The 55795-nt window shown below is 61.5% G+C and carries 44 protein-coding genes and 20 pseudogenes; 38 read left to right on the top strand and 26 right to left on the bottom strand.

The genetic code is table 11. The features are described from left to right. Positions 1–42: 42 nt before the first annotated feature. Together tnpA (BPNPMPFG_RS43305) and tnpB (BPNPMPFG_RS34380) are read left to right on the top strand one after the other, a co-directional pair. The gene (tnpA, locus tag BPNPMPFG_RS43305) at positions 43–546 is read left to right on the top strand and encodes an IS66-like element accessory protein TnpA (RefSeq protein WP_413776904.1); all 504 of its coding nucleotides are present in this window, start codon (positions 43–45) and stop codon (positions 544–546) included. After that, a complete protein-coding gene (gene tnpB / locus BPNPMPFG_RS34380; RefSeq protein WP_319946015.1) occupies positions 543–821 on the top strand; it encodes an IS66 family insertion sequence element accessory protein TnpB in 279 nt (92 codons plus the stop codon). Before tnpA (BPNPMPFG_RS43305) ends, tnpB (BPNPMPFG_RS34380) begins: the two co-directional genes overlap by 4 nt. Here the strand turns inward: tnpB (BPNPMPFG_RS34380) and tnpC (BPNPMPFG_RS34375) are convergent. The 3 genes from tnpC (BPNPMPFG_RS34375) to tnpA (BPNPMPFG_RS43300) form a co-directional block, all read right to left on the bottom strand. Next, positions 806–2498 (bottom strand): IS66 family transposase gene (gene tnpC, locus BPNPMPFG_RS34375; RefSeq protein WP_258597288.1). Its coding sequence is split into 2 segments (ribosomal slippage): positions 806–2471 and positions 2470–2498, totalling 1695 coding nucleotides; the frame shifts between segments, so codons are not numbered across the junction. The two genes, tnpB (BPNPMPFG_RS34380) and tnpC (BPNPMPFG_RS34375), sit on opposite strands and share 16 nt — an antisense overlap. A gap of 44 nt (positions 2499–2542) precedes the next feature. After that, on the bottom strand, positions 2543–2887 hold the full coding sequence (gene tnpB / locus BPNPMPFG_RS34370) for an IS66 family insertion sequence element accessory protein TnpB (RefSeq protein WP_258597287.1): 345 nt from the start codon (positions 2885–2887) through the stop codon (positions 2543–2545). Further along, positions 2884–3387, bottom strand: a complete 504-nt coding sequence (tnpA, locus tag BPNPMPFG_RS43300; protein WP_413776904.1) for an IS66-like element accessory protein TnpA — start codon at positions 3385–3387, stop codon at positions 2884–2886. Before tnpA (BPNPMPFG_RS43300) ends, tnpB (BPNPMPFG_RS34370) begins: the two co-directional genes overlap by 4 nt. 82 nt (positions 3388–3469) lie before the next feature. Between tnpA (BPNPMPFG_RS43300) and tnpB (BPNPMPFG_RS34360) the strand changes: the two are divergent. Continuing rightward, positions 3470–3634 (top strand): annotated as a pseudogene (gene tnpB / locus BPNPMPFG_RS34360) (IS66 family insertion sequence element accessory protein TnpB); the annotation flags it as partial. A 44-nt stretch (positions 3635–3678) separates the two neighbouring features. Beyond that, positions 3679–5373 (top strand): IS66 family transposase, encoded by a 1695-nt coding sequence (gene tnpC, locus BPNPMPFG_RS34355; protein ID WP_258597286.1) that lies wholly within the window; start codon positions 3679–3681, stop codon positions 5371–5373. A gap of 282 nt (positions 5374–5655) precedes the next feature. On the opposite strand, the gene BPNPMPFG_RS34350 is transcribed toward tnpC (BPNPMPFG_RS34355), so the two are convergent. Continuing rightward, entirely contained in the window at positions 5656–6048 is a 393-nt protein-coding gene (locus BPNPMPFG_RS34350) for an ectoine synthase (protein ID WP_258597285.1), read from the bottom strand. A 10-nt stretch (positions 6049–6058) separates the two neighbouring features. Continuing rightward, on the bottom strand, positions 6059–7960 hold the full coding sequence (gene ectB, locus BPNPMPFG_RS34345) for a diaminobutyrate--2-oxoglutarate transaminase (RefSeq protein ID WP_319946014.1): 1902 nt from the start codon (positions 7958–7960) through the stop codon (positions 6059–6061). A 334-nt stretch (positions 7961–8294) separates the two neighbouring features. Here ectB and BPNPMPFG_RS34335 point away from each other — a divergent pair. Beyond that, a pseudogene (locus tag BPNPMPFG_RS34335) lies at positions 8295–8941 on the top strand (Mu transposase domain-containing protein); the annotation flags it as partial. 168 nt (positions 8942–9109) lie between these two features. On the opposite strand, the gene ehuR reads toward BPNPMPFG_RS34335, so the two are convergent. The 4 genes and pseudogenes from ehuR to BPNPMPFG_RS34315 form a co-directional block, all read right to left on the bottom strand. Continuing rightward, entirely contained in the window at positions 9110–10498 is a 1389-nt protein-coding gene (gene ehuR, locus BPNPMPFG_RS34330) for a MocR-like ectoine utilization transcription factor EhuR (protein WP_258597283.1), read from the bottom strand. A 175-nt stretch (positions 10499–10673) separates the two neighbouring features. Beyond that, positions 10674–13379 (bottom strand): HAD family hydrolase, encoded by a 2706-nt coding sequence (locus BPNPMPFG_RS34325; protein WP_258597282.1) that lies wholly within the window; start codon positions 13377–13379, stop codon positions 10674–10676. Positions 13380–13672: 293 nt separating this feature from the next. Then, entirely contained in the window at positions 13673–14965 is a 1293-nt protein-coding gene (locus BPNPMPFG_RS34320; protein WP_258597280.1) for an LLM class flavin-dependent oxidoreductase, read from the bottom strand. A gap of 235 nt (positions 14966–15200) precedes the next feature. Next, positions 15201–15320: pseudogene (locus tag BPNPMPFG_RS34315) on the bottom strand (IS6 family transposase); the annotation flags it as partial. Between the two features lie 45 nt (positions 15321–15365). On the opposite strand from BPNPMPFG_RS34315, the pseudogene BPNPMPFG_RS34310 reads away from it, so the two are divergent. The 5 genes and pseudogenes from BPNPMPFG_RS34310 to istB form a co-directional block, all read left to right on the top strand. Next, positions 15366–15548 (top strand): annotated as a pseudogene (locus BPNPMPFG_RS34310) (hypothetical protein); the annotation flags it as partial. Between the two features lie 260 nt (positions 15549–15808). Then, positions 15809–16318 (top strand): annotated as a pseudogene (locus BPNPMPFG_RS34305) (site-specific integrase); the annotation flags it as partial. Positions 16319–16808: 490 nt separating this feature from the next. Further along, a pseudogene (locus BPNPMPFG_RS34300) lies at positions 16809–17251 on the top strand (IS66 family transposase). A 66-nt stretch (positions 17252–17317) separates the two neighbouring features. Continuing rightward, positions 17318–19066 carry an IS21 family transposase gene (gene istA, locus BPNPMPFG_RS34295; protein ID WP_258597279.1) on the top strand — a complete coding sequence of 583 codons (1749 nt, stop codon included), beginning with the start codon at positions 17318–17320 and terminating at the stop codon, positions 19064–19066. Further along, positions 19044–19811 (top strand): IS21-like element helper ATPase IstB, encoded by a 768-nt coding sequence (gene istB / locus BPNPMPFG_RS34290; RefSeq protein WP_258597278.1) that lies wholly within the window; start codon positions 19044–19046, stop codon positions 19809–19811. Before istA ends, istB begins: the two co-directional genes overlap by 23 nt. 289 nt (positions 19812–20100) lie before the next feature. On the opposite strand, the pseudogene BPNPMPFG_RS34285 reads toward istB, so the two are convergent. The 3 genes and pseudogenes from BPNPMPFG_RS34285 to BPNPMPFG_RS34275 form a co-directional block, all read right to left on the bottom strand. Beyond that, positions 20101–20256: pseudogene (locus tag BPNPMPFG_RS34285) on the bottom strand (IS5/IS1182 family transposase); the annotation flags it as partial. Positions 20257–20473: 217 nt separating this feature from the next. Beyond that, a complete protein-coding gene (locus tag BPNPMPFG_RS34280; RefSeq protein WP_258597276.1) occupies positions 20474–21199 on the bottom strand; it encodes an FkbM family methyltransferase in 726 nt (241 codons plus the stop codon). 521 nt (positions 21200–21720) lie between these two features. Beyond that, positions 21721–21999 carry a LexA family protein gene (locus BPNPMPFG_RS34275; protein ID WP_258597274.1) on the bottom strand — a complete coding sequence of 93 codons (279 nt, stop codon included), beginning with the start codon at positions 21997–21999 and terminating at the stop codon, positions 21721–21723. A gap of 43 nt (positions 22000–22042) precedes the next feature. Between BPNPMPFG_RS34275 and BPNPMPFG_RS34270 the strand changes: the two genes are divergently transcribed. The 4 genes and pseudogenes from BPNPMPFG_RS34270 (at position 22043) to BPNPMPFG_RS34255 (ending at position 24279) form a co-directional block, all read left to right on the top strand. After that, complete coding sequence (locus tag BPNPMPFG_RS34270) at positions 22043–23167, top strand: IS630 family transposase (RefSeq protein WP_258597273.1); 1125 nt, start codon at positions 22043–22045, stop codon at positions 23165–23167. Between the two features lie 36 nt (positions 23168–23203). Further along, positions 23204–23427: pseudogene (locus BPNPMPFG_RS34265) on the top strand (helix-turn-helix domain-containing protein); the annotation flags it as partial. Between the two features lie 279 nt (positions 23428–23706). Next, positions 23707–24048: an HNH endonuclease gene (locus BPNPMPFG_RS42965; protein WP_319946013.1), complete on the top strand. Its 342-nt coding sequence runs from the start codon at positions 23707–23709 to the stop codon at positions 24046–24048. 27 nt (positions 24049–24075) lie between these two features. After that, entirely contained in the window at positions 24076–24279 is a 204-nt protein-coding gene (locus tag BPNPMPFG_RS34255) for a hypothetical protein (protein ID WP_258597699.1), read from the top strand. 78 nt (positions 24280–24357) lie between these two features. Here the strand turns inward: BPNPMPFG_RS34255 and BPNPMPFG_RS34250 are convergent. From BPNPMPFG_RS34250 to BPNPMPFG_RS34235, 4 genes and pseudogenes are all read right to left on the bottom strand, one after another. Then, positions 24358–24713: pseudogene (locus BPNPMPFG_RS34250) on the bottom strand (MFS transporter); the annotation flags it as partial. Positions 24714–24837: 124 nt separating this feature from the next. After that, positions 24838–24946 (bottom strand): annotated as a pseudogene (locus tag BPNPMPFG_RS42960) (MFS transporter); the annotation flags it as partial. A gap of 53 nt (positions 24947–24999) precedes the next feature. Then, positions 25000–25464: pseudogene (locus tag BPNPMPFG_RS34240) on the bottom strand (IS6 family transposase); the annotation flags it as partial. Between the two features lie 73 nt (positions 25465–25537). Further along, complete coding sequence (locus tag BPNPMPFG_RS34235) at positions 25538–26326, bottom strand: reverse transcriptase domain-containing protein (RefSeq protein ID WP_258597680.1); 789 nt, start codon at positions 26324–26326, stop codon at positions 25538–25540. Positions 26327–26415: 89 nt separating this feature from the next. Here BPNPMPFG_RS34235 and BPNPMPFG_RS43630 point away from each other — a divergent pair. The 3 genes and pseudogenes from BPNPMPFG_RS43630 to BPNPMPFG_RS34225 all read left to right on the top strand — a co-directional run. Further along, a pseudogene (locus tag BPNPMPFG_RS43630) lies at positions 26416–26589 on the top strand (hypothetical protein); the annotation flags it as partial. 106 nt (positions 26590–26695) lie between these two features. Then, positions 26696–26854 carry a hypothetical protein gene (locus BPNPMPFG_RS34230; RefSeq protein WP_183454876.1) on the top strand — a complete coding sequence of 53 codons (159 nt, stop codon included), beginning with the start codon at positions 26696–26698 and terminating at the stop codon, positions 26852–26854. Then, on the top strand, positions 26847–29069 hold the full coding sequence (locus tag BPNPMPFG_RS34225; protein WP_258597270.1) for a recombinase family protein: 2223 nt from the start codon (positions 26847–26849) through the stop codon (positions 29067–29069). The genes BPNPMPFG_RS34230 and BPNPMPFG_RS34225 overlap by 8 nt, the downstream gene beginning before the upstream one ends. A gap of 14 nt (positions 29070–29083) precedes the next feature. On the opposite strand, the pseudogene BPNPMPFG_RS34220 reads toward BPNPMPFG_RS34225, so the two are convergent. From BPNPMPFG_RS34220 to BPNPMPFG_RS43295, 6 genes and pseudogenes are all read right to left on the bottom strand, one after another. Then, positions 29084–29539: pseudogene (locus BPNPMPFG_RS34220) on the bottom strand (reverse transcriptase domain-containing protein); the annotation flags it as partial. Positions 29540–30080: 541 nt separating this feature from the next. Then, a pseudogene (locus tag BPNPMPFG_RS34215) lies at positions 30081–30332 on the bottom strand (IS6 family transposase); the annotation flags it as partial. 104 nt (positions 30333–30436) lie between these two features. Next, a complete protein-coding gene (locus BPNPMPFG_RS34210) occupies positions 30437–31627 on the bottom strand; it encodes an acyltransferase family protein (RefSeq protein WP_258597268.1) in 1191 nt (396 codons plus the stop codon). An 85-nt stretch (positions 31628–31712) separates the two neighbouring features. Next, positions 31713–32400 (bottom strand): annotated as a pseudogene (locus BPNPMPFG_RS34205) (acyltransferase family protein); the annotation flags it as partial. 138 nt (positions 32401–32538) lie between these two features. Beyond that, positions 32539–34518 carry an acyltransferase family protein gene (locus tag BPNPMPFG_RS34200; protein ID WP_258597267.1) on the bottom strand — a complete coding sequence of 660 codons (1980 nt, stop codon included), beginning with the start codon at positions 34516–34518 and terminating at the stop codon, positions 32539–32541. A 305-nt stretch (positions 34519–34823) separates the two neighbouring features. Further along, positions 34824–34954 (bottom strand): annotated as a pseudogene (locus tag BPNPMPFG_RS43295) (IS6 family transposase); the annotation flags it as partial. On the opposite strand from BPNPMPFG_RS43295, the pseudogene BPNPMPFG_RS34195 reads away from it, so the two are divergent. Both BPNPMPFG_RS34195 and BPNPMPFG_RS43290 read left to right on the top strand, forming a co-directional pair. Next, positions 34951–35204: pseudogene (locus BPNPMPFG_RS34195) on the top strand (DDE-type integrase/transposase/recombinase); the annotation flags it as partial. The pseudogenes BPNPMPFG_RS43295 and BPNPMPFG_RS34195 overlap by 4 nt on opposite strands. Then, a complete protein-coding gene (locus BPNPMPFG_RS43290; RefSeq protein ID WP_413776903.1) occupies positions 35188–35583 on the top strand; it encodes a YqcI/YcgG family protein in 396 nt (131 codons plus the stop codon). The pseudogene BPNPMPFG_RS34195 and the gene BPNPMPFG_RS43290, both read left to right, overlap by 17 nt. A gap of 455 nt (positions 35584–36038) precedes the next feature. Here BPNPMPFG_RS43290 and BPNPMPFG_RS34190 read toward each other — a convergent pair whose 3' ends face one another. The 3 genes from BPNPMPFG_RS34190 to BPNPMPFG_RS34180 are packed head-to-tail and all read right to left on the bottom strand — an operon-like array spanning position 36039 to position 37897. After that, positions 36039–36827 (bottom strand): recombinase family protein, encoded by a 789-nt coding sequence (locus BPNPMPFG_RS34190; protein WP_258597265.1) that lies wholly within the window; start codon positions 36825–36827, stop codon positions 36039–36041. Then, on the bottom strand, positions 36824–37009 hold the full coding sequence (locus BPNPMPFG_RS34185) for a hypothetical protein (protein ID WP_258597264.1): 186 nt from the start codon (positions 37007–37009) through the stop codon (positions 36824–36826). Before BPNPMPFG_RS34185 ends, BPNPMPFG_RS34190 begins: the two co-directional genes overlap by 4 nt. A gap of 45 nt (positions 37010–37054) precedes the next feature. Further along, on the bottom strand, positions 37055–37897 hold the full coding sequence (locus BPNPMPFG_RS34180) for an IS5 family transposase (RefSeq protein ID WP_258597262.1): 843 nt from the start codon (positions 37895–37897) through the stop codon (positions 37055–37057). Positions 37898–37945: 48 nt separating this feature from the next. Here BPNPMPFG_RS34180 and BPNPMPFG_RS34175 point away from each other — a divergent pair, with 48 nt between their 5' ends. The 6 genes and pseudogenes from BPNPMPFG_RS34175 to BPNPMPFG_RS34150 form a co-directional block, all read left to right on the top strand. Further along, positions 37946–38272: an alkyl sulfatase dimerization domain-containing protein gene (locus BPNPMPFG_RS34175; protein WP_319946021.1), complete on the top strand. Its 327-nt coding sequence runs from the start codon at positions 37946–37948 to the stop codon at positions 38270–38272. After that, positions 38253–38465 (top strand): alkyl sulfatase dimerization domain-containing protein, encoded by a 213-nt coding sequence (locus BPNPMPFG_RS34170; protein WP_258597260.1) that lies wholly within the window; start codon positions 38253–38255, stop codon positions 38463–38465. Before BPNPMPFG_RS34175 ends, BPNPMPFG_RS34170 begins: the two co-directional genes overlap by 20 nt. A gap of 461 nt (positions 38466–38926) precedes the next feature. Continuing rightward, positions 38927–39316 carry a thiolase C-terminal domain-containing protein gene (locus BPNPMPFG_RS43285; RefSeq protein WP_413776910.1) on the top strand — a complete coding sequence of 130 codons (390 nt, stop codon included), beginning with the start codon at positions 38927–38929 and terminating at the stop codon, positions 39314–39316. 79 nt (positions 39317–39395) lie between these two features. Then, on the top strand, positions 39396–39737 hold the full coding sequence (locus tag BPNPMPFG_RS34160) for a Zn-ribbon domain-containing OB-fold protein (protein WP_258597256.1): 342 nt from the start codon (positions 39396–39398) through the stop codon (positions 39735–39737). 267 nt (positions 39738–40004) lie between these two features. After that, positions 40005–40477 (top strand): annotated as a pseudogene (locus tag BPNPMPFG_RS34155) (DUF1403 family protein); the annotation flags it as partial. A gap of 2 nt (positions 40478–40479) precedes the next feature. Beyond that, a pseudogene (locus BPNPMPFG_RS34150) lies at positions 40480–40883 on the top strand (SMC-Scp complex subunit ScpB); the annotation flags it as partial. 131 nt (positions 40884–41014) lie between these two features. Here BPNPMPFG_RS34150 and BPNPMPFG_RS34145 read toward each other — a convergent pair. Next, positions 41015–41611: a TetR/AcrR family transcriptional regulator gene (locus tag BPNPMPFG_RS34145; protein ID WP_258597254.1), complete on the bottom strand. Its 597-nt coding sequence runs from the start codon at positions 41609–41611 to the stop codon at positions 41015–41017. A 168-nt stretch (positions 41612–41779) separates the two neighbouring features. Between BPNPMPFG_RS34145 and BPNPMPFG_RS34140 the strand changes: the two are divergent. From BPNPMPFG_RS34140 to paaZ, 13 genes and pseudogenes are all read left to right on the top strand, one after another. Next, positions 41780–42593, top strand: a pseudogene (locus tag BPNPMPFG_RS34140) (SDR family oxidoreductase). Positions 42594–42715: 122 nt separating this feature from the next. Beyond that, the gene (locus BPNPMPFG_RS34135; protein ID WP_258597252.1) at positions 42716–44188 is read left to right on the top strand and encodes an APC family permease; all 1473 of its coding nucleotides are present in this window, start codon (positions 42716–42718) and stop codon (positions 44186–44188) included. A gap of 39 nt (positions 44189–44227) precedes the next feature. Continuing rightward, a complete protein-coding gene (locus tag BPNPMPFG_RS34130) occupies positions 44228–45499 on the top strand; it encodes an aspartate aminotransferase family protein (protein WP_258597250.1) in 1272 nt (423 codons plus the stop codon). A gap of 8 nt (positions 45500–45507) precedes the next feature. After that, positions 45508–46518, top strand: coding sequence for a phosphotransferase enzyme family protein (locus BPNPMPFG_RS34125; RefSeq protein WP_258597249.1), 1011 nt, complete (start codon positions 45508–45510; stop codon positions 46516–46518). Positions 46519–47008: 490 nt separating this feature from the next. Next, complete coding sequence (gene paaX, locus BPNPMPFG_RS34120) at positions 47009–47830, top strand: phenylacetic acid degradation operon negative regulatory protein PaaX (RefSeq protein ID WP_258597248.1); 822 nt, start codon at positions 47009–47011, stop codon at positions 47828–47830. 179 nt (positions 47831–48009) lie between these two features. After that, positions 48010–49215, top strand: a complete 1206-nt coding sequence (gene pcaF, locus BPNPMPFG_RS34115; RefSeq protein WP_258597246.1) for a 3-oxoadipyl-CoA thiolase — start codon at positions 48010–48012, stop codon at positions 49213–49215. Positions 49216–49238: 23 nt separating this feature from the next. Further along, the gene (paaA, locus tag BPNPMPFG_RS34110) at positions 49239–50243 is read left to right on the top strand and encodes a 1,2-phenylacetyl-CoA epoxidase subunit PaaA (protein ID WP_258597244.1); all 1005 of its coding nucleotides are present in this window, start codon (positions 49239–49241) and stop codon (positions 50241–50243) included. A 13-nt stretch (positions 50244–50256) separates the two neighbouring features. Then, complete coding sequence (gene paaB / locus BPNPMPFG_RS34105) at positions 50257–50541, top strand: 1,2-phenylacetyl-CoA epoxidase subunit PaaB (RefSeq protein ID WP_113350783.1); 285 nt, start codon at positions 50257–50259, stop codon at positions 50539–50541. Beyond that, positions 50541–51323, top strand: a complete 783-nt coding sequence (gene paaC, locus BPNPMPFG_RS34100) for a 1,2-phenylacetyl-CoA epoxidase subunit PaaC (RefSeq protein WP_413776902.1) — start codon at positions 50541–50543, stop codon at positions 51321–51323. Before paaB ends, paaC begins: the two co-directional genes overlap by 1 nt. 9 nt (positions 51324–51332) lie before the next feature. Then, positions 51333–51857, top strand: coding sequence for a 1,2-phenylacetyl-CoA epoxidase subunit PaaD (gene paaD, locus BPNPMPFG_RS34095; RefSeq protein ID WP_258597238.1), 525 nt, complete (start codon positions 51333–51335; stop codon positions 51855–51857). A gap of 22 nt (positions 51858–51879) precedes the next feature. Further along, complete coding sequence (paaE, locus tag BPNPMPFG_RS34090) at positions 51880–52956, top strand: 1,2-phenylacetyl-CoA epoxidase subunit PaaE (protein WP_258597236.1); 1077 nt, start codon at positions 51880–51882, stop codon at positions 52954–52956. Positions 52957–52968: 12 nt separating this feature from the next. After that, on the top strand, positions 52969–53724 hold the full coding sequence (locus BPNPMPFG_RS34085) for a Phenylacetic acid catabolic protein (protein WP_258597234.1): 756 nt from the start codon (positions 52969–52971) through the stop codon (positions 53722–53724). A 12-nt stretch (positions 53725–53736) separates the two neighbouring features. Beyond that, a complete protein-coding gene (gene paaZ / locus BPNPMPFG_RS34080; RefSeq protein WP_258597232.1) occupies positions 53737–55794 on the top strand; it encodes a phenylacetic acid degradation bifunctional protein PaaZ in 2058 nt (685 codons plus the stop codon). Position 55795: the final 1 nt, after the last annotated feature.

Below are 55795 nucleotides of genomic sequence, written 5' to 3'. Positions count from 1 at the left end.
TGAGGCGTTAGTGTCCGCTTAGATTAAGTGGACACTTAGCGAATGAAGTATCTGGCTATGGAGCGGCCGTCGACGGTGGAAGCGAGCACGTCCGCGGCTCTGCCGCTGCCGCCGGGTGCGGGCCGACAGCGGACGCGCCGCTCCTGGACGGTCGAGCAGAAGCTGGCGATCGTGCGTGAGGTGCAGGAGTCCGGTGATCCGGTGTCGGTTGTGGCGCGGCGTCACGACATGAACGCGAACCACTTGTTCATCTGGGTGAAACAAGCCCAGCAAGGGCGATTGGGCCGATCCAACCCGCTGTCCGAGACCCCACCGATCGCCTTCATTGACATGGGTGTTGTCGGTCCCGGCCTGCACGATATAGAGCCGGAAGAGCCTGCTCCTGCGCGATCGCGCTCTGAAGTAGCAGCTGCGACCAGCCAAGCGGTGTCTACCGGTGGCCGGATGGAAATCGTCGGGGCCAACGGCCGGCGTGTGATCGTTGACCGCACTGTCGACGTAAGTGTCCTGCTGCGGATCTTGCAGGGGCTGGAAATGCTGCGATGATCCCGACAGAAGGCGTGCGTGTGTGGCTTGCCACAGGCTACACCGACATGAGATGTGGCTTTCCATCACTTGCGCTACGGGTGCAGGAGGTCCTCAAACATAATCCCCTTGGGGGCAACCTGTTTTGCTTCAGGGGGAAACGCGGAAATTTGTTGAAGGTCATCTGGCATGATGGCCAAGGAGTACGCATACGACGAAGGCCGCATGATTGGCACGCGCGCGCGTGCGCGGCAGGCTCTATGATGGCGTTGCGTGAAGGTCAGGCGGTCTGCTGATCGACCGGTTGGTCGGCGTCGCGCAGCTTTTTCCATTGCCAGGGCAGTAGTTCGTGCAGACGCGAGGCGGGAAGATCGGCAATGCGGGCCAGGACGTCGGCGAGCCAGGCTTTCGGGTCGATGTCGTTGAGGCGTGCCGTGGTGATGAGGGTAAGCATAACGGCGGCGCGGTCGGCGCCGCGCAGGGAACCGGCGAAGGTCCAGTTTCGCCTTCCCAGAGCAATGCCACGCAGCGCTCTTTCGGCCGCGTTGTTGCTGAGGCAGATTCTGCCGTCGTCGATGAAGCGGGCGAAGTCGGCCCAGCGCCTGAGCATGTAGTTGATTGGCTTCAGGACCTCGGAAGAGCGCGAGAGGGTATCGCGCTCGCGGAGCAACCAGGCGTGCATATCGTCGAGAAGTGGTTTGCTCTTCTCCTGCCGCACGGCACGCCGCTCAGCGGCTGTCTTGCCGTTGATGGCGCGCTCGATCTCGAACAGCGCGTCGAGGCGCCTGACCGCCTCCAGCGCGATCGGGGAGATCGGCTTGCCCTTCTTGCCATCCCGGGCCTTTTTCGCGATGTCGGCCAATTCGAAGAATCCTCGCCGCGCATGGGCGTAGCAAAAGGCCGGCGTGATCGGCTGCTCCTTCCGCTGCGGGTCGAACAGCGGCACGAAGCCACTGTAACAGTCGCACTGAAGGATGCCGGCGTACCCGGCCAGATGCTTCTGAGGACGCTCGCCGCGCCGGTCGCTCGAGGCGTAATAGATTGCCGCCGGCGGCGCAGGCCCGGCGAAGGGACGGTCATCGCGCGTATAGTTCCATATGCGCCCGGTCGCGCACTTGCCCTTCGCCAGGATGCGAATGGTGGTGTCGTCGCCATGAAGGCGCTCGGCCGCGAGCACATGGCGCTCGATCAGCTGGAAGAGCGGCATGACGGCGAAGGTTCCGTGGCCGACCTGATCGGCCAGCGTCGACAGCGGCAGGTCGATCCCTTCGGCCTTGAAGCGCGCGCTCTGGCGGTTGAGTGGAGCATGCATGCCGAACTTGTCGAACAGGATTGTCGCCAGCAGTCGGGGGCCGATGAAGCCGCGTGGCGTGGCATGGAACGGCGCTGGCGGCTGGGTGATCTTCTCGCAGTCGCGGCAGGTGAACTTTTCGCGCACCGTCTCGATCAGCTTGAAGCGGCGCGGGATCTCCTCCAGCGTCTCGGTCACGTCCTCACCCAGTTTCGACAGCCGCGATCCGCCGCAGCAGGCGCAGGCAGTTGGAGGGTCGATGACGACGCGCTCGTGTTCGATGTCATCCGGCCATGGCTTGCGCACCGGTCGCTTGCGCGTGAACGGTCGGACCTTCTGCGTCTTCGCCGCCGCGGCCTGCGCGGCCTGCGCGGCAAGCTCGTCCTCGGTCGCCGAGGTGACGAGGTCTTCGAGTTCCAATTCCAACTGCTCGATCAGCCGCGCCGTGCGCTCGGAGCGCTGCCCGTACAGTTCGCGTTTCAGCTTCTCGATGCGCAGCTCGAGATACGCAATCCGCGCCTCGGTGTCGGACAGCATGGCCTGCGCGTTGGCGGCTTCAGCCCGCCAGTTGGCAGCATCCGCGACCGCCACATCGCGTTCCGCCTGCAACGCCTCACGCTCAGCCAGCAGCGCCACGTAGGCGCTGGCAAGATCGAGGGAGCTCAACCGGCTTCGAAGTCATATGCCGATTGAATCACATTCCATCCTATTTTCAACTAAAAAATGCTACCCAACCCGAGCCGGACGCCAGGTTTCCTGAGGGTTCCTCCAGTCTATGCCAGACAAGAGATAACTCAGTTGCGCAGGAGATACTGTCACAGCTCCACCCTCAACTGTCGGCCAGATGAAGCGGCCGCGCTCGAGTCTTTTTGTGAACAGGCATGATCCTTGGCCATCATGCCAGATGACCTTCAACAAATTTCCGCGTTTCCCCCTGAAGCAAAACAGGTTGCCCCCAAGGGGATTATGTTTGAGGACCTCCTGCACCCGTAGCGCAAGTGATGGAAAGCCACATCTCATGTCGGTGTAGCCTGTGGCAAGCCACACACGCACGCCTTCTGTCGGGATCATCGCAGCATTTCCAGCCCCTGCAAGATCCGCAGCAGGACACTTACGTCGACAGTGCGGTCAACGATCACACGCCGGCCGTTGGCCCCGACGATTTCCATCCGGCCACCGGTAGACACCGCTTGGCTGGTCGCAGCTGCTACTTCAGAGCGCGATCGCGCAGGAGCAGGCTCTTCCGGCTCTATATCGTGCAGGCCGGGACCGACAACACCCATGTCAATGAAGGCGATCGGTGGGGTCTCGGACAGCGGGTTGGATCGGCCCAATCGCCCTTGCTGGGCTTGTTTCACCCAGATGAACAAGTGGTTCGCGTTCATGTCGTGACGCCGCGCCACAACCGACACCGGATCACCGGACTCCTGCACCTCACGCACGATCGCCAGCTTCTGCTCGACCGTCCAGGAGCGGCGCGTCCGCTGTCGGCCCGCACCCGGCGGCAGCGGCAGAGCCGCGGACGTGCTCGCTTCCACCGTCGACGGCCGCTCCATAGCCAGATACTTCATTCGCTAAGTGTCCACTTAATCTAAGCGGACACTAACGCCTCAAGGTACGCGTCAGTAGGCGAACTTCGTCGTATGCGTACGCCAAGGATCATGCCTGTTCACAAAAAGACTCGAGCGCGGCCGCTTCATCTGGCCGACAGTTGAGGGTGGAGCTGTGACAGTATCTCCTGCGCAACTGAGTTATCTCTTGTCTGGCATAGACTGGAGGAACCCTCAGGAAACCTGGCGTCCGGCTCGGGTTGGGTAGCATTTTTTAGTTGAAAATAGGATGGAATGTGATTCAATCGGCATATGACTTCGAAGCCGGTTGAGCTCCCCTCGGATCTTGCCAGCGCCTACGTGGCGCTGCTGGCTGAGCGTGAGGCGTTGCAGGCGGAACGCGATGTGGCGGTCGCGGATGCTGCCAACTGGCGGGCTGAAGCCGCCAACGCGCAGGCCATGCTGTCCGACACCGAGGCGCGGATTGCGTATCTCGAGCTGCGCATCGAGAAGCTGAAACGCGAACTGTACGGGCAGCGCTCCGAGCGCACGGCGCGGCTGATCGAGCAGTTGGAATTGGAACTCGAAGACCTCGTCACCTCGGCGACCGAGGACGAGCTTGCCGCGCAGGCCGCGCAGGCCGCGGCGGCGAAGACGCAGAAGGTCCGACCGTTCACGCGCAAGCGACCGGTGCGCAAGCCATGGCCGGATGACATCGAACACGAGCGCGTCGTCATCGACCCTCCAACTGCCTGCGCCTGCTGCGGCGGATCGCGGCTGTCGAAACTGGGTGAGGACGTGACCGAGACGCTGGAGGAGATCCCGCGCCGCTTCAAGCTGATCGAGACGGTGCGCGAAAAGTTCACCTGCCGCGACTGCGAGAAGATCACCCAGCCGCCAGCGCCGTTCCATGCCACGCCACGCGGCTTCATCGGCCCCCGACTGCTGGCGACAATCCTGTTCGACAAGTTCGGCATGCATGCTCCACTCAACCGCCAGAGCGCGCGCTTCAAGGCCGAAGGGATCGACCTGCCGCTGTCGACGCTGGCCGATCAGGTCGGCCACGGAACCTTCGCCGTCATGCCGCTCTTCCAGCTGATCGAGCGCCATGTGCTCGCGGCCGAGCGCCTTCATGGCGACGACACCACCATTCGCATCCTGGCGAAGGGCAAGTGCGCGACCGGGCGCATATGGAACTATACGCGCGATGACCGTCCCTTCGCCGGGCCTGCGCCGCCGGCGGCAATCTATTACGCCTCGAGCGACCGGCGCGGCGAGCGTCCTCAGAAGCATCTGGCCGGGTACGCCGGCATCCTTCAGTGCGACTGTTACAGTGGCTTCGTGCCGCTGTTCGACCCGCAGCGGAAGGAGCAGCCGATCACGCCGGCCTTTTGCTACGCCCATGCGCGGCGAGGATTCTTCGAATTGGCCGACATCGCGAAAAAGGCCCGGGATGGCAAGAAGGGCAAGCCGATCTCCCCGATCGCGCTGGAGGCGGTCAGGCGCCTCGACGCGCTGTTCGAGATCGAGCGCGCCATCAACGGCAAGACAGCCGCTGAGCGGCGTGCCGTGCGGCAGGAGAAGAGCAAACCACTTCTCGACGATATGCACGCCTGGTTGCTCCGCGAGCGCGATACCCTCTCGCGCTCTTCCGAGGTCCTGAAGCCAATCAACTACATGCTCAGGCGCTGGGCCGACTTCGCCCGCTTCATCGACGACGGCAGAATCTGCCTCAGCAACAACGCGGCCGAAAGAGCGCTGCGTGGCATTGCTCTGGGAAGGCGAAACTGGACCTTCGCCGGTTCCCTGCGCGGCGCCGACCGCGCCGCCGTTATGCTTACCCTCATCACCACGGCACGCCTCAACGACATCGACCCGAAAGCCTGGCTCGCCGACGTCCTGGCCCGCATTGCCGATCTTCCCGCCTCGCGTCTGCACGAACTACTGCCCTGGCAATGGAAAAAGCTGCGCGACGCCGACCAACCGGTCGATCAGCAGACCGCCTGACCTTCACGCAACGCCATCATAGAGCCTGCCGCGCACGCGCGCGCGTGCCAATCATGCGGCCTTCGTCGTATGCGTACGGTAGATCGAATCCTCGCATTGTCATACTTTCCTGGTCTGCGGAGGTGCTCGCGCCCCCGGAGGACCGGCTACGGCGCAAAATGGGGAAGATTCAAATGGCACATTTGGGGAGTATTGTTCCGATATCGACAGACGAGCGCGGCGAAGAGGCGGAGGAGCCGAATACTCTCGATGTCGACGCTCATAACCTTCTCTGAGGCGACATCAGATCGCCTCGGAGTCGAGAGGATAGGCGCCGGTCTCATCATGCACCTCGCTGCCGGCCAAGGGAGGGACGAAGACGCAGACTAGGACCAATTCGGTCTCGGCACACAGCAGGTGAGCATCATGCTTGTCGAGCGCGTAAATGATGCCCGGTCGCACGACATGGACCTCCTCTGCCTGCAAATCCTCGATAGAGCCCGTTCCTGAGATGCAGTAGACCGCCTCAAGGTGGTTCCGATAGTGCATCTTGAGCCGGGCGCCCGAATGGATCGTGGTGATATGGAAGGAGAAGCCCATCCCATCGTTCTTGAGGAGCAACCGCACGCTTTCCCAGCTCGTCGTCTGGACCCGCCGGGCTGTCAGTTTCTCCTCATTAAAATCCCTGACGATCATGATTTACCTCTTACGCTGCCCTGTTCACTGTGCCGCCGATTACGCTATCGATAGCGTCCTCGAGAATGTCGAGGCCTTGGCTAAGCTGATCCTCCCTAATGACGAGTGGTGGCAGACACTTCACGACCTCGTCTTTGGGACCAGAGGTCTCGACAATGAGGCCCCTCTGGAAGGCGGTGCTGATGACCTGCCGGGCAGTCTCGCCGGACTTCAGATCGATGCCCCGCATCATGCCACGACCCTTGGCTGATACTCGGGTTGGGTCGTACTTCTGCGCGATCTGCTCAAGCCGGCTTTTCAGCAGGTTGCCTTTCTGGCTGACGGACGCTGCCAAGCTGTCCGTTCGCCAGAAGTGCTCCAGGGCTGCCCGGGCGGTGACGAAAGCATGGCAATTGCCGCGGAACGTTCCATTGTGCTCTCCGGGCTCCCACTTGTCGAGTTGTCGATCAATAAGGACCAGGGCCATAGGCAGGCCATAGCCCGATATCGATTTGGCAATTGTGACGATGTCCGGACGGAGCCCCGCTGCTTCGAAGCTGAAGAACGCATCGGTCCGGCCAACACCCGCCTGGATGTCATCTACGATCAGCAGAGCTCCGTGTTTGCGCGCAATGGCTTCTACTTTGCGCAGCCACTCCGTGCCGGCGACATTCAGGCCGCCTTCGCCCTGAACTGTCTCGACAATCACCGCCGCCGGCGCGTCTACGCCGCTGGAGGGGTCCGAGAGCAGGCGATCAAGGTAATCGGCGGTGTCTACAGCGGATCCAAGATAGCCGTCATAGGGTAGTCGCGTGACGCCGCTGAGCAGCTGGCCGGCAGCAGCGCGGTGATATCGGTTGCCGGTGCAGGATAGAGCGCCGAGGCTCACGCCATGAAAGCCGTTGGTGAAGGCTATAATGTTGGGCCGACCAGTGATCTTGCGCGCTAGCTTGAGGGCAGCCTCGACCGCGTTGGCGCCGGTTGGACCGGGAAACTGCACGACGTAATCTAATTGTCGCGGCCTAAGGATCGTCTCGTGGAATTCTCGCAGAAAAGATTCCTTGGCTTCGTTATACAGATCGAGGCCATGGGTGATGCCGTCGCCCGCAATGTAATCTGCGAGCGCGGACTTCAGCTCGGGGGGATTGTGCCCATAGTTTAAACTCGAGCAGCCCATGAGAAAGTCGAGATAGGCCGTCCCATCTCGCGCAAATAGCTGAGCCCCTCGCGCCCTCGCGAAAACTACGGGAAAGCTGCGGGCGTAGCTGCGCACTTCGGACTCAAAATAGTTGAAGATAGCAAATTCGTCCCCGCCATTTGGTGCACTTCGGTCAGTCATCGTTGCCTCCTTATTTGCGTATTGGCTTGGCAGGTCGGCGGATATGCCCGCAGGGCCGATGGAGCGTACGATGGGTCCGATGGCTATCGTGTGCTCGCTCTCATGCCGTCCTTTGAAATGGACTTCGTGGTCGAACCGGAGAGCTTGCCGGATTGGCGCGCCGAGGTCCTGAGCGACAGCTGAGAAAAACAACCTGGACGCCCGGTTGCTGAGCGTCACCGTGGCCTTGATGTGCGTCACGCTCTCACAAGATGGCCTGTTGAGGGCTGAAATGATCAGGCCCTTGCCCACCCCAGTGTTGCGTTTCTCAGGATGCACGGCAATCTGCCAAATGAAGAGCGTCGAGGGCTCGCCCGGCCGCCGATAAGCCGACATCCACCCAACCACCGCCCCGGCACGCTCAGCGAGCACGCAGGTGTCGGCGAAATCAGTGCAGAGCAGGAGCTCGCAGTACAGCGAGTTGCGGTCCAGTGGCGGGCACTTCGCAATGAGGTCCCATACAACAGCTGCATCAATCTCGGTCGGTCTTCGGAATGTCACTCGCGGCAACGGGACGTTGCGTGGCAACGAGAAGCTCTGGCTATCACTGACCATTCGAACCCTCCCGGCGAACACCAGTGTCGCCTCGGTCGCGTTTCACGAAGAGGATTTCTCAAAAGTCATGCCAATTGCGCCGAGGGCGCCTTAGAAATATTTTTCTGAGCTTTGTTCAATGACTTGACCCGGAGTGCAGCAGGCAGACAGGCCGAAAGCAATGTGTCGGGGATTCGACAAACACCACAGTAGGTTTTCGGTTGCCAGGCGTTTTCTCAGGAATGACGACGGGTAACAACGGGGATGGTAGCGGATCATATTGCGATCGGCGCTGACGACGGAATAGGCCCGCCGCTCCGACAACAAGATTGCGCCCTTTGTCGACTAAATGCGTGAACGCGTCGTCGCCGCGATCCGACCGCAGGATCAGGTGCGGCCCTTCGAGTGCGGTTCGAGACGCCGGCCGGATATCAGGCGCAGGTCGACTTCGCGGTTCACCAGCCCGGCGATACGCATCGGTTGGCTGTTCTCGTTGGTGCTTGGCCACTCGCGCCACATCTTCGCCCGCTACGTCCTGCACCAGGACCTGCAGACGCTACTGCGCGTACCGCGCCAAAACCAAGGGCAAGGTCGGGCGACCGTTTCGTCATATCCATGAGGACTTCTTCCTGCCCCGCTCCTTCCGCAATCTCAACGATCTGAACGATCAGTTGCAATATTGCCTCGACACCGTCGCCAATGCCCGCCTGCACGGCACCACGCAGCGCGTCACGAGCGAGGCCTTTGCGGCAAAAGCAGCTGGAACTTCAATCCCTTCCGGCAGTTCCCTTCGACGCGCTGCTCAAGGAGCGCCGCGTCAGCCATGACGGTCTCGTCTCGATCGGCGGCAACTATTACATCGTTCCCGTTCGCACCCGACTGGTTGTTGAGGTTCACCAGCTTGCCGATCGGATCCGCATCTTGGATGAGGGCCCATTGGTCGCCAGCCATCCCGTTCTCGAAGGACGCTGGCGATACCGGATCAATCCTGCTCATCGACAGGAATTGGGTCGCCAAGCGACGACGAAGGCCACCCGGGCCTTTTTCTTTCACCGCCCCGTAGTATCTGAGCATCCTTCTCTTGCGGTCGTCCAGCTTAGCGCTTCGATTTTCCAACGACGCCTTCTCCAGTGTGCCCACGATTGCCTTGCGCGATAGAGCTGTTCTGGATCAGTACGAAATGCTCATTGGATCGGGATGTTCTTGCAGGAGGGCCGCAATTCGTTCAAGCCCCTCTTTGAAGTCCTGGTCATTTCTATTGGTGTCGCCAAGTGCCAACCGTACTGCATGGGGTTCGACTGCTCGTCCGATGATGAATGGATCGGGAGGGCTGACAAGGAGCCCCAGAGATCGCGCATGATCCACAAAATGGCTGGACCGCCAGTGTTCAGGCAGGGTCAGCCAAGCATGCATCGCGTATGGCTCCGCTTCATAGCTAAATCCCCCGAGTATGTGGTTCAGGATCTCATATCTTGTCTTGAGTTTCTGTCGTTGCCATTCGATCAGTCGATCAATTGTCCCGTCCTGCAGCCAGCGAGCAGCAACGTCAGCGGTCCAGATGTTTGCACTCCATCCGGTGGCCCGAACGCGTGAAATTAGACGAGGTATTGCCGGAATCGGGCCTGCAAGAAATCCTGTCCGTAAAGAAGTCATCACGCACTTCGTAAAGCTCGTCGCGTAGTATGTGCGTTCGGGAGCGAAGCACCACATGGGCTTCGGTCGCTTGGGTATTAGAGGACCGAAGACATCGTCCTCGATGATCGCTACATCATGCCGCCGCGCAATTTCGGCAATCCGCTCGCGACGCGCTTCATCCATGAGGGAGACGGTGGGAGCACTGTAGCAGGGCGTAATGCACAAAACCTTGATGTTTTCGTGCGCACAGGCCTCTTCAAAGGATTCGGGAATAATACCGTTCTGATCGATAGCTAGGCCTCGGAGCCTGATCTTCAGGATTGAGGCATTAATGGTAATAGACGTGTGCACAAGCGCCTCGGTGGCGACCACATCACCAGGCTCGGTTATGCTCGCCATTGCTGTCCAGATCCCGTGAGCCACGCCGTTCGTTACGATCACACTGTCGGCACTCGCCTGCACCCCATTGCGCTCAAGCCAGCCGACGCCAGCTTCGCGATGCTGCACTATGCCCTGGGTTGGCCGATACTCAAGCATGCGCTGGATGGCGCCGTCTTTGGCTGACGCGACCATCGCCTCCCTGAGTACCTCAATATGGATTTCGGAGAGCACCGGCACGATGTTTGAGAAGTCCCGTACGTTCGGCTCTTCGCTATCGGCGAAATACCGCGCACGCTGTTCCGGCCTGAAATACTGAACAAACGTTCCTCGACCAACTTCGCCCGAGAGTAGTCCCTTGCGTTCCGCCTCGGCGTAAGCGCGAGCTACAGTCTGTACGCTAACGCCGAGCCTTTCTGCGAGTTCGCGGTGCGTCGGCAAACGATCACCCGGCTGTAGGGATCTCGAAGCAATGGCTCGCTCAACCGCGTCGATGATTGCCTTGTATCGCGGGCCGACTGAATTAGACAGGTCTGGAATCCACATTGACATAATCCAAAATTACTTTGAAACAGACGTAGGCCTTGAAGCGGTCGAGACCGCGCCAGGTAACATACGTCTGGGGCACGAGATTCCAGCCTCGATGCCGGCGCCGGTCGCTATCCACTCCTCATAGGATCTGAACAGTCCGCCAGTTCAATCGTCGCCGCCGGCGCACTCGCTATCCTCCGAATCCCTTCGGAGCCAGTGAATCACCGTTGCGCGGTCGGCATGACTCTTCCTCCCCTATTGCGACGCGCTTGGCCTCCGCGGCGGATTCAGATGCCCTCGAAACCAATGGGCGAAAGATCACATGATAGTAATGAGGCGTTTTGAACTGTTGCAAATCAATGGGACGTATTGTCGCGACACTTGCCTGTGACAGGCACTGGTAGATCTCTCCCTCTCGGTTGATTTCTTCCAGCTCGAGAGAACTCGATACATTCCTACACACGCTTCTTGCATTATTCAAAAGTTGGATATCTGCGATTTGCAACCACTCGTAGTGCTCTCCAAAGAGCATTTTCACGCCGGTGCCGCATACATATGGCAGCAAAATGGAGAAATATCCTTCATGCAGATGGCGTGCTCGAAGCAAGAGGACTTTGGACTCATGTATGCTCCCTATCGAGACTTTCAGAGGTGAAAACCGCACATTCATATCGTCTGGGCCCAGATCAAGTTGAAATCTTCTTTGCACCAGACCGCTGAATGTGAAGTCAAGCCCCAAGCCGCGCGTTTCATATGCGCCCAGCCGATAGGGTGAGGGCAGGCGCGTCACATTCTTCCAAGCACTTTCTAGATGATAGATCGTCTTCTTGCGATCTGGTCCCATAAACTTGTCGTGCTGGAAGTCCTTGAAATATTCCAACTCCGCTTCAACAGGCATGTAGGCATTCCGGAATAAAGCTGCGTGGGCGGCCCGCTGCAGAATAGAATACTCATGCGTCATACCAGATTTGGTAAAAAACGTCCTCGCGTCATCGATGAACCGCAAGCACTCACCTTGAACATTGGCAACCTTCTCATATTGCTTGTCACTAAGATTGATGTCCGCAATAACTGGCTCGCCGTCAAACTCATAGTCAATTACCGCTCCTTCTTTTACAGTACAGCATTGCTCAAATACCGTCGAATTATCCCAGGTTGACGTAATAAGCGCTTTGCTGTTCGCCGCACGGTAAGATTCGTCGGAGGAGAACACATATCTCCCAAGTATGTCAATATTCAAGTCTTCTTTGAACGCGCGAGCCAGATATTCCTGCGTTCTGCCGTTAAATCCTATATCTGCAAATACAATGGTATCTCCCTCCTCCACCTCCAATTCCTTCGATATATAGCGCATCAGACGGGCGCGCAAAGCAAAAGAGTTCTTGAGGATCAACTCAACCACATCCTCGTCGTGCAGCAACTGATGGAACGCCGTTTTTGGATCTCCAGATTGATGGGCGGCTCGTATTAGCAATTCCGTCACTTCAGGCGGAAGCAAAAGCTGTTTTGCAATGGCATGAAGAGTGTCGCATTCGGGCTCGATCCCGCTGATGTAATAATCGATATCGGCGCGGGTTTTGAGAGAGGCGGCAATGGCATGGAATTTGCGGATTCGTACCAGCTTGCCCACGGGCTTGCGCGCGTAGGCTTCGCACGCGGCTGAAAGAAGATAAGCGTCACGCAACAGAAAGAAGACTTTTACTCGCTTGCCCTGTTGTTGGAGCACCTCCACCTCGTCCATAAGAAAACGGGCATAGGCGTATAGCGCCGGACCAAACGACATGTATCCTATCAATGTCTCAGGCGTGTGCGGACGCAGGTTTGCTGCAGAAAAAACCGGGCGAAACGGACTATAGCATGGCAGAATCACTGCCTCCGGTGCTGCCTGTTCGAGTACAATCAACGAGGATGCTGCGTGCTGTAGGCGCAAGAAATCTGCGACCTCACGATCAAACGGCAAGAAATGCAGCGCTCGTACGCCGAATTTCCGCGGCGCTTGCGCATCGGCTACATCATTGTCTCCGATGTGAAGTAGTTGCGATGCAGGCACCCCACACTCTTTGATTACAATCTGAAAAAGGGAATCGCTCTTGGACGTCCCATAATCGACGGAGCAGTAAACCTTGCTGATTGACTGCATAACGTCTTCAGGCAAATGCCGGGCCAAGAGGCGCCTTAACTCGTCTTCGCGCAAATACGTATCGCTCACGACGATAATTTTGATACCACGGGTGTGCGCCAGTCTGATCAGTTCTACGTACGGCGAGAATGCAAAGCAAACACTCATTTCGGTCCGGATTTCTGCCTCAGCCAATAGCTCCCGTTCCTCACTGGAGAGCGATGTAAAAGACCGATAGATGTCACCGATATCGATTTCCCTGGATCCGTTCTCTAAAGGCTTCGCTCGACGGGCACGCGCCGCAGCGCTAATTCGTTGGTGAGGAGTTACCCCTAACCTTCGCGCGATTGGAGTATTGGCCAGCACGGCAAAAACGTCTCTGGGTGTCGCTGTCTTGCGCCATAGCAACGTATCGAAACAGTCAAGTGAGAGTACCTTTAGGGAGTCTCCAAATTCGTCTAGGACCTTCGGAATATCCTTCGCCGTTATCTGCGCGTTATGGTCGGTGTCACGCATGTTGCTCCAGAGCAGGCGATCCTCCGGTTTTTGTCTTTTGGTGATCTTTTCTGTTAGACCGCCCCCGTCTGGAAACATTGCATCAGGGTGGCCGATAAATCGATAGATGTCGTCATAGACGTCGTCTTCTGGAAGACGCGGAACTATCTCGCCATAAATGTCAGGATCAACCGTATGTTCAATACAGGATCTTCCGGAAGACGGCCGATTAACATCGGCTTGCTTTATCTTGGCGGCAATGCGCTTTAGTATGTGCTGCATATTGTCTCCTTCGCGCAAGCGCAATCTTTCTGGCTGAGAACGTCTCACTCGTCGTCCACTCCTAGGTCTAGGCCCTCCGCATCGCCAATGTGTCGAGGTCAGCGGCAACCGCTTTTGGAGCTTCCAAGGAGCCGGCAATTAAATTAGAGATGTTCTGAGTTGGTTGAGGGACTTGGGTTCGAACCGGGGGCCTCGCGCGGCAAGAAGAGTGGCTGCAACAAGCGGAGATGCGAAAGGGTATTCGAACTCATCTGCGATCCTTGCTTGGAGGCGAAAGCAAAATGCCGGATCGCTTACGCTCTGATCGTTTCCCTCAGAGTCGAGCCCGGATACTCCTTGCGGAATAGACCGCGCTTCTGGAGAATCGGGACGACTGATCGTGTGAAGGCCTCGAATGAGCCTGGCATTTCGGTGGGCGTCACGATGAAGCCATCACAGCCCTTATTTTCGAAGAAATCCTGAAGCTGGTCGGCCACGGTCTCGGGCGTGCCCACAACTTGAGGGCAGAGTTCGCTTATGGCAAAATGCTTGGCCGCTTCGCCGAGCGTGAGATTATTGGCCCTGGTGCCTTGAAGGATGATATCGAAGGAACCGCGAGAGCCGGTTTCTGCCGGGATGTCGATGATTGGCTTGTCTACCGGATACTGCGACAGATCGAGCCCAGTGTGGGCAGACATGAAGGGGATCCCGACGTGAGGGTCGACCAAGTCATTGATGTAAGCCTGCTTTTCGCGGGCAAGCGAGTCCGTTTCGCCGACGATCGGGTCCACTGAGACAAGGATGGCGCAATCGTCCGGATTCCGCCCCGCCCTGCCGACGCGATCCTTCATCTCGGCATAAAATTCCTGCATGTCCGGCAACGAGTGCTGAAGCGTAAAGACAAGCTCGGCGTGGCTGGCGGCAAAATCGCGGCCGCGCGGTGACGATCCGGCCTGCATGATGACCGGGTGTCGCTGAGGGCTCGGTGGGACGGTGAATACGCCCCTTGCTCCGACGTATTTCCCGGCGATCTCGGTGCGGCGCATCTTCGCCTCATCAATGAAGTCGCCGCTCTCCTTGTCAAGGACGAGCGCGCCGTCCGCCCACCCCGTCCACAAGTCGAGGCACACTTTCAGGACCTCCTCGGCGCGGTCGTAACGTTCACTGCGCGGCAGGAGCGCCTCCTCGCCAAAGATCTGCGCATCCAGGTCGGTTAGGGAAGTCACAATGTTCCAGGCGATGCGGCCGCCACTTAGCACATCAAGCGAGGAAAGCACTCGGGCTATCGCATAGGGTTCTTGGAAAGTCGTCGATAATGTCACACCGAGTCCGATGCGCGACGTCGCCCGCGCCATCATCGCCACTAGCGGGACAGGATCAAGCAGCGACATCTGCCCGCCTCGCGCCATAGTGGTTTCGTTATAGAAACAGAGAGCATCCGCGAAGAATAGTCCGTCAAATCTCCCGGCCTCGAGCGTTCTCCCCAGCGCTTCCCAGAACGCGGGGTCGAGAAACCTATTCTCTGTTTGCGGATGGCGCCACATCGCATGATGATGGCAAGTTGGCCCCGCCATGAGAAACGCTACAAACTTCATTTGACGCGACATTCTGGGCCCCCTCAATTTGGCATTTGATGTATATGCTGTTCTCCACGCAAGGGACGTGCCGACTGAGAACACGTCCAGCTAGATAGCTGATTTACAACCGTTTTCCTCAAGCCGTCCAAAGCGGTGAGAGCCAAAAGCTCCCTGCAAAGCACAAGGATTGTGGAGCCAATGTTAGATTCAGGACACAGTGATCGGCCCTGTTGCAACGGTTGATTTGGGATTAGGTGGGCTGGGGTCAGGCGGCGAGGATTTCGACCTGCTCGGCCAAGGACGGGTTCGGATTGAAGGCGTAGCTCGCCTGTCGGTTGCACATCATGTCGACCATTTCGATACCGGACAAACTGATGGCGGCGCTGTCACATTGATTGAGCGGTAAGGATATTGAGGTAGCAGCGCGCCCATGACCGTGAGTGCACCGACCTACATGAACCACCGCTATCCGATCGAAATCGTGGCCCGTGCTGTCTGGCTCTACTTCCGCTTCAATCTGAGCCTGCGCGATGTCGAGGAAATGCTGCTCGATCGCGGGATCGTCCCTAACCTTCCTCCAATCGCTTTGATTTTATGTCGACAAACGCCATCGCTTTTTCCGCTGGTATCCGACCTCCCGGTCACACAACTCCAGATAAAACTACGCTTTGGATAATGCGACTTGCTCCGCGATTGCGGAGCGGCAACGAGGGCGTGCCGCCGGCGTGGTTTTGATCGCGTCGTCTGTGGCGCTGGTCATGTGTCCACAACAAGCTCCGACTGCGTCAGCATGGAGTGGCTGCTTGCAGCCCATTCCATCGGACAAAGGAGGAGTTTGTCATGACCCAACTTCGCCAGCGCATGAGCTAGGACATGCAGGTGCGCAACTTCGCGCTCAACACCCAGCTGTCGTATCTGCAACAGGTGTCGCTGTTCGCCCGCCACTTCGGCAAGTCGCCGGACTTGCTCGGGCGAGAGGATATCAGGTCTATCTGGCCAATGAGAAGAAGCTGTCGCCCGGCTCGATTCACACCGCCATTGCGGCGCTGCGCTTTCTCTACAATGTGACGCTCGAAAGGGACTGGGCGCCTGAAGAGGTCCTGCCGCTTCCCAAGAAGCCGCAGAGGCTGCCGGTCGTCCTCAGTCCCGAGGAAGTTCAGCGGTTCCTCGGTTGCGTCCTCGATGTCAAACACCACGCCATCCTGACCCTGCTATGCCGCCGGCTTGCGCATCTCGGAAGCGGTGCAGCTGAAGCCCACGGGCATCGACTGCCAGAGAATGGTCATCCGCGTCGAGCAGGGCAAAGGCCAGAAGGACCGCTACGTGATGCTGTCGCCTAAGCATTTGGAGATCCTGCGCGACTATTGGAAGCTGCGGCGGCCAGGCAATGCCCGGCGTGCCATCGCGGGCAGATGATCATCATCGAGACATTCGACGGCGTCAACCGGACGCCCGCCATACCAGGACACGTCATGAAGCAGGGGCGCCGCCTTCCTTGTCATCAGCATCGCGCCGGCGGGCTCGGAGCCAAACTGAGCCGGTCCCGCGCAGGTGTGCGCCGTCATCCCCGGCTGCCTTTGTCGGCAGGCCGCGACGCCGGTCCTCGCTTTGCCGAACCGATATCCGTGCCGCTTTCGGCGCACGGCACGCCTTCAATCGCCGCGTCCGCGACCGCATCCGCACCGCCACGCGATGCCTGCTATGGGTGCGGCCCCAATTGAAAACCATAGCGGCCACCCGTGCCGGCGGCTTAGTCCAACACGTTTTTAGCTCAGCGCCGCGATCTACCCCAGCGCACTCTCGCCACCCGCCTTTCAGCGCGACGCCAAGCTAAAAACGCTCTGCATTATGTGGAGCTCCACATAAGGCTCACGTGCGGCGCAAGTTCTACGAACTCCATGCCGCAGGTTCCTCCGTTATCGCCTCGCAGACGGTGGCGCAGATGGCCCCGCTGTGGACCGCCGAGGAGGTCGTGCGCGGCCAGGACCCGGCGGTTCGGATAGCTGCGCGTCAGGAGAAATCCGCCGCCGTCGTTGCCGCTCTCTTTGCGTTGTGGGAAAAGGAGCGCCGAAGCTGTCGGGAAAATCGAAGCCCGCTGAGGCGATCCGCTATGCGCTCGGCCGGCGTGCCGCGCTCGAGTGCTTCCTCACCGACGGCCGGATCGAAATCGACTCCAACATCGTCGAGCGCGCCATCCGAAAGAACAGACTCTTCGCGTCGCATTGCCAATGGCTGGCCCCCCGTGGGTCGGTCAAAATCCCCCGGGTATGGTCACTTGAAACTCCCCCACCTGATGGTCACCGGCAGCGCTACTGAACAGCGGTAGCCGGTAAGGCAGGACGTTTATTTTCATCCCCTTTCATACAGCGAGGGGACCGGGAGTTGTACGTCTTGAAGGCACATCTGCAAAGCACCGTACTGACATTACTTGATCGCAACACCAGCCAGCGCGAGATTCAAAGGCTGACGGGTGTCGATCGCAAGACGATACGGCGTTACCGAGCGCAACGGGCTGCTACGGAGGCAAATTCCCCCGGGGAAGTGACCACCGGCTCGGCAAGCGCGGAGGACCAAATTCCTCCACCCCGACCACCGGCTTCTGGGGTGTCGGGAGCGACGGTCACCAGCAGCCTGGCCCGCTCGGCCTGCGAAGTGCATCGGGCGTGGATCGAAGAACAGGTCCGCCTGAAGCGAAATGCACAGGCGATTTACCAGGACCTGGTCGATCAGTTTGGCTTTCCGTCCAGCTATCAAAGCGTCAAGCGGTTTGTGCGCACGTTGCGACAAAGCGATCCCAAGCAGTTTGATCGTCTTGAGTTCCTCCCCGGCGAGGAGGCTCAGGTCGACTATGGCGAGGGCGCGCTGACGATCGATCCCAAGAGCGGCCGGTACCGTCGTCCCCGCCTGTTCGTGATGACGCTGCGCTATTCGCGGCGCAGCTTCCGGCGGGTGGTCTGGCAATCCAGCCAGCAAGTCTGGGCGCAGCTTCACGAAGAAGCGTTTCGGTATTTTGGCGGGGTGATCAGCTATGTGGTGCTCGACAACCTGAAGGAAGGCGTCCTCAAGCCCGATCTGTACGAGCCCGAGCTCAATCCGATCTACAGTGCGATGCTGGCTCATTACGGCGTCGTCGCCGATCCGGCCCGCGTGGCGGACCCCAATCGAAAGGGGAGCGTCGAGAATGCGATTCAACATACCCAGGGGACCGCGCTGGCCGGACGGCGCTTCGAGACGCTGGAAGCCCAGAACGAGTTCTTGAGGCACTGGGAGGAGAACTGGGCTTCCAAGCGCATCCACGGCAGCACGCGCCGTCAGGTCGAGGCCATGTTCCAGGAGGAGAAGCCGCACCTGCGGCCGCTGCCTGTCGCACCCTTCCGCATCTTCACTGAAGTCGTTCGGACCGTCTGCGACGACACCACCGTACGCGTCGACAGCAGCTATTACGCCGCGCGGCCCGCGGCCATCGGCAGTCTGGTCGTCGTGCGCATCTACACTTCCACGATCGAGATCCGTGATCGCCACACCCATGCGCTGCTGCGGATTCATCCCCGGATGACGCACCCCGGTTCTGTCGTCCTGCCGATCAACGAACGGCCGTTCAATCCGTCACGGCAAACCGCCGTGCTGCTGGCGACCGCCGGTCGCATCGGCCCACAAACCAAGGCCCTGTGTCAACACATGTTCGATGCCGAGGGACGCCCCGGACAGCGCGCGATGTGGGGCATTGTCGGGCTTGGCCGGAAGTATCCGACACGGCTGGTCGAGCAGGCCTGTGCTCATGCCATCAGCAACCGCATCTACCGTTACAAGCACGTACGCGCGACTGTCGAGCGGCTGTTTGAGCAAGCGCTGCAACAGGTTGAAGAAGCCCCACAGCCGGTATCGCAGCTCACCCAGGATCATCCACTGATCCGCGCCCCCGCGGAATATGGCGACCTCTTCAGCCGTGCTGTGCGGCACGATGCCGGCAACAATGGCCGGCAGGCCGGGGCTGACGACGACCGCGCCTCTCCACCCCGCACTCGTGGCGCCTGCGCAACCCCGACCAGCTTCGCCGCCACGAGCGCTCCCGCTACCCCTTCTCACCTCAAACTGGAGACCCAACCCCATGATGACCATACCCGAAATTGAACGCTGCCTGCGACAGCTGCGCCTGTCGGGCGTCCGCGACACGCTGCAGACGCGCGTGCTGCAGGCGCAGGGCGCAAACCAACCCTTCCTCGAGACCTTCTCCCTGATCCTGCAGGACGAACTGGATCGTCGCCAATCCCGCCTTATCGAGCGGCGATATCAGCAATCCGGGCTCGATGAAAAACTGACGCTCGCCGAATTCGACTGGTCCTTCAATCCCAAATTGCCGCGCCAAACTTGCTTCCAGCTCCACACCTTGGCGTTCGTCGCCGCCGGCGAGAACGCGATGCTGGTTGGCAAACCGGGCACCGGGAAATCCCACATCACCAAGGCGATTGCCTATCAGGCGATCCTGCACAGCCACAAGGTCCAGTATCTCGAGACCGATGACTTCTTCCACCGCCACGCTCTGAACGCCCCCGCGCAACGCGAGGCCCGGATGCGAACAATCATCGACTGCGATCTCCTCGTGCTCGACGATCTGTTCCTCGCACGCGCCATCCCCGACGACGCCGGCGCATGGCTGCAGACCCTGATCCATCAGCGCTACAAACTGCGCCGCAGCGTCATCGTCACCTCCAATCGGGTCGTGCAGGACTGGGGGACATATCTGCGAGACAACACCATGAGCACGACGATACTCGATCGGCTGATGCATCATTGCCATCTGCTTGAGTTCGATGGACGCAGCTATCGCCTCAAAGAGGCCGCTGAAGCCCTTGCTCGGGAAACAAAGTCAAACTAACAAGTCCACTTCTGTCCTGTCTTGCGGGTGGGGGATTTTGACTGACCCTACCCGGGGGAATTTGAAGTGACCCGCGGGGGGCCAAACAGCGATATCGACGCCCTTATGCCATGGAACTACCAGCGCTGAACGGCCTCAGCTGCCCGCTTGCACTGCTTTTGCAGGCGTTCTATTCGATCCGCTCGGAGCGGCTGGAATGCGATCTTCTGGTCCGCTGGTTCATCGGCATCGGCGGCCCGCCGCCCTGTGTCGGTAGCTCGCCTGAGTCGGCTTGACGCTCTTGATCGAAGCCGTCGACCGAGAAGTGATCCGTGGAGAGCAGCTTCTTGAACTCCGGCTGCGCCAGCACCGCCGCAATGAACTTCGCCGCGATGTCGCCCTCCAGCAGCCGGGCACGGTTTTTGGAGAATACCGAATGGTCCCAGGCCGCATCGCCGATGCACAAACTGCCAAGATGAATCAGGTCAATCCGCACGACTGGCTCACCCTGACCGCCCTCATGGCGTGGAATCATCAGCGCTGCCCGGCCTCAGCTGCTCGCTTACGCTACATGCGGCAATACGCGCTTCCATCCTGGTCTGCCGTGCGGCGCCTGAGGGCCGGACGCAATGGCAGGGCTTGGTGCATGTTCGATGACAGCGTTCGATTTGGGGCGCATTAAATTAGGTCAATCGCTCGAAGATGACGTTGCCGTCAGTCATTGCAGCAAGCCGGTATGATCTGCATTCCATCAGATTGATGATCTTGGCCCTGATGCCCTTTAGATGATGCTCACTTGGCTCGCATTGGATGACAGCAGGTCTGATGCGCTCGTAGTCAATGGCCTTAACGAGATCGTGATCCAGTCCTTCGCAATCAATCGATAAAAAGTCGACCTTATTGGCATATGGCGTCAATAGTTCATTGATACCGATCGCGCTCACCTCGATATGTTCTCGGATACCTCCTATACCGTTGAAGTCGCCGAAACTTTCAACATGTGCCTTGTCCACGGAGGTAAGCTCATGGGCGTTTCCAATGAAGAGCGTGGCAGACTCTTGCGGAGCGGGCAAGACAACGGATCGCACGAGAATGTCGTCCGGGCGCGCGGTGCGGATCAGCGCTTCCAATTCAGGATTGGGTTCAACCAGAACACCTCGCGCTCCCCTTTGGTACATAAGATAGGTGCTTGAGGTAGAGATGGGGTGATTAGCGCCGATCTCGACATAGAACACACTGGCCCAAGATCTTTGGCTCTTGCAGAGTTTTGCAGCCAAGATTCCTTCGACAATAACGTCTTCTCCGGCTTGTGCGTAACTAGCCGGCGCGAAGTGCTTGATCCGAGAGTTCGGCAGATTGAGCCTGGCGACCTCCTGGTTTATGGACTGGTTTTCAAACTGGGACAACATAGCTCGCCCTCCAATGTAACCTGCTATCCTGGGACGGGGCCATTACGACCGGTTTGTCGCGGCGGCTCTTGCGCATCATCCCAGCAATCGGCGTGCCACGTGCGGAATGCGGTGCCCCTTACTTATCAAGAGTGAAACACGCGCGGCGGTTGGAATGGCCGCGACACTTTGTCGAGTTCGCGACATCGGCCACCAACCGTACCGCGACTTGCCGAAGGGACGTGCAAACGGCGAAACCTGCTGCAAGCGCCCGCTATTGGGCGCGAGGTTGCGTTCTCATGAGCCCACTTCGGCAGCGCTTGAGCGAGGACATAGAGGTGCGGTCAAGCTCCAATGAAAGAACTTAAGGTCCCAAGTGCCGTCCTGACGGGCGAATTTCCTTGGCTTCAGTCGCGTGCGGGCGACATCATGCCGGAGTTTTCCAGCGACGAGGAAGAGCAGCCCTCGCCGGTGATGAATAGTTCGCTGCGTCGCCAGTGCGGGTGCACTGCCTAGTGTACCGTCGCAGTGATTATGACGGGTTAGTCTACGCCGAGAATGGGCAGGTCCTGTGGCGGGACGAGCAACTGGATGCTGCGAGCGACACCGGGCTGCTTGTCGATCAAGCCGAGTTGGTTGAGGGTCTTGAGCATCTGATGGACTGACGGTGCGGTGACCCTGAAGTAGCGCTGGAAGTCCGCCTCCGCCGGAGCGCGGCGATTGATCTGCGAATAGGCCCAGATGAAGGCGAGGTACTGGCCCTGTTTGGCGGTGAACCGTGCTGTCGGCGCCGGCGTCTTTTGGTCAAGCAATTGATTCATTGTAGATTCACCTACGGCTCTTCCACCAAGAAGGGCTTTGGGAATGAACATACGATATCGGGTCGAACTCAGCCAATCCGAACGAGACGAGCTGCGTGCTTTGGTGAGCGGGGGTAAACTGCCGGTGCGGCGGCTCAAGCGGATGCAGATCCTGCTGGCCGCCGACGCCGGGGTCGCCGACGAGGCCATCGCCATCTCGGTGCAGACCAGCGACTCGACCATCTACCGCACCAAGAAGCGCTTTGTGGAGATCAGCCTGGAGGCCGCCCTCAGTGAAGGGCCGCGTCCGGGGGCGGCTCGCAAACTGAGCGGCAAGCAGGAGGTGCAACTGGTGGCGCTGGCCTGTTCTGATCCGCCGCAGGGATGCGCCCGGTGGACTTTGAAGCTTCTGGCCAACGCCCTGGTCGAAGTGATCGAACACCCGAGCGTCTCACGCGACACCGTCCGCCGGCGGTTGAACGACAACGATCTGAAGCCCTGGCAACAGAAGATGTGGTGCATCGCCAATATCGATGGGGAATACATCGCCCGCATGGAGGATCTCCTCGATCTCTATGCCGAGCCGCATGATCCCAAGCGACCGGTGGTCTGCTTCGATGAAAGTCCGATCCAGCTCATCGGCGAGGTGCGCGTGCCCATCGTGCCGAAACCCGGAAAGCGATACCGCTACGACTCCGAGTACAAGCGTAACGGCACGGCCAACCTCTTTGTCATGGTCGACGCCAACCGGTCGTGGCGCAAGGTCAAGGTCACCGACCGGCGCGCCAACGAGGACTTCGCCGTCTGCATGCGCGACCTGGTCGACGTGGACTATCCCGGCGCCGACAAGGTCCGCGTCGTGATGGATAACCTATCAACCCACACCGCCTCCGCTGTCTATCAGACCTTTCCAGCAGTCGAGGCGCGTCGGATCTTGCGACGCCTGGAGTTCCACTACACACCCAGGCACGCCAGTTGGCTCAACATCGTCGAGATCGAAATCGGCGTCATGCGCCGCCAATGTCTTGATCGCCGCATCGCTAGCCGCGACCTCCTTGAAACAGAGATCCGGACCTGGGAACGCCGCCGCACCGAAAGTGGCGCCCGCATCCGCTGGATGTTCTCCACACAGCAGGCCCGAGCGAAGATGGCAAAATCCTATCCCACGCCGTCTCTCAAAGAGTCATAATCACCGCGACGCGACACTAGCCCTTGGCGGCGTTAGCGCACACTATCAGGGCTCCATCGGGCAAAGTCGGAGGGAAAACAACTTGGCCGGCCGGCCTGGCTCGATGAGCAGCAGCGAAAGGGAGCCCTCGAAGACCTGGCCAAAGGAGTGAGCGTTTCGGCATTAGCCTGACATACGGCACCAGCCGTCAAACCATCATGAGGGTCAGGGATGAAATCGATTCTCACGAAAAAAACGTCCAGAGCGCTTGGAAGACATAGCCGACCACCAATGATCCCGAAACTGCGAGCGCTACGAACAGGGCGATGGTTGACGGCCGAAGGACCAAAGCCACGGCCAAGACTGGGCTTGTCCGCCTCGCGTTCGAAAGCCTTGGCGCACTCTATGGGACTCTGCGTCGCGTCTATGAACTCACTATAAGCTTACCGGATGCACCCCTACGGGAGTTTGAAGCAAAAGTAGCGGACCTACCTCGGACGACCGAAGTAGAACGACTGGTCGTGCAGAGGATCGGTCAGGACATCTTTCGCGCTCGGCTTATGGACTATTGGCAAGGGTATTGTCCCCTTACCGGAATTTCCGACCCGGCCCTGCTGCGCGCCTCACACATCATCCCGTGGGCGGGTTGCGAAAGCGATGCCGAGCGGCTCGACGTCCATAACGGACTGCTTCTCTCAGCGCTGTGGGACGCCGCATTCGATCGCGCGCTCGTCACTTTCGACGACGAGGGACGGCCGGAATTTGCTCCCAGCCTCAGCGAGTACGCGCTCGGCGAGTTGCGCTGGCGTTTCCCGATTTCCCTTACGGAGGAGCATCGTCGTCGGCTAGCACGTCATCGTATGCGAGCCCGGGCGTCACTTATCGCAGCGCGAGGCGCCTAAAGACGTCCTTGTTCAAGGAGGCCGGACATGGACCGATCCGGCGCAATAACATGTTTCTCACCTCGAGGAGCTATAGCGGGATTTGGCAAGGTATTTGCTATCCTCGTCTGTTTCGTTTTGTTCCTAGATGCACTGCGGGTTGCTTATGAAACGGTGTCTGGCTGGCACCAAAACTTCATGAAATGGGGCAGCAAAATGCTGGCTTTTTTGGTCGGCTTTTGGCCGTTCTGAGGTCATGGCCGGGATGTGATCGGCCGAGCGGCTGATGGAAATGGAGGTGGCGCGGCCACCGGTGCCGCCTATGGCTCAGCGCCATCTGGTGGCCAAGGGTACCAAATAGGTGAGGGTGGTCACAGCGAAAGCCGTCAGGAGGCCAAAAGAGGCAACCACAATGCCACCGAGTGCCAGGCCCAGATAGCACCGGAGAGGCTATAACCATCAGGCTCCGGAGGGCGAACATGACCCGGCGCCGGCTGAAATTGTCGGCGAGGGCCCCGGGGAACACGGACAAAATGAAGGCGGCCAGGGTTCGATGAAGCCTGCACCAGTGCAACCATCAGATCGAAAGTCGAGACTGTCTGCATCAGCCAGCTGAGGCTGAAAACTTGGGTCGCGAGCCAGATCGAACGAAAGGTTGGATTCCCGCCAAACGTCGTTGGCACCATATGGTACCCGTCTCGCCGGTGTCAGCAGGGCTGGATACTACCGGCGCGATATCGTTCGCGATGGCGGGCAGGTCAATGCCGCCCCAGATTGACGGTGGCCGCTTGGCCGGCGCTTGCAACTGGAAGACCCGCTCGTCCAGTTCCTTGTCCACTTCCGTGAGACGATGATTGAGGCGAAGGTAGTCCGTCCAGGTCGGCGTGCGGAATGTTTCTGTCCATTGCATAGGCTTCTGAGGCACCGTAAACTTAACGCTGTGAAGACAAGATCTGGGAGTGAGGCTTTGGTTCATTCGGCGTGAAGGCGCGCGATTTGGCGCCATGCTTGCATGGCAGTTGCTCGCAGTTCTCGATGGTGGGTGGATGGAATATCGTGGCGGGGAACGTTAAAGAGGTTGGCGATCGGGTCGTGGACGGAAACGAAACGCTGAAGATGTCGCGCTGACTTGAAGCGCTTCATGATCCTCTCCCGCCGTCGGACGGGTTGATGAGAGTTCTCCGCCCGATTGTTCAGGCCCTTGTGCGAGCGATGCTCGACGCCTGGCATGATCTCCCGCTTCGCCGCACCGTAGGATCGAAGCTTGTCGGCGATCATCACACGCGGCGAACGGCCTTGCCCTTTCAGAAGCTTTCGCATCAAGCGCTTTGCCGCCTTGGCATTGCGACGGCTTTGCACCAACACGTCGAGAACAAACCCGTCCTGATCAACGGCGCGCCAAAGCCAGTGTTTCTTTCCACCGATGGTGATGACAAGTCGAGTGGCCCGGGGGAATTTCACCCCCAGGCTCTCACAGATCCGGACGTGAGCGTCTCCACTCATCCGGCTCCTACCGTCCAGCCGTTGCCCGATACAGCAATCGCCAATGTGCAAACAGCGCTGGCTCCCGACGCCTTACGTCCTGGACCCAGTACCGCGCACGCCGACGGTGGCGTCTCAGGCGTCGATATTTCGACATGGCCCAGCGTGCCAGGCGCAGATCGAGGTGCATCAATGCTCGGGAAGGTGCCGATTTGTGGTAACGACCATAGTAGTTCATCCAACCACGAAGGATCGGATTGAACATCTTGGCCAGATCATTGATGCGCTTGTCGATACGGCGGTCAAGCTGCCAGTCCCGCATTGTCTGACGGATGGCTTTCGCGGCTCGGTTGCTGATACCCGGACTGAAATTGACGAAGGTCTTGCCCCATCGGTTCATTGCCAGTCTCGGTCGAAAGGTGTAGCCGAGAAAGTCGAACTTCTGATTGGGGCAATGCCCCCGCCGAACGTTATCCTTGCAATACACGATCTGTGTCTTGTTTGGATGTAACTTCAGTCCGCATTCAGCAAACCGTTGCTCAAGATCCGTTTGCAACTTTTGGGCCTGACGCTCGCTGCTGCAATGACAAACGGCATCATCGGCAAAGCGTTCAAACGGAATCTCAGGATGGTGTTTGGCCATCCACCGATCGAACGCATAGTGCAAAAAGAGGTTCGCCAGCAAGGGTGAGATAACTGACCCCTGCGGAGTTCCCCTCTCCCGAGGTTCCAAAGTGCCGTTCTCCAGTTGCACGGGAGCCGTCAGCCACCGTTCAATGTACAACAACACCCACGTGCAGTCGGTGTGCTTTCGCACCGCCCGTAGCAACAGGTCGTGTGGAATGGTGTCGAAGGAAACATCTCCAGACTGCCCATCACCAGGACCTTCCCGCCTCGGCAACGATCATGCGGGAGGGCCACGCCTTTGAAGGGCGGCCTCTGGCCGTAATCAGCCGCCTCAAACGCCGCGGCGAGCCAACGCTGCTTTTAGAATTGCCGGACGGCAGCCGGACCTACATTCCCGTCGCGTGGACGGATCTCGGGGGCCTGGGGGGTGATTCCACAGCCTCGCCGGCTAATCACTCCAGCATTGGGCGGCTTTCAGACCTTCTGCATCTGCGCTTTCTGACCGACGCTCTTCTTGAACGGCGCGGCGAGTCGCCGCCCGATGACAAGGAGGAGCGACATGCAACTGAAGCTGAGATTCGCCGAGGAAGACCGCAAGCGGCCTCCCGACCCACCCACCTGGGAGACGCTGGACGCCGAGGCGCGGGCGGAGGCGTTGCGCCGGCTCGCCCTCGTGATCGCGCGCATGCTGACAGTGAGGGAGGCCGGTCATGACTGAACACAGCAAAATCGCCGCCGGTCACCAGGCCCGGCTGGCTGTCGTCTACCTGCGCCAGTCGAGCGCCTCACAGGTGGAGAACAACCGTGAATCGACCGAGCGGCAATACGCGCTCTCCGGTCGGGCGCGCGAGCTGGGTTGGCCGGACGAGCGTGTCTTGGTCATCGACGAGGACCTTGGCCTGTCCGGCTCCGGCAGCGTCATGCGCGCCGGCTTTGCGCGGCTGACCAGCGAGGTGGCGCTGGCCCGGGTCGGCATCGTGCTTGGCCTGGAGGTTTCGCGGCTGGCGCGCAACAATGCCGACTGGCACCGGCTGATCGAGTTGGCCGGGCTGACCGATACGCTGATTGGCGATGCTGACGGGATCTACCACCCGGCTCTGTTCAACGATAGGCTTTTGCTCGGGTTGAAAGGCGCCATGAGCGAGGCCGAATTGCACGTCCTGCGCGCCCGCCTCAATGGCGGCATCCGCAACAAGGCAGCGCGCGGTGAATTGCGCCGCGGCCTACCGATCGGCTTCGTCTGGGGCGAGGCGGACGGCGAGATCCTGATCCATCCCGACGAGGCCGTCGCCCATGCCATCCGCACCGTCTTTGCCCGCTTTGCCGAGCTCGGCTCGGCGCGCCGCGTGTGGCTGTGGTTCCGCGAGCAAGCGATGAAGTTCCCGCTGTGGCTTAATGCACGCACCGAGCTGCGCTGGGGCGAGGCCAGCTACCACGCGATTCACAGCGTGCTTGCCAATCCAGTCTATGCCGGCGCCTATGTCTATGGCAAGTATCGCCGAGAGACGGTGCTCGACGAAACCGGCGCGCGGTGCAAGCGGATACGCAAGCTGCCGATGGAAGACTGGCAAGTGCTGATCAAGGACCACCACCAGGGCTATATCGATTGGCCCACCTTCGAGGCCAATCGAGAGCGCATGGCGGCCAACACCCAACCCCGGACGCACGCCAAGGCGCAGGAACAGGCCGGTGGCGCCGCCAGAGAGGGTGGCGCCCTGCTGCAGGGCATTGCCCGCTGCGGCCACTGCGGGCGACGGCTGCACACCCATTATCGCGGCCGCACCGTGACGCCGGGCTACCATTGTCCCGGCAAGGTGGTCGTCGAGGGCAGAGGCGTCCATTGCCTCAATGTTGGCGGCGGGCAGATCGATGAAGCCGTGGTGGCGGCCTTCCTGGAGGCGCTGGAGCCGGTGCGCCTGACCGCCACGCTCGAAGCGGCCGAGCGGCTGGAGAACGATCGCGAGGCAGCACTCAAGCATTGGCGGCTCGACGTGGAGCGCGCCGCCTTCGCCGTCAACCGCGCCGAGCGCCGCTATTGCGCCGTCGATCCCGACAATCGCCTGGTCGCCCGCAGGCTCGAGCAGGAGTGGGAGGAGGCGTTGCGCGCACTGGAGGCGGCAAAGGCGGAACTGGCGCGGCGCGAGGAGCAGCGTCCGCGCGTCCTGTCGGCCACGGAGCGGGAAACGCTGCTTGCCCTCGGGGCCGATCTGGCGAGCGTTTGGTACGCGCCCACCACGCCGCGTGACCGCAAGGAATTGCTGCGCACGCTCCTCGATGAGGTCACCCTCCATGTCGATCGCGACGAGGCAGCGGCGCTTCTCGTCCTGCGCTGGAAGGGCAACGCTACGAGTCGCCTCACCGTCGCCTTGCCGCGCTCGCGGCCGGCGACGGTTCGTACCGACGAGGACACGCTGGCGCTGCTGCGGCGGCTGGCACCGCATTATCCCGACGCGGTCATTGCCGGCGTCCTCAACCGCCAGGGCCGCCGAACGGCGTACGGCCACCGGTTTGACGCCAACCGCGTCGGCTATCTGCGTAAGCACTGGAAGATTCCCGCCTGCAAGGCCAAGCCACCAGCCGCCGACGGCGACATCGTCACCGTCCGTCAGGCCGCTGCCGCGCTCGGCGTGGCGCCATCGACGCTCCACCGCCATGTCAACGACGGCCTCATCCCGGGCGAACAGGTGACACCCGGTGCGCCATGGCGCATTCGCCTGACCGCCGAACTCAAGGCCCGATTCCTGGCCACGCCTGGCGAAGGCTTTGAGCCCATCCGCGACGCCATGGAGAACCTCGGCCTGTCGCGCCAGGTCGTGTTGCAGCGAGTAAAACGCGGCGAACTCGAATCCGTCCATGTCGTGCGTGGACAGAGAAAAGGCCTATGGATCAAGACGATAGACAAAAATCCCAGCCTCTTCGAACAGATACCGTGAACCAGGGGGTATTATGACAATGGATCCAAGAAGGCCTGAATGTCGAGATCGAGAACCCAGTCATGGCGCCAGCATCTCTGCCTTGCCATACCCACGGCCTCGAGTGCCGACTTGCCGGGCCTATACCCATAGGAATCGGGATGGAAATGTCTTTCCAGTTCCGGTTCCAGGTATGCCTTCACCACCCCTTGCGCAATCCGGTCTGAGACCGTGGGAATGCCCAACGGCCTTGTACCACCTTGCCGCTTTTTGATCGCGACCCGTTTGACTGGCGGCGGAAAGTAGCTGCCAGATGACAATCGGTTCCAGAGCTTGAACAGGTTGTTCTTCACATCCCGCTCAAAATCCTCGATCGACTGATCATCGACCCCGGCTGCACCCCGGTTCGCCTTTACCCGTTGATAAGCCTCCCAAACAGCCCGTTTAGGAATATCGAACGGCTTTGCTTTACCCAAAGGCTCCTCCCGCATGACGGTTGACCTTTCGATAAAGCTGGACAGTGTTGCGCCTTCGCTCCAACGCCATTACAGCACCTTCTTCACTACTACACGCAACTCCGTCCCTGTGCCCCGCATCGGTACTCGGATCCTCATGGTGCTTCCACTTGGATGTCTCCCTTCGCATCGGGGCGACAGGTTCCCACGTTCTACACAAGAGCCTGAAGCAAGGTCACGCCGCCTTCATGCCGGACGCCATCTGGGCAGTAGACAGGTATCTCCCAGACTTCTCCCGGGTTAACGAAGCCCACCCGGTTTTGACGCCATCTATGCACTTTTCGACACGTCGTCAGCGGTTCGCTCCCGCTCGTCTCCTTGCATCTTACCTGACCGGATCAAGTCCGGCCTTTTCCTCAACGCTCACCACCATCGCTCTTTACGACAGCAGCTTGAGGTGGTTTGAAACCCGCTCCTGCAAGCCGGCTTCGAGGGGCCAGCCCTCATCTCCTGTGCAGCATGGCTGCTTGGGAAGTGCCTAAATCATAGCTCCTCCTTCGCGCCTTCGTGGCGCACCCTCATCGAGATGCCATTTGTCGCCGAGCTTGCCGGCCGATCGCTTCCGGATATCATTGGCAAAGTGTCTGCCAAATTTCTCAGCCCAAAGTCGCACGGTCTGGTGAGAGACGATGACGCCACGAGCTGCCAGCATATCCTCGACCATCCGCAGGCTGAGCGGAAACCGGAAATAGAGCCAAACGGCATGGGCAATCACCTGCGCCGGAAATCGGTGGCGACGATAAAGAGGATCACGGGAAAATCTGGTCATGCCGCCAGATCCCACATTTTGATCGATGCCCGGTTAACGTTACGGTGCCGTCTGGACGACGGGGGCGCCTTCCAAGCTGCCAATCTTCCCCTTGTCCTTCGCGGCTACTCCGCCGGCGTCGTCTCCAGCGCCGGCTCGTTTTTCCGCCCAAAGCGCTGGACGACGAAGCGGCCCGCCTTCTGGCCAGGGACCTCGATTAGAGTGTAAGTGATCCAGGACAGCAGGGTCACCGTCGGCAGGACGGCAGCCATGACGATGGCGAAGCGCAGCGGCGCCGCCAGTTCGTGGCCGTATTGGCTGATGACGAACGCCGCGACCGGCTGCAACACCAGCAGATGGATCAGGTACATGCTGAAGGAAAGCTCTCCCATGAGATGAAAGAACCGGTTGCTGAGCGTCACGGCGATCGCCCTCGCCACCGTTCCCACCATTCCCGGCAGCATGCGATAGAGCACCAGGGCAAAGAAGCCCGCCACCAGCGCTTCACGCACCAGGAGCTTGCCCAATCCGTAGTCGCCGCCAAAAGGCAGTGCCACCAGCAGCACGGCCAATGCGAGATAGAGGAGCGGCCGCGGCCGGCTTTGATGCACGACGCCCGCCAACAGCATTCCGCACAGGAAGATCTGCATTTTCAGCGGCAGGAACGACGGCATCGGAAAACGGAACGACAATTGACCCATGACAAACACGATGAGGCAGCCAAGCGCCGCCACCAGCACGGCGCTCCTGACCCAGTCGAGCCTGCGCACCAGCAGCATGACGGCCGGGAACACGGCGTAGAACTGCATCTCCAGCCCCAGGCTCCAGTCGGGCAGCGGCGTACGGTAGGCGAGGTTCGGCACCAGGCCGAACAGGAACGTGAGATGGGCGACGATGTTCTTCAGGCCGCTGTCGAGGTAGCGTTCAGGCGCCTGGTGCGATCTCGACAGGAAATCGTCGATGACGATTCTCGACTCGTAGAGATAGGGGCCAAGCGCCAGCGCCAGGAAAAGCATGACGTAGAACAGCGGCGCGATCCTGAAATAGCGACGCGTCCAGAATTTCAGCCAGGTTTCCGGTCTTTGCCAAGGCTCCTTGTCCTGGCGCAGCTGATAGTGAAACACCATCAGGAAGCCGGACAGCATGATGAACAGGTCGACGCCGAGATCCGGCTCGCCGAGGATGGGAACGTGCCAGCCGGTCAGCAGCAGGCAGTGCCCGACAAGCACCCAGTTCGCGGCGAGCGCTCGAAGCCCGTCCAGGCATTCGATGCGCGATGACCTGATATCTGTTATGCCGCGTTCCTCGATAGTCATGTTGCACTGCAGCATGGCGTTTGAGGGGCGATTGTCAACCCGCTGAGAGATGACGAATTGCGGTTGGCTGTTACGGAACGGCTGCCAAAACCGCGCCGAGCCGCGGGCGTTGTTGCCAGAATCTTTGCGGCACCATGGTTGCGAGGCCACCGGCGGCGAATTCCCCAGGCGCGCAGCGGCGAGAAATAGAACGCCCAGGGCTGCGCCACGGTGGTGAGCCAGGCACAGACGGCGAAGGAGACCAGGCCGGCAACGCCGATCACCAGCATCGCCATGCGCTTGCCCGGACGCAGCCATGCCGCCAGCAAAAGCAGCGCCGGCCAGGCGAGGTAGAACTGCTCCTCCACCGACAGCGACCAGAAATGGATGAACGGGTTGCTGGTCGCATCCGCGGCAAAGTAGTCGAACGACCAGCGGATCAGCCAAAGGTTGATCGCATAGGCCGAGGCGAACATGGCGCCCTTGGAATAGAGCGACTGTTCCTCCGGCGACAGGATGAAGGCGCCGGCCACCAGCGTGGCGAGGATGACGAACAGCGACGCCGGCAACAGCCGCCGGGCGCGACTGGCGTAGAAGCGCCACAGATCCAGCCGTCCGGTCTCTGCGATCTCGCTCACCAAGTGCTTTGTGATGAGATAGCCGGAGATGACGAAGAAGATGTCGACGCCGACAAAGCCGCCGGGCAGGCCGGTCAGGCCGAAATGAAAGGCGACGACGCCCGACACCGCCAGCGCACGCAACCCTTCGATGTCAGGACGGAACGATGCTGACACGATGAAAACCTCGTGTAGTTCGTTGAAAGCCTACCCATGCGCAGACTCGCCCCTGAGCGCCGATATCGCAATGCAACAAATCTATCGCAGTGCAACATTAGTGGAAATTGGGGGCGGGAAGCTGCCCCGCCGCCTAGGTCACCGCTGCGCCACCGCGCTTGAGAACAGCGCCCGTTCCACCGCCGGCTCCAGCGACTGCGCGAAGGGCGTCGCCAGATGGTGACGGTCGCGGAAGGCCAGCATGCCGTCGATGAACACGTGGCAGGTGGTCTGGTCGCAGAACTTGTCGGTCATATCGATGTAGGTGGCGTTCGGCGTGCCGCGCACGATGTCGCGCTCCACCGCGGCGATCTCGTCATTTGCGGCGGTCGCCCTCGGTGTGTCGCACGCCGCCGGCTGCTGCCCGCGCCACAGCGCGCGCGCCACGCATTTGTCGACATAGCTGCCATTGTAGGGCACGTCCCTGATGACCGCGACCTTGATGCCGGCCTGGCTGAACGCCTCCAGCGTCCAGCGCAGGCCGTCCCGCCACTCCTCGTCCCAGTTGGCGTGCTTCAATTCGTCGGGCGATTCCCGCATCACATTGCCCATCGAGAATTCCGAGATCACCACCAGTTGCGGATGGAGCGCGATGATGTCCTTGATCGATTGCTCGCGCCATTGATCGCATTCGGTGTAGTCGCGCTTCATGCGCCAGTTCCAGGTCGTCACCCGCGAGGCCCGGCAGGAGGATTTGAGGTAGGTCACCACCTGGAAATTGTTGTTCGCGGCCGCCGCGATCAGTGGCGTCGACCAGTGGTCGGCATGCGAGTCGCCGAACAGCACCACCGAGCTCTCCGTGTTCCTGGGGCCGAACACGCAAGGTTTCGGCTGGACGGTGGCGAAATCGAGCACGCAGTCGATATTGCTGGCGCGCACGGTGGAATTCTGCGCCGCACTTTGGGCGATGCTGCGTTGCTCGGGGCTGAAATTGTGATCGGCAAAGCGCGCATTGCCATAGGCGGCAATCACCCCGGCGCCGGTCAGCACCGCGGCCGGCACCAGGGCCCTGGCCGCTCCCGCCATCAGCCAGCCATTGCGGCGGATCGGGTTCTCGATGAAACGGTAGGTGAAGGCCGACAGCGCCAGCGTCAGCGCTGCGCAGGCAAGGCGCTGGAGGCCGGAGAGGTCGGGCACCAGCATCGCCGCATAGACGATGACCGGCCAGTGCCAGAGGTAGAGCGAGTAGGAAAGCTTGCCCAGCCATTGCATCGGCGGCAGCGACAGGAAGGCGTTCGGCAGGCTCTGCGACGCGCTTTGGCCCGCACCGCTGCCGCTGAGCAGCACCAGCACCGTGCCGACCACCGGCACCAGCGCGATCGCCCCGGGGAAAGGGGACTCCTCGCTCACCATCAGATAGGCGAAGGCGATCAGCGCCAGGCCGACCAACGCCTGCCCGGTGGCAAGCAGCGGCCGGTCGCGCCAGAACTTTGCCGGCGCCATGGTTGCGAGGCCACCGGCGGCGAATTCCCAGGCGCGCAGCGGCGAGAAATAGAAGGCCCAGGGCTGCGCCACGGCGGTGAGCCAGACGCAGGCGGCGAAGGAGACCAGGCCGGCGACGCCGATCACCAGGATCGCGGTGCGCCTGCCCGGGCGCAGCCACGCCGCGAGAAGCAGCAGCGCCGGCCAGGCCAGATAAAACTGTTCCTCGACCGACAACGACCAGAAATGGATGAACGGGTTGTTGGTCGCATCCGCGGCGAAATAGTCGAACGACCAGCGGATCAGCCACAGATTGATCATATAGGCCGACGCGAACATGGCGCCTTTCGAGTAGAGCGACTGTTCGGCCGGCGACAGGATGAAGTAGCCCGCCACCAGCGTGGCGAGGATGACGAACAGCGACGCCGGCAACAGCCGCCGCGCACGCCGGGCATAGAAGCGCCACAGGTTCAGTCGCCCGGTCTCGCCGATCTCGCCCAGCAGGTGCTTTGTGATGAGGTAACCGGAGATGACGAAGAAGATGTCGACGCCGGTGAAGCCGCCGGGCAGCGAGGTCAGGCCAAAATGGAAGGCGATGACGCCCACCACCGCCACCGCACGCAAGCCTTCGATATCCGGACGGAACGATGTTGCCACTGTGAACCTTGTCCCGGCGCAGACCGTAGATCGCGCCGATCAAACTGCTGCGGTGCGCATGCCGAAGCAACGCGCGGCGCCGTAGTCGTTGAAAGCCCACCCATGCGCAGACTCGGTCCTGTGCGCCGATATCGCAATGCAACAAATCTATCGCAGTGCAACATAAGGGGAAGTTGGTGAAGCTGCCGCCGATTTCGCCAATCGCCACGCTGCAGAATGCCGCATGCCGGGTCTGGCTTGAGACGTGCATGATGTCGGACGCGCGGCTTTCCAGAGCCGTTTGTCGGTGATCGAATCCTAGCAGTTGCACGCCTGAGCTGGCGTTGGGCCGCCCCGTAGGAGCGCAGTTTGTCGGGATCATACGCTTTGGCGGCAGACCCTGCTTCTTCAGAAGTCGCGTCAGCAGGCGCCTGGCGGCCTTGGTGTTGCGACATGCCGAAGGTGGAACACCGCTCGCATAAAGGCTTGAACAACCGGGCGGAGAATTCACACCTGCCGTTCCGAAAACGGGAACGAACGCGACGGGTTTCCGGTCGGTCGGCTCATTGCAGCATTTCGTGTCGATCTTCTCCGCCGTCCGAAATCTCTTCGTCCCATCCCAGACCAACCGCTCCGCAGCACAAATTCGAACCCATCGACGCCAAGCCATGGCCGCGTGGGAAGCCGTGAGTGCACGGCCTGCCTGAAAAGCGCGGTGTCGGCCTCACGCGGCCACATTTCAAACAACGTGACAACGCCCACACCACTATTCACTCCATCGACCTCAACCACCACCGTCCACTACTTGTGCTTTTCGAGCCGGTAATCACTCTTACAACCACGGATCAGTTCACGCAGGTCTTCATAGAAGCGATGCAGTTTCTAATCGATGAAGATCACGGACCTTGGCCTGTGCACGTGTCCAAGGATACTGCGCACCATACCTGGACGATGTGCTTTCATGGCTGTGAACTGTTCGTGAATGTGAGTCATCCAGGACATGTTCTTCGTAAAAGCAGACTTGGGGCCCGGGCTGGCGTTCGTTATAAATCCGCGCAAGGTCTTCGACATCGCTGCTCCTGCTGATCGGAAAGGTCGATCCATCACAGCAACGATCAGGCGCAACATCGACATCATCGAGATCATCTTCCGGGTTCCCCCGCTCGATGGCCCAGCCCGCCCAAAATCACCAAGCAAAATGACCAGTTCCACGCAACATTGTGCGCGTCGTCGATTTCGACCCGGCGAACCACGGAGCGGATGATCTGGCGCATGCCGGTTCGATCAAGGGCGGCGAGCCCTGCTGTCCACCTTGGCGGCGAAGTCTTCCAGACGGCTGATGAGGAGTGAGAGGTCGCGTTCGTTCTCGGCCACTTCGACCGCCGCCCGGTGCCGCTCCTGAAGCTTGGGAGAGGCGTAGTTTCAGGCCAGCGATACGCGGTTCGAATTCCGCCTTGTCGATGACGCCCTCCGCATAGCTGTCGATCAGCCGGCCGATGCCGCGACGCAAGGTGGTCATCTGTCGTTCGAGGCGGACGATCTCATCCGGCTCGCGGATTTCGTCGCGGGCTTGGTTGTGGTGGCAAATAGCGGGCGCGCCCGAAAGCGGCGCGTCCGACATAGGCGGGATTGGCAAGCATGCCGCGGATCGTGGAGGCGTGCCAATGCATGGCTCCTGCCCGCGTCTGGCAGCCGATCTGCTTGAGCCGCCGGCACACCTCCCGCAGGCTCATGCGATCGAGGCCGACCCATGCGAAGATCAGACGAACAATGTGCGCCTCCGCCTCCACCACCTCGAAGCGAGCCACGCCGCCACCTTGGCCCCGGCTCACATAGCGGTAGCCGAAGGGCGCACCAGTCAGAGCGCTGATGGAGCCGGAACGGGCCGCATGACGACGACCGCGACGGCTCCGCTCGAGGATCTTGGCGCGCTCATATTCGGCGATCACGCCCTGAACCTGGAGCAGCAGATCATCCTCGGCCGTGCCACCAATGGGGCGGTTCAGGAAGACGATCTCCACACCGGCACGACGGAACTCGTCGATCAGCAGCGCCTGATGGGCGTAGCGGCGGGCGAGCCGATCGGGAGCATGGACGTAGAGACGCTCGACGTGGCCACTGGCAACCGCATCCCTCAGCCGCTCCAGCGCGGGGCGAAGCAGGATCGAACCACTGTAGCCGTCATCCAGATAGCTGTGACCTGGCTCAAGCATGAAGCCATCGGCGGCAATGCGTTCCTGCAACGCAATGACCTGACTGGCAATCGTGTTGTCGCGCGTCTGGGCCTCGCTGGATACCCGTGCATAGAGCACGCATCGCGTCTCGGTCATTGCTCACCTCCCGATCTCGCCATCACTTCCTTCACCTTCGATGAGCGGTCCTGCCGCTGGCTCGTGCGCCGTATCGTCGGCACAAGACGGGAATAGGCCTCGAGCAGATGTTGGGGGCCGGTTCTTGTCGCTTCGAACGACACGTGCACGCGCAGCACAGGGCGATCCATGCGTCGGACCATGTGCGCCTCCATCGGCCAGCTCGCAGCTGGGCCGTCGATGGCGCATTAAATCCTGTGGTGGCTCTGATTCGCCCGCGACAAATCGACTCGCATTCCGACCACAACGAGCCTCAACAAGCTGCCGCTTACGGCTTGGACGCTCGATGCGCACCGACAACTCAAAGGCAAACTTGGCAACATTGTACAGCGGTTCACGACCCATCGGCGCGGCAGGATCTGGAAACCTTTGGGCTTGTCCGTGCGCTTGACGATCTCGAGCGTGAACTGTCCGACTTTTTGCAGCGCGCCCCGCAGCTTCGGCCCGGCATAGCCACCATCGGCGAAGATATAGCGCAGCCACGGCCAGCGTTTGAGGATGGCTTTCAGGGCCGCCGGGGCGCCATCGCGATCCTGGATATCGGCGGCGTGGACGACGAGGCCGACCAGCAGACCGAGCGTGTCGACAACGATGTGGCGCCTGCGGCCCATGACCTTCTTGCCGGCATCAAACCCCCTTCCGCCGCTTTCGGTGGTTTTGACCGACTGGCTGTCGATCACCGCCGCCGACGGGCTCGCCTCGCGTCCGGCCCGCTCACGATCCAGCATCAGCGCCACGTCGTGGATGGTCTGGAACAGAAACCGCCGCGCCAGCTCTCGAAACCAGCCATAGACCGTCTGCCAGGGTCCAAAGTGGATCGGCAGCATCCGCCAGCCGCAACCCGAACGGACCAGGTAGCGCACCGCATTGATCACCTCGCGAAAATCAACCTCGCGCGGACGGCCACGCCGCCCAGGCATGGGCATCAGCGGCGCGAACTGCTCCCACTCCTCATCCGTCAAATCAGACGGGTAGCGCTTGGTCTTCTTGGCGATCTGGGCCATCCGGCCACGGCTCTGCTTTGTCCACATCCACAGCTTGAATCATAACCCAGCCTCAGACGAAACCCCAGCAAGCCGATTTTCAAAACGGCCTCTAAGGCACTCACAGACTACCGGGACGGGATCAAGACCGTCCTCGACCAGGCCCTCGCAGGCATCAAGCAGGGCAAGACGCCGGACGAACTTGTCCAGGAGGTAAAGCTTCCTACCGAACTCGCAAACAGCCCCTACCTTCAGGAATACTATGGCAGCGTGGCTTGGGCCGTACGGGGTATCTACGCCGACTATGTGGGATGGTTCGATGGCAACGCGACCAGTTTATACCCGCTGCCTCCTACCGAGCGCGCCCGCAAGATGCTCAAGCTAAGCCGGTGGGCCAGCGAAGATGCTCGATCGAGCCAATGAAGCGGTCGAGGCCAAGGAGTTCCAGTGGGCGGCCGAACTGGTCGATTATGTGCTGGCCCTCGACCCTGAACACGGGGCGGCAAAGGAACTCAAGGCCCGGGCGCTGACCGAACTGGGCGAACGCCAGATCAATGCCACGGCCCGGAATTACTATCTGACCTCGGCGCAGTACCTGTCGAAGAAAGGCAACTAGGTGTGTGGGATATCATACTAAGATCAGGAGCAACTTAGCGTTCCTTCCTCGAAGCTGCCTGCGCTGTGCCCGAACCGCTCTACCGCTAACCTCCCAGAAAAGTGAGACGTCGAGCGGCATATGGGGGATCAATTCGACTAGCGTTCCGTCTGCAGATGTTGGCGGACGAGGTGCTCCGGATTCATGCCCAGCCCATGCCTTCGACGCTATGCTATATAGTGATTTTTCGAAAATGGTTCGTTCCGGCGCCGATACTGACGGCACACCAGGTAGAGCTGTATAAACGGCATATGAGCGGATTCAGCACACATAAGTACTATTAGACCGGGCAAGCCGTTCCGGCGCTGCCCAAACCCGCGCCAATGTCACGCCCCAGATGCAACTTCGTTGCGGTCGGGAACGTCTATGTCAGGGGTCATTCCTCGCTGGTGACGCATTACGCCTTGTCGTAGGACACCGACCTGGCGAAGCTCGGCCATCCCCAGGCCGCCGCCCAGGCTGGCATTGGACCGAGAGACATCCAGATCGCCGAACTCTACGATGCCTATCCGGTCTTCGCGCTGATCGCCCTTGACGGGCTCAAGCTTTGCGGTGGCGAGCGGGCGGGCACCTTCATCGCCGCCGGCGAAACGTCGCCCGGCGGCTCGATGCCGATGACGACCAATGGCGGGATGCTGTCGCAAGGCCATACCGGCGTCGGCGGTGGCGTTGCCGTTCTTGTCGAGGCCTTCCGCCAACTGATGGGCAAGGCCGGGCCGCGCCAGGTCGAAAATCTCGTCAATGCCGCCGAGACCGCCTCCGGCGGGACCTGGATGGATTCGCACGTCACCATTTTGTCTGGGGAACACTGATGAACACACCCGCCCGCCCGCCCCCCAAGTCGAGCCCTGGTCCGCTGGCTACTGGCTGGCCGCGGCCGAACGCCGCTTCGTGGTCCAGGAATGCCGCGGCTGCGACAAGCCGATCATGTATCCGAAGCGTGTCTGCCCGCATTGCCTTGGCGACGATCTCAGCTGGCGTGCCTCGACTGGGAAGGGAGAGATCTACTCCGTCACCGTTCAGGTTGCCGGCTCGCCGACGGGGTTTTCCGACCGGCTGCCTTATGTGCTGGCCATCATCAGGCTGGACGAGGGCGTGCAACTGATGGGCAACATCGTTGGTCCGAACGCGGAGAACTCGCGTTGCGGCGACCGCGTCACGGTCGACTTCGAGGAGGTCGAGGGTGGCGCCAAGCTTCCCGTTTTCCGTCTCGACTGCGGGACCGCACTCTAACCGCCAAGTGAGTCACCATGCCGTCGAGCGAGCAAATTGCCGTCATCACCGGAGGTGCCCAGGGGAACACAGCAGGCTGCGCGCCCGCCGCATAGCCGGCCCGTGCCGCCACGGCACGCGCTTGATAGGCGACCCGGGTCGCTTGTCCTATACCGCTCGGGCGACCCCCACCACCGCCGCCACCACCACCGCGCCGCTTCCAGTCTTCCTCCTCCTCTACCGGCCGGAAACCGGCGAGCGTGGCGCCATAGACCAGGATCCGGCGCGCTAACGGCAATCCACGCCGCCCGTCCGGATGCCGAACGGCTTGCCTGGGCGCTGGCCGATACCCTGATCGCCGAGAAACTCAAATGGACACATCCCCCGTGCCGATGTTGATGGCCGAACGCTACGGGTCGGCCTTCCGCGCGTCCAGCGGCAGGGGCCGCGCCCGACCCGACGACCCCGCCTTCGTTCGGGCCATCTGCCTGGCCCTCGTTGAGGGGACCGGGGCAGCACTGCAGTCAGCCGGCGAGATTGCCCGTCGCGCCGAGAAGCTTCTCTCCGCCGCACCAAAGGGACGCACCAAGGGGGCCGGTCTTATTATCCAAAAGCTGCTCGATGACGACACCGTGCCAGCCTCGGCACCCGGCAGTGATCTCTCCCGCTGGGCAGCGACACGCCTGTTCGAACGGTTGAATGGCTTTGGCGCGGTACGCGAGCTGTCCGGCCGATCCTCCTTCCAGATCTTTGGGCTGTAACGATGAGCGGACCCTGCGCAGCTAAAACTCCGCGCAGCGAGACACAAGCGTCGGAGACGGAGGGCACAAACGACCGTTTGCTCGACCGGGAACTGGCCGACCTGCCGCCGGCGCTGCGCTGGCGGGAATGGGTGATGCGCGTCGAGGCAGTGATTTTTGCCTCGGTCGAACCGCTCCGCCGTGAGAGGTTGGCCCGCGTTGTCGTAAGGAGTGCAGCATCGACCTGCTGATCGATGATCTGCGCGAGGAACTCCGTTCTCGGCCCTACGAGATCGGCGCCGTCGCCGGTGGCTGGCAGCACCGAAGCCGTCCGGCCGACGCGCTCGCGATCCGTCCATCGTAAGCCCCGACGCGCCCCCCGGCGCCTCCGCTGTCCGACTTCGAGGCGATGGTGCTGATGGCCATTGCCGGCCAAATATCTACGTAAAGAATGGCTTGAAAAAGGAAGCGGCAATTCGCCTGTGGTTGGATACTGCGTTCCCTCGCAGCTTTATGCACGGCGAAGGCGTTAAGCGCATATCCGGACGACGAAACCCGTTAGCGGCTCGATGTCATGATAGCGTCGATCAAATCATGTATCGCTTCGGCGAGCGGTTCCTGGCGAGAAGGGTCTTTCGCGACGGCCGTTGCCGATTCCCGCAGGGAGCCGCTGATCAGGACGGCGTAGTTGGCCGCCTGCACCGGGGCCTTTCCGGCGGTGATCAGGTCGCTTGTGATCATCTCCTTGAACCGGGCGGAGGCTTCGCCCACGACGGGTTCGAGCAACGGGCTGAGCGCGGGGCTCAGCATCATGTAGAACCGCCCGACCTTTGGTTCCGAGGAGATAACCAGAAGCGCCTGCGCGAGAGCGAAAATGCGCGCCTCCGGGCGTTCCTCGGCGTTTCTCCGCCGCGTGGCCTGTTCCAGCACGCGCTGCGCGATCAGGCGGTAGATGTCGCGCAGCATCTCGTCCAGACCCTCCGGGAAATAGGAATATGCGGTCGTCTTGGAGGCGCCGGCGCGCTTGGCCGCCGCCTCGACCGAACACACGCTGAGGCCACCCTCGGCAAACAAGTCGAGCACGGCATCCAGCAGTTCCTGGCGCGTTCTCAGTCGATTCTTGTGGCGCAGACTTAAGGGGCGGAGCTCTGTCATCAGGCTTCTATAACGCGCTTGGGAAGCGGCGAAAAGGGGAGGACTCTCCAGTAAATGAACAAAAAGTTCAATTATGGAAGCAAAGTTCTTGCAGTGGACAAAAAGTTCGAATATTTTACATCCATCATAGAAGCCGGCATACCGGCTCGAACCTTAGGGGAACTGCAAATGATCGAACTGTCTCTGGCGGGAAAAACCGCCTTTATCACCGGCTCGGGCCAAGGCATCGGAGCGTCCATCGCCAGGATTTTCGCACGCGCGGGCGCGGATGTCGTCGTCGCCACGCGAACCGAAAGCTCCGGCCGCGCCGTCGTCGACGACATCATTGCGGCGGGCGGCAAGGCGGTCCTTGAAGTCATGGATGTCGGCCATGCGGATCAGATCGATGTAGCCATTGCTGCGACTGCCTCGCGGACCGGCCGTCTCGATATCGTCGTCCACAATGCGGCTTCCTTTGCCGGCGGCATGGTTGAGGACCTCGAAAGGGCAGTTGGAGGAGTCGCTGAGTGTCAACCTGAAGGCTGCGTTCCGGCTTTCTAAAGCGGCGATCCCGCATCTGCGGCGGCAGGGTGGCGGCCGGCTGCTTTTCACCTCGTCCGTCACCGGGCCGCGGGCCGCCATGCCGGGCTCGTCCTATTATGCGGCGGGCAAAAGCGGGCTCAACGGCTTCATTCGCACGGCCGCCATCGAGCTTGCCCATGACGGGATCACCGTCAACGGTGTCGAGCCGGGCTTCATCAAAACACCGGCCATGGACCTTCTTGCAGATGAGGCGGGGCAGAAATTCATGGCGAAATACGTTCCGATGCGGCGGCTCGGGGCGCCGGAAGACATCGCCCACGCCATGCTTTTCCTGGCCAGCGATGTCGCGGGCTACATCACCGGCCAGACGATCGTCGTCGATGGAGGCAGCACGCTTCCCGAAAGCCCGATCTTCGCGGCCGACGACGCGGTGGGCGCGAAGGGCCTCGACAAGGCGTAAGGACGCACGGGCTGCTGTACTGCCGCGCAGGCTGCGGCCTGCGAGCGTCCGCCGATCCAGACGAATTCACCTTTATCACGGGGCATGGCGTGAGAATGGCGCCTGCTCATTGGAGGAAATCTATGACAATTCAGAGCACCCCTCTCGTGGGGACATCTCCGGCGGCTGCCTCTGCTGACGTGGCCGCGTCGCTTCGCCCGACATTGGGCGCCGTTCGCCTGATCTTCTTGATCGTCGCCGCTGCCGCGCCGATGGCAGGCGTTCTGGGCGTCGTTCCGGTCGCCTTTGCCTTCGGCAATGGCATGGGCTTGCCGCTGACCTTCCTGGCGGCGGCCGTCATTCTCGGCCTCTTCACGGTCGGCTATAACGCCATGAGCAAGGAAGTGGTCAATGTCGGTGCGTTCTATGCCTATATTGCCCGCGGTTTCGGGGGCGTCGTCGGGCTGGGAGCGGCCTTTCTGGCGCTGCTTGCTTATCTGGTCTTCGTTTGCGGCGTGGTCGGCTATTTCTCGTTCTTCACGAAGGTCGCGCTGGCCGATGTTTTCGGGGTAGAGGTGCATTGGGTTGTGCCGGCAGCCTTCGCCCTTGTCGTCGCAGCCTTCCTCGGTTATCGCCGGATCGATTTCAGCTCGCGGATGCTCGCGGTGCTGCTGTCGGTCGAGTTTGCTGTGCTACTGGCGCTCAATGTCAGCATCGTCGGCACGAAGGGGGTCGCCGCCTTTCCGTCCGCCGTGCTGAGCCTCGATGCCGTCTGGAGCGGTGCGCCGGGCATCGCCATAATGCTCGCCTTCACCTGTTTCATCGGCGTGGAATCGGCCGCCCTCTATGCGGAGGAAACCCATTCGCCCTCGCGCACGATCGGCATTGCCACCTTCGGCGCGGTTCTGCTGACGTCGGTCTTCTATTTCATGACCACATGGATCACCATCGGCGCGGTCGGCCCGGATGTGCAGGCCGTGGCGCAGCAGCAGGTTGCGGAACTCTACTTCAACCTCGGCAACCAATATGTCGGCAGCTTCGCCACGAAGGTCATGATGGTGTTCCTTGCGACAAGCATGTTCGCCACCCATCTGGCGATCCACAATGTTTGCAGCCGCTATATTTTCGCACTCGGCCGGCAGGCCTGCCTGCCGACCTTCCTGGGGCGTCCTCACCCGGTCCATGCCTCCCCGCATGCCGCGAGCGTGGTGGTGACCCTGGTCACCGTCGCCGTTGTCGGCATCGCCGTTCTCCTCGGTCTCGATCCGCTTCTCCAGCTCGGGGCGGTCGGCATCGGCTTCGGCACGATCGGAGTCATCGCGCTTCAGGCGATCACCAGCGTTGCCGTCATCGCCTATTTTCGCCGCAAGGGACGCTCGCACTGGTGGACGACGGTCCTCGCACCGCTCGCAAGCTTTTTCGGCCTTGCGGCCACGGTTATCCTGGGGGTCAAGAATTTCGATCTCCTGACCGGGTTCCAAAACGCCGCCGTCCTGTCGCTGCCCGCGCTGCTGGTCATAGCCTTCCTGGCGGGCGGCGCTTATGCCGGCTGGCTCAAGCGCAATCGCCCGTCCGCCTATGCGGCCATCACCGACGAATTCCGCTCCGGCGCCTAACGGGCGCCGGAGCCCCGTGAACGCAGAAGGTAAATAACCATGCTCAACCAGAAAGATCTCCTTGAGAGACGGTATTCGGTCCTCGGCCGGCATTCGCCGCTGTTTTACGATGAACCTCTGCATCTCGTCCGCGGCAATGGCGTCTGGGTCGAGGATGCCGGCGGGCGCCGTTATCTCGACGTCTACAACAATGTTCCGCATGTCGGCCATTGCCATCCCGACGTCGTCGAGGCCCTGTGCCGGCAGGCCGGGATGATCAACATCCACACGCGCTATCTGCATGAAAACGTGGTGGCCTATGCCGAGCGCCTGACCGCGACGTTCCACCCGGACCTGTCCGTGGCGATGCTGACCTGCACCGGCACTGAGGCGAACGAGCTGGCGTTGCGCATCGCCCGCTTCATCACTGGCGGCGAAGGCATCATCGTCAGCGATTTCAGCTATCACGGAAATTCGGCGAGCCTTGCGGCCGCCACGACCGGCCTGCCCGCGCCCGAGGCGCTGGGGCCGCATGTCCGCGCGGTGCCGATCCCCGATCTCCACCATGCCGACGCGGATCCGGAAGCGCTGGCGCGGGACTACGCGGCCCGCGTCGACGAGGCGGTGCGTTCGTTGCAGGCCGCGGGCTACAAGCCAGCGGCAATCCTCCTCGACACGATTTTTTCGACCGAGGGCCTGCCGCTCTTGCCGAAGACCTATCTCGAACAAGCCGTCGCCCATGTCCGCGCCGCCGGCGGGCTGTTCATCGCCGACGAGGTGCAGCCGGGCCTCGGCCGCATGGGGGATCACATGTGGGGGCATCAGGCTTTCGATGTCGTTCCCGACTTCGTGACGATGGGAAAGTCGCTCGGCAACGGCCACCCGCTGGCCGCGCTGGTCACACGGCCGGATTATCTCGACGCCTTTGCCGCCGAAGCGCTCTACTTCAACACCTTTGCCGGCAATCCCGTGTCTGCCGCCGTCGGAAGCGCGGTGCTTGACGTCATTGAGCAGGAAGACCTCATGGGCAATGCGCGCCGGGTCGGCGCCCATCTCCAGAAGGGTCTTCGCGCGCTTCCGGAGCGTCATGGCCGAATCGCCAGCGTGCGGGGCAGGGGGCTGTTCTTCGGGTTGGAATTCCTGACCAAGACAAAGGCTCCGGCTGCCGCCGAAACCCGGCGCCTGATCAATCTCATGCGCGAGCGCGGGGTGCTGATCAGCAAGATTGGCCCGCACGACAACATTCTGAAGATGCGGCCGCCGCTGCCCTTCTCAATGGAAAATGCCGATCTGCTGCTTTCGACACTTGATGACGCCATCGCCAGGATCTGAGGCCGACAATGACTGAAACCAACACACATGTTCTCGACGAACAACTGGCCGCCATGAACGAGGCCGCCGAGCGCGCTCTTGCCAGCTGGCCCGGCCGATTCCGGGATATGACGTTGGTCAAATATCGCGAAAACGCGGTTTACAGCCTTTATGACGATGCGGGACAGCGTTTTGCCCTGCGCGTTCACCGCCCCGGCTATCATTCGGATGCGGAATTGCGGTCGGAACTGCTATGGATGTCCGCACTCGCGACGGCCGGTGTTCCGGTTCCGGGCATCGTTCCGACGCGCGATGGCGCGCTGTTCGTGAAGGTCGAGCTGCCGGAGAGGCCGGTGATGCAGATAGACATGCTGGTGTGGCTTGCCGGCCAGCCCATCGGCAGCATTGAGGATATCGGCGCCTCGAATACAGAGGCGCTTCGCGACCACTATGTCAAGGCCGGCGTGCTCGCTGCACGGCTGCACAATTTCGGCGAGGGCTGGCAGATGCCGGACGGCTTTGCCCGCCACGCCTGGGATGCCGGCGGATTGATCGGCGAGGACCCGTTCTGGGGAAAATTCCGGGAACTTCCGGCGCTCGCCGAACACCGCGATCTCATCGAGACCGCCTGCCGCAAAGCAGAAACTGAGTTGGCGGCACTCGGCCGTCGGGCTTCGGTTTACGGGCTGATCCATGCCGATTTCGTACCCGAAAACCTGCTGCACGCCGATGGGTCGCTGCTACTGATCGATTTCGACGATGCCGGCTTCGGCTGGCATATGTTCGAGTTGGCGACGGCGCTCTATTTCTATCTCGATACACCCTATTATGATGCGGTCCGCGATGCGCTGGTCGCCGGCTATCGCTCGGAGCGCGCGCTTTCGGATGCCCATTGGGCACAATTGCCGCTCTTCCTCCTGCTGCGCAGCATCACCTATCTCAGCTGGGTGCACACGCGCAGGGAAACAGAAACCGCGCAGGAACTCACGCCGATGTTCGTCGAGCGAACGGTGGAGCTTGCCCGACGCTACCTGATGTAAAGCGCTGCGTGCGGCAGGGACGATAAAACCCCCTTGGTGTTTTTGTCGTTGTCCCCGGAGCCATTGGCGCCCAGGGTCGGCCTGTCATTGTCCGGGTCGCCGGACCGACGACCAGACGTTCAGATGAACGAGGTCGAATCGGCCCTGTGCCAATGCGGGAAGCGAAATTTATTGCTTTCTAAAAGAGGAATGCGGCAGGGACGGCCGATTCGATTGCTCGAGGTGTTTCCGGTCCCCTCCATTTGAACGGGGCGGGCGTCTTGCGATGGCGGGGTCAGCCGGAGAGGCGTTGCCGCGGCGATCGCGACCTTGCAACCATGCTTTCATGGTCGAGATTGTGAAATCGGAGTATCGCAGCCTGGCTCTTTGGCGTTATTCAGTCCGTAGAGCCCGATGGCACGATCATGAGCGAGGTCCCTTTTTGCCGGGAAATGACAGGAACGGAACATCGTTTGCGGCGCAGCTGCAGGCAATCCTCGAGGAATGCCCGTTGAAGGCGGCCGGTTTTATCGTCACCATCTATGGCGACGTGGTGGAGCCGCGCGGGGGAGTGGTCTGGACCGGCAATCTCGTCGACATCTGTGCCGACGTCCGCATCAGCGAAACTCTGGTGCGGACGGCGGTTTCCCGTCTTGTCGCCGCCGGCCAGTTGTCCGGCGAGCGGGAAGGCCGCCGTAGTTTCTATCGGCTGGCCGCGCCGGCGCGGGCGGAATTTGCCGCGGCCGCCCGGCTGCTGTTCGGACCGCCGGAGCCGGCGGACTGGCATTTCGTGCAGTTGACGGGGTCGGCGCCGGACGAGGCAATGCAGGGGCTGGAGCGCGCCGGCCATGCGCGGCTGGGGCCGAGACTTGCCGTCGGCGCACGGCCCATGCCGTCCTTGAAACAGCCGGCCGTGCTCTTCCGGGCGGAGGTCGTGAGCGGCGAAGGGGATCTCGGCGCCTTTGCGGCCGATCACTGGAACCTCGCGCAGCATGCGCATGCCTATCGGGGTTTCATCCAAAGGTTCGGGCGGCTTGCCGATCTGCTCGGTGGCGGCGCGCGACTGGGTGCGGCCGAAAGCCTCGCCGCCCGGCTGGTGCTGGTCCACCAGTTCCGCCTCGTCGTGCTGCGCGATCCGCGCCTGCCGCGGGCGGCTTTGCCGGCCGACTGGCCGGGCGAGGAGGCGCGGCGATTGTTCAGCGATCTCTACCTTCGCCTGTCACCTGAGGCGGACCTGCATGTGGCCCGCCATTTCGTCACGGCGGACGGTGCGTTGCCGGAAGCGAGCGAGGCGACACTGCGCCGTCTTTCGCTGTTGCGCGACGCCATCTGAGGCGCTTTTCATACGGAAAAACCCAGTTTGTGCTAGAATACCGGCTGCTGACACGACACATCACAGAATTTGGAGAAATTGCCATTGATTTGTGATGCATTGGGTGGTAAATAACCAACCGATCGGTCGGCGAATGTTTCGGGAGAGGCAAGCCGACCTGGGTACAGGGAGGAAACCGCGTGTCCGAAGCCTTCATTTGCGATGCTGTCCGTACGCCCATCGGCCGTTATGGTGGCCTGTTGTCGTCGGTCCGTCCCGACGATCTGGCGGCCTTGCCGCTTTCCGGGCTGATGGCGCGCAATCCGGATGTCGACTGGTCGAAGGTCGACGACCTCATTTACGGCTGCGCCAACCAGGCCGGTGAGGACAACCGCAATGTCGGCCGCATGGCTGTGCTGCTCTCCGGTCTTCCCGTTTCCATTCCCGCCACCACCGTCAACCGCCTCTGTGGCTCCGGCATGGACGCCGTCGGCATGGCCGCGCGCGCCATCCGCGCTGGCGACTGTGATTTCGTCATCGCCGGCGGCGTCGAGAGCATGAGCCGCGCGCCCTTCGTCATGCCGAAGGCCGAGAGCGCTTTCTCTCGTTCGAATGCCGTTTATGACACGACGATCGGCTGGCGTTTCGTCAATCCCAAGATGAAGAAGGCGTTTGGTGTCGATTCCATGCCGGAAACCGCCGATAACGTCGCCACCGATTTTGCCGTCAGCCGCGAGGACCAGGACGCTTTTGCCGCCCGCAGCCATGCGCGCTGGGCCGCGGCACGCGAGGCCGGCATTTTTGCCGATGAGATCGTGCCCGTGCATGTGCCGCAGAAGAAGGGCGACCCGCTCGTCGTCGACCGCGACGAACATCCGCGTCCCGGCACGACGGCCGAGCAGCTCGGCAAGCTCAAGGGCGTCAACGGCCCCGACCTTTCCGTCACCGCCGGCAATGCCTCCGGCGTCAATGACGGCGCAGCCGCATTGCTCATCGCCAGCGAAGTAACCGCGAGGGCGCAAGGCCTGACGCCGAAGGCCCGCATCGTCGCCATGGCGGCGGCCGGCGTCGAGCCGCGCATCATGGGCGTCGGCCCCGCGCCAGCGGCGCGCCGGGTGCTGGAGCGTGCCGGCCTGTCGCTCGGGCAGATGGATGTCATCGAACTCAACGAGGCCTTTGCGTCGCAAGCGCTCGCCGTGTTGCGCGATCTAGGCCTGCCGGACGATGCCCCGCATGTGAACCCGAATGGCGGCGCCATCGCCATCGGCCATCCGCTCGGCATGAGCGGCGCGCGCCTCGTCACCACCGCCACCTATCAGCTCCGACGCCAGGGCGGGCGCTATGCACTCTGTACCATGTGCATCGGCGTCGGCCAGGGCATCGCCATCATTCTCGAGCGCGTCTGACGCGTTAGCCAGGAGGAAAGACCATGTATGCCCAGATGGTGAAAACCGACGCCGCGCGCGTCCGGTCCCTCGACGAGATGGATCCCGTGGAGCGCGCCTTCCAGGAACGCGTCGATGCCGGCCAGAAGATCGAGCCGAAGGAATGGATGCCGGAAGGCTATCGCAAGACGCTGGTGCGCCAGATCAGCCAGCACGCACATTCCGAAATCGTCGGCCAGCTGCCGGAAGGCAACTGGATTTCCCGCGCGCCGACGCTGGAGCGCAAGGCGATCCTGCTCGCCAAGGTGCAGGACGAGGCCGGCCATGGCCTCTACCTCTACTGTGCCGCCGAAACGCTCGGCATCAGCCGCGACCAGATGTACGAGCAGCTGCATTCCGGCAAGGCCAAATATTCCTCGATCTTCAACTATCCGACGCTGACCTGGGCCGATATCGGCGCGATCGGCTGGCTGGTTGATGGCGCGGCCATCATGAACCAGGTGCCGTTGCAGCGCTGTTCCTACGGCCCCTATGCGCGGGCCATGGTACGCATCTGTAAGGAGGAAAGTTTTCACCAGCGCCAGGGTTATGACGCGCTGATGCGCATGGTGAAGGGCACGCCGGCGCAGAAAGCCATGGTGCAGGATGCCCTGAACCGCTGGTGGTGGCCGTCGCTGATGATGTTCGGCCCCTCGGACGATGCCTCCGTGCATTCGGCCCAGTCGATGGCCTGGAAGATCAAGCAGAATTCCAACGACGAGCTGCGCCAGAAATTCGTCGACCAGACCGTGCCACAGGCAAAATATCTCGGCCTCACCGTGCCGGACCCGGACCTCAAGTGGAACGAGAAAAAGGGTGGCCACGATTTCGGCGAGCCCGACTGGGAGGAGTTCTTCAACGTTATCGCCGGCAACGGTCCCTGCAATGCGGAACGCCTCGATGCCCGCAAGAAGGCCTGGAATGACGGCGCCTGGTTCCGCGACGGCCTGACGGCGCATGCCGAAAAGGCTGCCGACCGCCGCGCCGCTGCAAAAATCGCCGCCGAGTAAGGGAGAGAGCACGATGTCCAGCGAATGGCCGCTTTGGGAAGTTTTCATCCGGGGCCAGCATGGCCTCAACCATCGCCACGTCGGCAGCCTGCATGCGCCTGACGCCGAGATGGCGATCAACAATGCCCGCGACGTCTATACGCGCCGCAACGAGGGCATCAGCATCTGGGTCGTGCGGTCTTCGGAGATCACCGCCAGTGCGCCGTCGGAAAAGGGTCCGCTCTTCGATCCCTCGAACTCCAAGGTGTACCGTCACCCGACCTTCTTCGACATCCCGGATGAAGTGGGGCACATGTGATGGCGACCGCGGCACTTGAACCAGCGGTCGATCAGGCCGCGCTTCTCGAATTTCTTTTGCGCATCGGTGACAATGCACTGATCCTCGGCCATCGCGTGTCCGAATGGTGCGGCCATGCGCCGGCGCTGGAGGAGGATATCGCACTTGCCAACACCGCGCTCGACCTGATCGGCCAGACGCAACTCTGGCTCGGCCTTGCCGGCGAAGTGGAAGGCAAGGGTCGCTCGGCCGATGACCTAGCTTATCTGCGCGACGGCTATGACTTCCGCAACATCCTGCTGGTCGAGCGCCCGAACGGCGATTTCGGCAAGACACTGATGCGGCAGTTCCTGTTCGATGCCTGGCATTACCTGCTCTTGAAGGCGCTGAAGGGCTCCACCGAGAAGCGCATCGCCGAGATTGCGGAAAAGGCCTTCAAGGAGGTTTCCTATCATCTCGACCGCAGCCGCGACCTCATCATCCGCCTCGGCGACGGCACGGCCGAAAGCCACCGCCGCATGCAGGAGGCGCTGGACGATCTCTGGCCATATACGGGTGAGATGTTTGCCGCCGATGCGGTCGATACGGCACTTGTGGAAGCCGGGGTCATTCCGGAACCGCAGAGCCTCAAGGCCGGCTGGGACGAGATCGTTGCCGAGACGCTCTCCGAAGGCACGCTGAAGAAACCGGTCGACGGCTACATGCACAAGGGCGGCCGGCGTGGCGTTCACACCGAGCATCTCGGCTTCATCCTGTCGGAGATGCAGTTCCTCCAGCGCGCCTATCCGGGCGCAACCTGGTAGGAGGCGATGATGGCGACGGCACTCCGTCCCTCTGTCGAGGAGGTTTGGCACTGGCTTTCGGACGTGCCGGACCCGGAAATCCCGGTGATCTCGCTCACCGACCTCGGCATCATCCGTAATGTCGCCTGGCGGGACGATACGCTGGTGGTGACGGTGACGCCGACCTATTCCGGCTGTCCCGCCACCACGATCATCAACCTCGATATCGAGACGGCGCTTGCGGAGAAGGGTCTTTCCAAGGTGCGGCTGGAACGCCAGCTCTCGCCCGCCTGGTCGACGGACTGGATCAGCGCCGAAGGCCGGGAAAAGCTGCGCGACTACGGTATCGCCCCGCCGATCGACGGCACGGCGGCCGATGGCGTGCTGATGAAACGCGTCGACCGGCTTTCGGGCCGCTCGAACCTGACGATCGCCTGTCCGCGCTGCGGATCGACGAATACCGAGAAGATCAGCCAGTTCGGCTCGACGCCCTGCAAGGCGAGCTATCGCTGCACCGACTGCCTGGAACCGTTCGACTATTTCAAGTGCATCTGACCCATCGGGAAAGGGCCCGCGCATGTCACGTTTTCATCCCCTGACCGTGACCGACATCCGCCGCGAGACGCGCGATGCGGTCGTGGTCACGCTCCGGCCGTCCGACGAGGACCGCGCCGTCTTCGATTTCACGCAGGGCCAGTACCTGACCTTCCGCCAGAAATTTGAGGACGAGGAACTGCGCCGCTCCTATTCGATCTGCGCCGGCAAGGACGAGGGCGTCTTGAAGGTCGGCATCAAGCGCGTCGATGGCGGCTGCTTCTCCACCTGGGTCAACGAAAACCTGAAGCCCGGCGACACGCTGGAAGCCATGCCCCCGATGGGCGCCTTCTTCACTGCGCTGGAGCCGGATGTCGCCAAACACTATCTCGGCTTTGCCGGCGGCAGCGGCATCACGCCGGTGCTTTCGATCATCAAGACGGTGCTGTCGCGTGAGCCGCGCGCCCGCTTCACGCTGGTCTATGCCAACCGGCAGATCAGCTCGATCATGTTCCGCGAGGAGCTGGAGGACCTGAAGAACCTCTATCTCGGCCGGCTCTCCGTGCTGCATGTGCTGGAGAGCGAGGCGCAGGATATCGATCTCTTCACCGGCCGCATCGATGGCGCGAAATGCGCGGCGCTCTTCAAGAGCTGGATCGACCCGAAGTCGGTGACGACAGCCTTCATCTGCGGCCCAGAGCCGATGATGCTGGCCATCGCCGCGGCCCTTCGCGAGCACGGATTGCGCGACGACCAGATCAAGTTCGAGCTCTTCGCCTCCTCGCAGCCCGGCCGCTCCCGCCGCAAGGTGGAATCCGTCAACGGCGCGGACCAGGGCGCAGCCTGCGAGGCGACCGTCACGCTCGATGGCGCGACACGCATCTTCAAGTTCCCGAAACACGGCCAGAGTCTGCTCGACGCCGCGCTCGAAAACGCCATGGACGCGCCCTATGCCTGCAAGGCCGGTGTCTGTTCCACCTGCCGCGCCAAGGTTTTGGAAGGTGAGGTCGAGATGGAAACCAACCACGCGCTGGAAGATTACGAGGTACGCCAGGGCTATGTGCTGACCTGCCAGTGCTACCCGCTCACCGACCGCATCGTCGTCAGCTACGACCAGTAGGGGGAATTTTCCATGTCCGATACGATGCCGATCGAGGATTACCTGGCGCAGGGCGGCGTTCTCACGTCGCCGGCAAATGTGCCGCCGCGTTATCGGGGTGAACTGTTGCGCCTGATGGCGAGCTTCGTCGATAGCGACCTTGCCGGTTCCGCCGGTTTCGCCGATACGATCAACGATGCGCCCGGTATTCAGGAGCGCATCTCCGCCGCCCGCATCGTGCTGGAAAAGACCGACCATGCCGGCCAGGTGCTGAAGGTGATGGAGACCTTCGGGGCCGATGGCGGGCGCTACGCGGTGCACCATCCCTGGGCCGTGCGGCTTGCCCGCGAGGCCGATATCGGCGCGGCGCGGCAGGGCAGCGACATGCGCCTCTCCGTCTTCCACTATCCGGTGGAAGGCTGGGTGGATGCCGTCGTCATGAACGTGCTGATGGGGCGGGCGAGCGTCGTGCAGTTGAAGGAATTGTCGCGCGTCTCCTACCAGCCGCTTGCCGAAGTGTTTCGCACCATCCTGCCGCGTGAGATGCGCCATGCCGAACTCGGGCTCGCCGGTCTCGTGCGGATTGTCGATGACGCGGAAGGCCGTGCGAAGGCGAAGGCCTCGATCGCCTATTGGTATCCCCGCGTTGCCGCGAGTTTCGGCCATTCCGGCTCGGCCCGCTTCGAGACGCTTTCGCGCTTCGGGCTGCGGCACACGCAAAACGAGACCCTGCTTGCCGAATGGCGGGCAGAGGTCGATGCGCAGCTTTCTGCGTTGAACCTGAACTGAAAGGACGACGAGATGAACGTCATGTCAAACCGGCCGCGCCGGCTTGAAAGCTATGTCAGCGGCCAGTGGGTCGCGGGGGCGAAGGATGGCGTTCCGCTGCTCGACGCCTCGACGGGCGCGCCGGTCGCCTTCATTGATTCTACCGGCGTGAATTTCAAGGCAGCACTCGTCTATGGCCGCGAGAAGGGCGGCCCCGCGCTACGCCGCCTGTCCTTCCACGAACGCGCCGCCATGCTGAAGGCGCTTGGCCAGGCCCTGATGGAACGGAAGGAAGAGTTTTATACCCTTTCGACCGCGACCGGCGCCACCCGCGCAGACAGCTGGGTCGATATCGAGGGCGGCATCGGCACGTTGCTCTCCTATGCCTCGAAGGGGCGGCGTGAACTGCCGAACACCCGCGTGCTGCTCGACGGCGATGTGGAGCTGCTTTCCAAAGACGGCACCTTCTCGGCGCAGCATATCCTGAGCCCCTTGCAGGGTGTCGCGGTCCATATCAACGCCTTCAACTTCCCCTGCTGGGGCATGCTGGAAAAGCTAGCGCCGACGCTGCTGGCCGGCGTTCCCGCCATCGTCAAGCCGGCGAGCCAGACGGCCTATCTCACCGAATTGATGGTCCGCCGCGTTGTTGAGACCGGTATCCTGCCGGAAGGTGCGTTGCAGCTTGTCTGCGGCTCGGTCGGCGATCTGCTCGACCATGTCGAAGGTCAGGATGCCGTGACCTTCACCGGTTCGGCCACGACCGGCCGGCGCCTCAAGACGCACAAGGCGATCGTCGAAAATTCCGTGCGCTTCACCATGGAGGCTGATAGCCTCAATGCTGCGGTGCTCGGCCTCGATGCCGCGCCCGGCACGGAGGAGTTCGACCTCTTCGTCAAGGAAGTCGCTCGTGAAATGACCGCAAAGGGCGGCCAGAAATGCACGGCGATCCGCCGTGTCATCGCGCCGCGCGCCTTTAGCGAGGCGCTCATCGAGAACCTGCGTGCCCGTCTCGGCAAGACGGCGCTCGGCAATCCGACCGACGAGGCCGTCCGCATGGGGCCGCTCGCCAGCCTCGACCAGCGCGAGGAGGTTCGCGCCCGCATCCGTGATCTCTCTGCCGATGCGGAAATCGTCGCCGGCGATCCGGACAATCCGAGCGTTACATCTGGCGATGCGGTGGCCGGCGCCTTCCTCAATCCGGTGCTGCTCTATTGCGACAAGCCGGGTTCCGCCCGCGCGATCCACGATGTCGAGGCCTTTGGTCCGGTCAGCACTGTCATGCCCTATGACACGGCGGAAGAGGCGGTCGATCTCGCGCTGCGCGGCAAGGGCAGCCTCGTCGCCTCCGTCTTCACCAATGATCCGGCTTTTGCCGAAGAGGTCGTGCTCGGCCTCGCGCCGTTCCATGGCCGCGTGATGATCGGCAACCGCGTGAGCGCCAAATCGTCCACCGGCCACGGTTCGCCGCTGCCGGGCCTCGTGCACGGCGGCCCCGGCCGCGCGGGCGGTGGCGAGGAACTGGGCGGCATGCGCGGCGTCAAACATTACATGCAGCGCACCGCCATACAGGGCGCGCCGACGCTGCTTTCAGCCGTCACCGGTCGCTGGATGCCGGGCGCCGAGGCGCGGGCCGGCGGGGAGCATCCGTTTCGCAAGTCTCTGGCGGAATTGAAGATTGGCGACCAGCTGATCACGGCGACGCGTACTGTGACGCTCGACGATATCGAACATTTCGCCAACTTCACCGGTGACACCTTCTACGCCCACATGGACGACGAAGCGGCCAAGGCGAACCCGTTCTTCGATGGGCGCGTGGCGCATGGCTATCTCATCGTCTCCTTTGCTGCCGGCCTCTTCGTCGATCCGGCGCCGGGTCCGGTGCTTGCCAATTATGGCGTCGACAACCTGCGCTTCCTAACACCGGTCAATCCGGGTGATACGCTCCAGGTGCAGCTCACCTGCAAGGAAATCAATCCGCGCGCCAATGCCGAACACGGCGAGGTGCGCTGGGATTGCAATGTGACCAACCAGACCGGGGCCACGGTCGCGCAGTACGACGTTCTGACGATGGTGGCCAAAACGAGAGAGTGAC

The sequence above is a fragment of the Mesorhizobium sp. AR07 genome, from assembly GCF_024746815.1.
Lineage (GTDB): Bacteria > Pseudomonadota > Alphaproteobacteria > Rhizobiales > Rhizobiaceae > Mesorhizobium.
Note: the sequence above shows the minus strand (reverse complement) of the source record. Positions and strands in the feature narration are given on the sequence as shown.

Bases quoted from the DNA above. Each gene is read 5' to 3' on its own strand.
- paaC (WP_413776902.1), top strand. From the start codon at position 50,541: ATGGCGACCGCGGCACTTGAACCAGCGGTCGATCAGGCCGCGCTTCTC.
- BPNPMPFG_RS34255 (WP_258597699.1), top strand. From the start codon at position 24,076: ATGGACCGATCCGGCGCAATAACATGTTTCTCACCTCGAGGAGCTATA.
- tnpB (WP_258597287.1), bottom strand. From the start codon at position 2,887: ATGATCCCGACAGAAGGCGTGCGTGTGTGGCTTGCCACAGGCTACACC.
- BPNPMPFG_RS34085 (WP_258597234.1), top strand. From the start codon at position 52,969: ATGTCCGATACGATGCCGATCGAGGATTACCTGGCGCAGGGCGGCGTT.
- istB (WP_258597278.1), top strand. From the start codon at position 19,044: ATGATGACCATACCCGAAATTGAACGCTGCCTGCGACAGCTGCGCCTG.
- BPNPMPFG_RS42965 (WP_319946013.1), top strand. From the start codon at position 23,707: ATGGACTATTGGCAAGGGTATTGTCCCCTTACCGGAATTTCCGACCCG.
- BPNPMPFG_RS34145 (WP_258597254.1), bottom strand. From the start codon at position 41,611: ATGACAGAGCTCCGCCCCTTAAGTCTGCGCCACAAGAATCGACTGAGA.
- BPNPMPFG_RS34350 (WP_258597285.1), bottom strand. From the start codon at position 6,048: ATGATCGTCAGGGATTTTAATGAGGAGAAACTGACAGCCCGGCGGGTC.
- tnpB (WP_319946015.1), top strand. From the start codon at position 543: ATGATCCCGACAGAAGGCGTGCGTGTGTGGCTTGCCACAGGCTACACC.
- BPNPMPFG_RS34210 (WP_258597268.1), bottom strand. From the start codon at position 31,627: ATGACTATCGAGGAACGCGGCATAACAGATATCAGGTCATCGCGCATC.
- BPNPMPFG_RS34280 (WP_258597276.1), bottom strand. From the start codon at position 21,199: ATGTTGTCCCAGTTTGAAAACCAGTCCATAAACCAGGAGGTCGCCAGG.
- BPNPMPFG_RS34325 (WP_258597282.1), bottom strand. From the start codon at position 13,379: ATGCAGCACATACTAAAGCGCATTGCCGCCAAGATAAAGCAAGCCGAT.
- BPNPMPFG_RS34185 (WP_258597264.1), bottom strand. From the start codon at position 37,009: ATGGTCCGACGCATGGATCGCCCTGTGCTGCGCGTGCACGTGTCGTTC.
- paaA (WP_258597244.1), top strand. From the start codon at position 49,239: ATGTATGCCCAGATGGTGAAAACCGACGCCGCGCGCGTCCGGTCCCTC.
- BPNPMPFG_RS34270 (WP_258597273.1), top strand. From the start codon at position 22,043: ATGAACATACGATATCGGGTCGAACTCAGCCAATCCGAACGAGACGAG.
- BPNPMPFG_RS34320 (WP_258597280.1), bottom strand. From the start codon at position 14,965: ATGTCGCGTCAAATGAAGTTTGTAGCGTTTCTCATGGCGGGGCCAACT.
- tnpA (WP_413776904.1), top strand. From the start codon at position 43: ATGAAGTATCTGGCTATGGAGCGGCCGTCGACGGTGGAAGCGAGCACG.
- BPNPMPFG_RS34275 (WP_258597274.1), bottom strand. From the start codon at position 21,999: ATGAATCAATTGCTTGACCAAAAGACGCCGGCGCCGACAGCACGGTTC.
- paaB (WP_113350783.1), top strand. From the start codon at position 50,257: ATGTCCAGCGAATGGCCGCTTTGGGAAGTTTTCATCCGGGGCCAGCAT.
- BPNPMPFG_RS34130 (WP_258597250.1), top strand. From the start codon at position 44,228: ATGCTCAACCAGAAAGATCTCCTTGAGAGACGGTATTCGGTCCTCGGC.
- BPNPMPFG_RS34125 (WP_258597249.1), top strand. From the start codon at position 45,508: ATGACTGAAACCAACACACATGTTCTCGACGAACAACTGGCCGCCATG.
- ectB (WP_319946014.1), bottom strand. From the start codon at position 7,960: ATGGTCAGTGATAGCCAGAGCTTCTCGTTGCCACGCAACGTCCCGTTG.
- BPNPMPFG_RS34230 (WP_183454876.1), top strand. From the start codon at position 26,696: ATGCAACTGAAGCTGAGATTCGCCGAGGAAGACCGCAAGCGGCCTCCC.
- ehuR (WP_258597283.1), bottom strand. From the start codon at position 10,498: ATGTGGATTCCAGACCTGTCTAATTCAGTCGGCCCGCGATACAAGGCA.
- tnpC (WP_258597286.1), top strand. From the start codon at position 3,679: ATGACTTCGAAGCCGGTTGAGCTCCCCTCGGATCTTGCCAGCGCCTAC.
- paaD (WP_258597238.1), top strand. From the start codon at position 51,333: ATGGCGACGGCACTCCGTCCCTCTGTCGAGGAGGTTTGGCACTGGCTT.
- BPNPMPFG_RS34170 (WP_258597260.1), top strand. From the start codon at position 38,253: ATGCTCGATCGAGCCAATGAAGCGGTCGAGGCCAAGGAGTTCCAGTGG.
- paaZ (WP_258597232.1), top strand. From the start codon at position 53,737: ATGAACGTCATGTCAAACCGGCCGCGCCGGCTTGAAAGCTATGTCAGC.
- tnpA (WP_413776904.1), bottom strand. From the start codon at position 3,387: ATGAAGTATCTGGCTATGGAGCGGCCGTCGACGGTGGAAGCGAGCACG.
- paaE (WP_258597236.1), top strand. From the start codon at position 51,880: ATGTCACGTTTTCATCCCCTGACCGTGACCGACATCCGCCGCGAGACG.
- BPNPMPFG_RS34225 (WP_258597270.1), top strand. From the start codon at position 26,847: ATGACTGAACACAGCAAAATCGCCGCCGGTCACCAGGCCCGGCTGGCT.
- BPNPMPFG_RS34190 (WP_258597265.1), bottom strand. From the start codon at position 36,827: ATGACCGAGACGCGATGCGTGCTCTATGCACGGGTATCCAGCGAGGCC.
- BPNPMPFG_RS34135 (WP_258597252.1), top strand. From the start codon at position 42,716: ATGACAATTCAGAGCACCCCTCTCGTGGGGACATCTCCGGCGGCTGCC.
- BPNPMPFG_RS34180 (WP_258597262.1), bottom strand. From the start codon at position 37,897: ATGTGGACAAAGCAGAGCCGTGGCCGGATGGCCCAGATCGCCAAGAAG.